Here is a 46,304-nt window from a genome sequence, read left to right on the forward strand (position 1 = left end):
GGGCCTCGCCGAGGCGCTCCCCCAGGGGTCCCTCACCCACGTGCCCGGCGATCACCGCGGCGCGCTCGACAGCCTCGAGTTCCGCGCGGCCGCGATCCAGTTCCTGGGGTAACCGCTCGCCAGGACAAACGCGGAGTCCCAGATGGCTGCTTCGCCACAGCGGAAGCAGCCATCTGGGACTCCGCGTTCTCGGAGCGAAAGGTCGCCATCACCTCGCGGGGCTCCATCCGCGAGCGCGCAGCGCTCGCCTCGCGGCCCGCAGCTGATCGCCCACCCCGTCATGGCGGGTGAGGAGCACCAGCAGCCATCCCTCGGCCGTGAGCGCGTTCAGGCGGCGCGCGTCGATGCCGCGCTGACCGTCCGCTCCGTGGTGCTCGCCATCGTACTCGAATACGATCTTGTACTCGTACAGCACCAGATCCCCGTAGAACACCTCGCCACCGGCGAGGTCAATACGGCCGTTCGGCACCCCCGTGGGGATACCGTACTTCTCGAGATTGAGGCGCAACCTCGTCTCCCGAGGCGAGTGAGTCCCGGGGCGCATCCGAGCACGCGCACGCCGCAGCCGCGCAATGCCCTTCCAGCGGCTCAGCCCGGCGAGCATCGCGTCCACCTGCTCCACGGACACCAACGGCTCGAACCGATCCCACAACCGCTCACCCGCCACGATCAGCGCGAGATCGGTCCGCATCAGCGGCGCGAGCGAGGCCCAGGCGTACTCCGGCGCAAGCACACGCACACCCCGCACCTCGCACGTCGGCAGCGCGAGCCTCGTCCGCGTCCCGATCACCCCACCGGTTCGCGGCACATTCGCCCCCGCGCGGGCGATCACGTGCAGCCGCTGCTCGCACTCGAGCGCGCGGGGCAGCGGCAGCCCGTGGAGCAGAGCGGCCGTCGGGCCGCATATGGCCCAGTTCTGCGGTTTGCCGGTGAGCAGCAGCCGGCACCGATCCACGAGCTCGACGCTCTCACCACGAGGAGCGCGCACTCCGTAGAACTCCCGGCTGAGGTCACCGGCCCTGAGTCGATGCCGTTGCACTCCTGAGGCCATGGCCTCAGCAACTGTGAAGGGGCTGCCGGAGAAAGCCCTCGGAAGCGGAGCAGGTGGTTGCGGCATACCCACCATGTGAGCCGATCGCGCGCACCCGAGCCGCGTTGTCCACAACACGACTGCACAATCTCGGCTTCTGGAGGCATCTCGGCCGACTGTGAGCGAAGCTCGGCTGCGCAGCCGCTTCACCTTCACTCCGACTCTTCGCATCTCTGCGACTGCGGCGAGTGCAGCAGGTGCAGCACGCACAGCAGGTCATCACCCCGCCACTCGTGTCTCGGACATCTCCATGGCCGCACCCTCCGACTCGCCATCCCCCCACGAAAAACACGGAGTCCCAGATGGCGGCTTCCCCGCGCACGAAGCAGCCATCTGGGACTCCGCATTTCGGATAGCGGGCGGCGCCCGCCGGGCTCAGGGCGCGGATGGCGCCCAGACCCCGTCGGCGCGCACCTCGCGGTCCAGCCAGAGCCCGGCCGTGGCCTCGCGGATCCGCTCCGCTCCCTCGCGCTCGAGCAGCGAGATCGCACCCAGATTGTCGTTCAGCTGCGACACGCTCGAGGCACCGAAGAGCACGTTCGCGGTGGCGGGGTTCGCGAGGCAGAACGCGATACCGAGCTGCGCGGGGGTCGCGCCGAGGGACACCGCGATCCGTTCGACCTCGGGGTACGCCTCGACGATCCGCTCGCGGATGCCGCCGACGTCCGCACCGATCTTGCGCCCGGGGGTGAGCTTGCCGACGAGGATCCCGCCCTCGAAGGCGTCCGAGGCCTGCAGCGCGAGCGTGCCGTCGGCGAACCACCGCCCGTAGAACTCCCCCTCCGCCATGCTGCGACGCACCAGGCCGTACTTGAGCTGCGCGAAGCTCGGGGCCGTCAGCTCCTCTGCGGCCGCCGTGTCGAGGGCCAGCTGCAGCGCCTCGGCGGGCCAGTTGTTGACGCCCCAGCTCGCGAAGCTGCCGCGATCGATCTCCGCCTGCACGTCGCGCACCACCTGCGCGATGTCGATGTCGCCCATGAAGTCGCCCACGACCACCGTCTCGAACGATCCGGGATCGGCGCCGGCTGCACCGATCCTCCCCAGCGACACGTCCATCTGCTCGGCGAAGCCGGTCTGCGGGTACTCCCACAGCCAGAGCTTGCCGCAGAGCCGGTACTCGGACCGGTCGAGCCCGAGATCCCGGATCGCCTCGCCGAAGAGCAGGTCGGTGCGGGAGGCCTCGGCGTGCGGCCCCATGTTGTAGTAGGCCACATCGAAGAACGCCGAGCCCGCCTCGACCGCGCGCTCGATCAGCGCGCGGCGATCCGCCGCCTCCATGCGGTCCCAGATGTTCCAGGATCCGAGCGCGAACACCGGCACCTCGGGCCCTCCGGGTCCGAGCTTCCGAACGGGAACCTTGCCGCTGAACTCCACAACCGCCTCCTTGCAGGCCTGAGATTCGGGATCGGGATCCGCTGCGCGAACCCGTTGCCCTTTATTTTCTACAATCGTATAATATAAATCGCAATCGATCCAGGCCGGTCCGCTGCGGACCGGCGCGACCCACGACGAAGGAGTCACCGTGACCTCATCCCGCACCGTCCTCATCACCGGCGGCGCCGGCGGCATCGGCCAGGGCATCGCCCGCGCATTCATCGAGGCCGGAGACCGCGTGATCCTCGCGGATCGCGACGCCGCGGCGGTGAGTGCGGCAGCCGAAGCGCTCGGCGCGAACGCGAGCGGACTCGCGCTCGACATCACCGACGCCGCAGCGGTGACGGCCGCGTTCGCGCAGCCGACGCGGGAGGGAGGCGCGGGCGGCGTCGACGTGCTCGTGAACAACGCGGGCATCCTCTCGGTGCACGGGGCCGTCACCGAGCTCGATCCCGAGGCCTACCGGTCGATCCTCGAGGTCAATGTGATCGGCACCTTCACCATGATCCGGGCCTTCGCCCAGCACCGCATCGCCGCGGGAGGCGGGGGCGCGATCGTCAACATCTCCTCGATCGGCGGGCGCCAGCCGACCCCCGGCATGGGCGCCTACGAGTCGAGCAAGGCCGCGGTCGACTCCGTGACGCGCTGGGCCGCGATCGAGCTGGCGGCGCACGGGATCCGCGTCAACGCGGTGGCTCCGGGTCCGGTGCTCACCCCCATGCTCGAGATGGGCATGCCCGAGGGATCGCCGGCGCGCGAGGCGTGGTCGAGCCGCATCCCGCTCGGAGACCTCGCCAGGGTCGGCGACATCGCCCCGGCGGTGGTCTTCCTCGCGGGCGGGGGCGCGGCGCACATCACGGGTGTGAGCCTCGCGGTCGACGGCGGGCAGCTGCTCACCTGAGCCGCGGGCGGAGCGGCGCCCTCAGGGTCGCGGCAACCGGCCGCCGCTCCCGCTGGTTGAGCGAGGAGCGCAGCGACGAGTCGAAACCGAGGGGCCTTGGTTTCGACTCGCTTCGCTCGCTCAACCAGCAGACTCGCTCGCTCAACCAGCAGACTCGCTCGCTCAACCAGCGGACTCGCTCGCTCAACCAGCGAGGTGGAACGGGCCCTACCCCTCGAACACGACGCGCCCGTCGAGCACGGTCAACTCGATCGGCACCTGGGGCAGCCCGGCCGCACCCACCTCGAAGGGATCCCGCCCCAGCACCACGAGGTCGGCGACCCCGCCCACCGAAACGGTGCCCTTCCACGACCCCGCGCCGTCCTGCTCAGCGGGAACGGCCGTGTAGGCACGCAGCAACCGGTGCAGCCGCTCGCGCGCCGCCTCGGGCGACGCCGCTCCGCCCATCTCGACGATGCGCGCATCGGCGTCGGCGATCCCGCGCCGCCAGTCGAAACCGAGCACGGGGGCGTCCGAGGAGAGCACGAGCACTCCCGCGTCGAGCGCCGGGCCGTACACCCAGGCCTCGGCGGCCGCCTCGGCCCCCATCATGCCGGCCAGCCAGTCGCCCGTGGTGGCGGCGATGCCCGCCTGCGCGTTGAGCCACACGCCGAGCTCCGCCATGCGCCGCACCTGCGCCTCGGTCGCAAGGTCGCCGTGGATGATCACGTGCCCCAGCTGCCGGGACGAGGGTGCGCCCGGCACCGCGGCAGCCTCGGCGATGGCGTCGAGCGCGAGCTGGATGGTGCGGTCGCCGGTGGCGTGAAGGCCGATCTGCAGCCCGGCGAGGTGGGCGGCGCGGATCATCTCTGCGAGGCGCTCGGCCTTCTGCTCGATCGAGTCGCCGCGCACCAGCAGGTCGCCGTGGGTGCCGTCGTCGTAGGCGCGGTCCGTCCACGCCTGGCGCGACAGCGGGATCAGGTCGCCGAAGAGCTTGACACCCGGCACGTTGAACCAGGCGGGGTCGGCTTCGGCGCCCGCCGCGGCGCGATCCGCGATCCCCCGCAGCACAGTCTCGACGTCGCTCGGCCCGTCGAGCACCCCGTACAGCGCGAGCAGCGTGACGCGCTGCAGCAGCGCCCCCTCGGCCGCGAGTTCCCGATAGATGTCGATGATCTCGCTGTGGAAGCAGCCGGTCTCGCCGTCATCCTCGCCCGGGCCGATGCCCGGCTCGGTGTAGCTCGTGATGCCGTACTCGGCGAGGAGCCGGCCGGTGCGCAGGATCGCGTCCCTGCGCTGGGCGCGGGTGCCGGCGAGCACCCCGCTCACCCCGGCGGCGGCCTCCGGATCCGGGGCGTTGAAGAAGGTGTGCGGCCAGCGCGCGCCGAGCCAGGCGCCGTGCAGATGGGAGTCGTTGATGCCGGGCAGCACCGCGCACCCACCGAGCTCGACGACCCTCGTTCCGTCGCCGACCCACGAGGCGATCTCCGCGTCGGAACCCACCGCGGCGATGCGCCCGCACTGCACCGCGACGGCCTCGGCTCGGCTGCCGACCCGATCCATCACCAGCACCGCACCGCCGCGCAGCACCAGATCGGCGACCCGGTTCGGCGCGGCCGGGTGGACTCCGTCCTGCACCGGGGCCTCGCTCCGCATCGTCGCTTCGCTCGAGCTCATCACATTCCTCCAGGGATCGGGACCCCGCCCGCTCCCCTCGTTCGGGGACATCGGATGCCCGGGCTTCCCGTTTAGGTCAACGTATGTAGAATAAAACCACATCGTCGGCATCCCGGCAACGACGCCATGCCGAAACCCACGGAATGGAGCACTCGATGACGATCCCCACATCCACCCTCGCGGCCGTGCTGACCGAGCACGGCGCGGCGCTCGAGCTGCAGGAGCTGCCCCTCCCCGAGCGCGTCGAGCCCGGGGCCGCGCTGGTGCGCATCACCTGCACCACGCTCTGCGGCACCGACATCGAGATCTGGGCGGGCAAGATGAGCTTCCCGGGGATGCTGCCCATGGTGCTCGGCCACGAGATGGTCGGCGAGATCGTCGCCGTGGGCGAGGGCACCGTCGACGCGCTCGGAGAGCCCCTCGCGGTCGGCGACCGCATCGGCTGGTCGGAGTCCGTCTGCGGCGAGTGCTTCGGCTGCACCGTACTGCGCCAGCCGGTCGCTTGCTCGAAGCGCGGCTACGGCTTCCTGCAGCGCTCCGACGTGCCGCCCTACGCCACCGCGGGCCTCTCGGAGTACGCGTATGCGACCCCGGGCGCGCAGAAGCTGCGACTGCCCGCCGAGGTCAAGGACACCTGGGCGTCGGCGGCCGGCTGCGCCGCGAAGACCGTGCTGCGCGCCTTCGAACGGGCGGGCGTCGTACGCCCCGGATCCCGCGTCGTGGTGCAGGGTTCCGGGGCCCTCGGCCTCTTCGCCACCGCGGTCGCGAGCATCTCGGGAGCGGGCACCGTCATCACCGTCGGCGCGCCCGCCGCGCGCCTCGAGCTGGCCCGGCGCTTCGGAGCCGATCACACCGTCGACATCGGCGCCCCCGACGACGCACGAAGCGGTTCGGAGGCGACCGTGGCGCGCGTGCTGGAACTGACCGGCGGCCAGGGCGCCGACCTGGTGCTCGACTTCGCCGGCGCGCCGAGCATCGGCCCGGAGGCGATCGGCATGGCCGCCCAGCGCGGCACCTTCGTCGTCGTGGGGTCCACGGGCCCGACCGGAGAGCCCGTCCCGCTGTCGGCGATCATGGGCAAGGAGCTCACGGTCGTGGGGTCGCTCAACGGCGACGTCTCCGACTACTACCGCTCGATCGAGTTCTTCCGCACCTTCGCCGACCGCTTCCCGTGGGACGAGCTGTTCTCCGCTCCCTGCGGCCTGGAGGAGGCCTCGGATCGCATCGCCGATATGCACCGGCTCGGCGAGGTCAAGGCCGTCATCGACCCGCGGATCACGAACCGCTGACCCCGGCGCCGGGTTTCGACACGTCGACTCGTCGCTTCGCCCGCTCAACCAGCGAGCCACCGCCGGTTGAGCGACCGACGCAGGCGGGAGTCGAAACCCGGTGAACTCGGTTTCGACTCCTCGCACGCTCGTCGCTCAACCAGCGTTTCCCATCCAACCAGCGCTCCCCCGAAAGGACACCATGACCACCCCGATCCCCCGCCGCCGCATCGGCCGCAGCGAGCTCGAGACCTCGGTCTTCGCCCTCGGCTCCTGGCACATCTACGACCGCATGCACTTCGAGGACGCCGTCGATCTCGTGCGCACCGCGCTCGACCGCGGTGTCACCCTGTTCGACGTGGGCGTCTACGGCTTCCCCGGCATGCCTCCGGCCTTCACCGACGTGCTGTTCTCCGCGATCATCCGCGCCGTCGGCGTGCGCCGCGAGGACTACCTCCTCTCCGAGAAGCTCTGGGTCGAGGGCTGGGACGACGAGGCGGGCTTCCGCCCCCAGCTGGAACGCGCGCTGTTCCGCGTGGGCGCCGCGCACGCGGACCTCGTGATCCTCGGCGACCTGCGCCGCGACGACCTCGAGCTGCGCGACATCGTGCTGAGCCTCGCCGAACTGCAGAAGGCCGGTCTCATCCGCGCCTGGGGCGTGAACAACTGGTCGGCGTCGAACATCCAATCCCTCATCGACATCGCGGCGGCCGAGGGCGCCCCCGCCCCGGAGATCGCGCAGCTGAAGTACAGCGTCTCGCGGCGCTCGATCCCTGACGGGGAGCCCTTCGGCAAGCTGTGGGAGCAGGGACTCTCGATGCAGGCCTCCGATGTGATGGAGGGCGGGTTCCTCGCGGGCAAGGTAGCGACCGACCGCGAGGTGGGGCGGGATCCCGGCGGGATCCGCCAGCGCATCATCGACGACGTGCCGGGCTTCGTGCAGCTCGCCGAGGAGCTGCGCTGCACCCCGGCGCAGCTCGCCATCGCGTTCACGCTCACCCACCCGGCCACCGCCACGACGCTCTTCGGCGCGTCGAGCGTCGCGCAGCTGGAGGCCAACCTCGGCAGCCTCGAAGTACTGGATCGCGTGGGCGCCGACGAGATCCGCGCCCGCGTCGAGCCGTTCTGGGCCGATCGCGGCCTCGTCGACCCGGAAGGACCGTGACCATGGCAACGCCGGCACAGCCCGCGACCGCCGCCCGCGACGCAGCGGCGGTTCCCGCCACGGCCCCGATCGCACACGGCCTCCCGAGCGTCGCCCCGGTGCCCTTCGACCCCGAGATCGCGCCGATCCTCGAGGCGATGGCCGCGACCCCGCAGCCGCCCCTCACCGAGGAGACCCTGCCGCTCATGCGCGGCGGAGGGCCCGCGTTCCCCAGCGGGGCCGAGGTGGTCGCGTCGCTGCCGGTGACCGCCGAAGAGCGCCTGATCCCCGGACCCGAGGGCGCGCCCGGCATCGAGATCACGGTGTTCCGCCCCGAGGAGCCGGGGCCCGACCCGCTCCCGATCCTCGTCAACTTCCACGGCGGCGGCATGATCGTCGGCCACCGCGCCTGGGAGCACGGACGGGTGGCCGATCTGGTCGCCCGGCACGGCGTGATCGGTGTCAACGTCGAGTACCGCCTCGCTCCCGAGAATCCCTTTCCCGCGGGCGTCGAGGACAACTACGCGGCGACCCGATGGGTCTCCGAGCACGCCGCCGAGCTGGGCGGCGACGCCTCGCGCATCGTGGTGATGGGCGGCAGCGCGGGCGGCGCGTTCGCGGCGGCGGTCGCCCTCATGGCGCGGGATCGCGGCGGCCCTGCGCTCGCCGGACAGCTGCTGCTGTGCCCCATGCTCGACAACACCAACTCGTCGGTCTCGAGTCTGCAGTACGACGGGATCGGCACCTGGCCGCGCGAGGCCAACCTGCTGGCGTGGCGCTGCGTGCTCGGCGAGGATCTCGCCTACTCTCTCGACGCCCCGGCCTACGCGGCGCCGAGCCGCGCCGACGACCTCACCGGCCTGCCGCCGGCCTTCATCGAGGTGGGGGCCGCCGAGATGTTCCGCGACGAGGACATCGACTACGCCCGGCGCATCTGGGCGATCGGAGGCGAGGCCGAGCTGCACGTCTGGTCGGGCGGCTTCCACGGCTTCGACATGTACGCGCCCGAGTCCGAGATCACCCGCGCCGCACTCGCCTCGCGCGACTCCTGGCTGCGCCGCACTCTGAACGGAGACGACCATGACTGATCGATCACTCGCACCGTACCGGGCCGCGGAACCCGATCCGCGGCCCGCCCCGGTGCCCTACGATCCGCAGCTCGAGGCGGGCCTCGCCTTCTTCCTCGACCTGGTCGAGCGCATCCCGCTGCGCGCGCACACGATCCTCGACAACCGTGCGCACTTCGCGACGGTGATCCCTCCCATGGAGACGCAGGCCGAGGGCCGCGCCGTGCAGTGGGAGAACCGGGTGGTCCCCGGACCCGCCGGCGCACCCGATATCGAGGTGACGATCGTGCGGCCCGCTGAGGACGGCTCCGGATCGGCAACGGACGGACCCGGATCCCCCGTCGCCCGCCCGGCGGTGCTCGGCATCCACGGCGGCGGCTACGTGCTCGGCACCCGCTTCTTCGGCACCGGCGAGCTGATCGACCTGGCCGAGCGCTACGGCACCGTGGGCGTGGCGGTGGAGTACCGGCTCGCCCCCGAACACCCCGCCCCGGCCGCAGCCGAGGACTGCTACGCCGCGCTCGTCTGGATGGCCGGGCACGCGGCGGAACTGGGCATCGACCCGTCGCGCATCGTCGTCTCCGGCGCCTCGGCCGGCGGGGGTCTCTCCGCCGCGGTGGCGCTCATCGCGCGGGATCGCGGCGGCCCCGGGCTCGCGGGCCAGCTGCTGGGCTGCCCCATGATCGACGACCGCAACAACAGCGTCTCGAGTTGGCAGTACGACGGCATCGGCGCGTGGGATCGCAACAACAACGACACCGGCTGGGACGCCGCGCTCGGCGCGGATCGCGGCACGGATCGTGTGCACCCCCACCAGGCGCCCGCGCGGGCCTCCGATCTGTCGGGGCTGCCGCCGGCGTTCCTCGAGGTGGGGTCGGCCGAGATCTTCCGCGACGAGACCATCGATTACGCGAGCCGCATCTGGGCGGCGGGCGGTGAGGCCGAGCTGCACGTCTGGGCGGGCGCCTACCACGGCTTCAGCGGGTTCTCGCCCGACGCCGTCGTGTCTCGGGCGGCGGTCGACGCGCGCGACAGCTGGTGGCGCCGGGTCCTGTCCCGATGAGCGCCCGCGCTCGCGCAAGAGGCCCCCGAACGCGCGCGCCGCGCGGAGCCCGGGCTCCGATGGGCCTGCTGCGCATCACCCTCGTGCTGGGCGCCCTGGAGGCCTTCGGTCCGCTCTCGATGGACCTCTACCTGCCGCAGCTGCCGCAGCTCGCGCACACCCTCGGCACCTCCGACGCACTCGCTCAGGCGACGATGTCGGTGTGCATGATCGGGCTCGGGATCGGGCAGCTCATCGCGGGTCCGCTCTCGGACCGCTTCGGCCGCAAGCGCCCGCTCGTGACCGGGGTGGTGCTGTTCGCGGTGCTCTCCGCGGTCTGCGCCGTCGCCCCGACGATCGAGGTGCTGCTCGCGGCCCGCTTCCTGCAGGGGCTCGCCGGCGCGGCCGGTGTGGTGATCAGCATGGCGGTGGCGCGGGATCTCTTCCACGGCGTCGAGCTCTCGCGCATGCTGTCGCTGCTCGCCCTCGTGTCATCGCTGACGCCCATCATCGCTCCGGTGATCGGGGGCCAGCTGGCCAGGTTCATGGACTGGCGCGGCATCTTCTTCGTGCTCGCCGGCGTGGGCGTCGCACTGGTGCTCGTCGCCCAGTTCGGCCTGCGGGAGACGCTGCACGAGGGCAGGCACACCGGCAGCGCGCTGGGCACAACGGCGTCGCACATCGGTACGGTGATGCGGGATCCGCTGTTCGTGGCGATCATGATCGCCGGTTGTCTCGGCGGCACCGCCTTCTTCGCCTACCTGTCGATGTCGAGCTTCGTGCTGCAGGGCGAGTTCGGGCTCACGCCCCAGATCTTCAGCCTCGTGTTCGCGATGAACGCGCTGGCCCACCTCGGCGGCGCGCAGCTGAGCCGTGTGCTCGTGCGGCGCGCCGGCACGATCCGCATGTACCTCACCGGGCAGATCGCCGGCGCCATCGCCGCGGTGGTGCTGCTGGCGGCCACCCTCCTCGGGGCGCCCGCGATCGTCTTCATCGTGCTGCTGGCAGTGTATCTCGGCGCATCCGGGCTCGGCGGCCCGAACGGCACCACGATCGCACTCGGCGGGCACGGCTCGCGGGCCGGCACCGCGTCGGCGCTGCTGGGCATGGCGATGTTCACCGCGGGGGCGGTGATCGCTCCGATCGTCTCCGCCCTGGCGGGCACCTCGACGCTGACGCTGGCCGCGACCGTCACCGCCGGAGCCGTTCTGGCCGCGCTGATCGGGCTGCTCGCGGTGCGCCGGTTCGCACCCGCCGCCGCGCCTGTGCCCGCAAAGACAACGGGGATACCGCGCGAGTCAAGCGCGTCGAAGATCGACGGATTACCCTGAAGACAAGCAACCGGACTCAAGGTGGAGGTTCACCCCATGAAAACGTACGCAGAGCTGCTCGAGGCGATCACGGCGACCAGCGGCGAGGCCCGCGATGCCGTGGATCCCGCGACCGGTGAGGTCATCGGGAAGTCCCCGACGCAGACCATCGCCGATCTCGAGGCCGCGATCGACACGGCCGAGGCCGCACAGCCCGCGTGGGCCGCGCTCAGCGACGACGAGCGCAAGGCCTACCTGCACCGGGCCGCGGACGCCATCAAGGACTCCGCCGAAGCCCTCGCCGAACTCCTCTCCCGCGAGCAGGGCAAACCCCTCAACGGCCCCAACGCCCGCTTCGAGGTCGGCGGCTGCGAGGTCTGGACCCGCACCGCAGCCGACACCCCGCTCCCCGTCGAGGTGCTCATCGACGACGAGTCGGGCTACGCCGAGATGCACTACCGCCCCATCGGCGTGGTCGGTGCGATCTCACCCTGGAACTGGCCGATGATGATCTCGATCTGGCAGATCGCACCCTCGCTGCGCATGGGCAACACGGTCGTCATCAAACCCGCCGACACCACCGCCCTGTCGGTGCGCGCCCTGGTCGCCGTCATGAACCAGGTCCTCCCCGAGGGTGTCCTCAACATCGTCACCGGCCCCGGCCGCACCGTGGGCGACGCCCTCACCAAGAGCCCCAAGGTCGGCAAGATCATGTTCACCGGCTCCACCCCGGTCGGCAAGCAGATCATCGAGGCCTCGGCTGACAATGTGACGCGTCTCACGCTCGAGCTCGGCGGCAACGACGCCGGCATCGTGCTGCCCGATGTGGACCCCGCGGCCATCGCCGAGGGCCTGTTCTGGGGGGCGTTCATCAACACCGGGCAGACCTGCGCCGCCCTCAAGCGCCTCTACGTGCACGACTCGATCTACGACCAGGTCGTCGAGGAACTCGCGAAGTTCGCCCAGAACGTGCCCATGGGCGTGGGTCTCGACGAGAACAACGTGCTCGGACCCCTGCAGAACCGCAACCAGTTCGACACCGTCGACCGCCTCGTCAAGGCCGCGAAAGACTCCGGCGCCCGCGTCGTGCTCGGCGGCGACCCCGACTACGACGCGGCCGGCAACTTCTACCCCACCACCATCATCGCCGACATCGACCCCCACAACGACCTCGTCGTCGAGGAGCAGTTCGGCCCCGCCCTCCCCGTCATCCGCTACACCGACCTCGACGACGTCGTCGGCCTCGCCAACGAACTCGAGTTCGGACTCGGCTCCTCGGTCTGGAGCGCCGACCGCGCGAACGCCCTCGCCGTCGCCGCCCGCCTCAAGGCCGGCACCACCTGGATCAACTCCCATGGCGGCCTCCACCCCATGGTCCCCTTCGGAGGCGCCAAGCACTCCGGCTACGGCCGCGAATTCGGCGTCGAAGGCCTCAAGGCCGTCTCCGAACCCCACGTCATCAGCGGCTAGTTCGCGCCCCCGCGCCTCGTGAGAGCTGAGACGCGATACCTCGTAGGCGGAGGGTCACCCGATCGGGTGCCCCTCCGTTTTCGTTTGTGTATCGCGGCCTTCTCCGTGCCCGCGTGCAGCGGCATCGGACGCGCCTGTCCCCTGGGGTTCAGGCAGCGAGCTTGAAGCGTGGTGGCAGCGGGTCGATGCCCGCCCAGGCGTAGCGGAGTTCGATGCGGGGCCGCATCGGGATGCGTCGGCCACGGGGGTCGTGAAGCGTGAAGTCATCGACGTCGACACTCGCGTCATCGTCGGCACTGGGGTCGGCGCGGACGATGCCGCCGGTACTCGCGCCATCGTCCGCGCCAGAGCCGTCGCCGAAGCCGACACCAGTGCCGTCGCGGGCGCTCGTGCCATCGCCGGTGCGGGTGATGCGCCAGCTGTTCGCGTGGAGTTGCATGTGGTGGAAGCGGCACAGCAGCACACCCCGGTCGAGATCGGTGCAGCCCTGATCCTTCTGCCACTCGTCGATGTGATGCGCCTCGCAATACGCAGGTGGCCGATCGCAGCCGGGCCACCGGCAGCCCCCGTCCCGGATCGCGAGCGCGATGCGCTGCCGAGCCGTGTAGAGCCGCTGCTCCCGCCCCACGTCCAACGGACGCCCCGCACGATCGATCGTCACCGGCACGATCCCGCTCGCACAGGCCTGCTGCGCGACCACCCCGGCCGGCACGACTGCGGGGTCGTCCTCGAAACGTCCGGCGTTCCGAGCGCCGGCGCGCTGAGCGCTAGCGCCCCGAGAGCCCGCAGCCTGGGCATCTACACTCCGAGTATCCACACCCCGAGTATCTACACCCCGAATGCTGTCACAATCAACGACCTGCACTAGACGCACACCCGCCTGCCTGGTTCCGCAGACCGCCCCGGCATCGGCGAGAGCGCCCGCCCGCACGAGATCCATGAACAGATCGAACTCGAGCTGTTCGTTCGACCGCGGGTCCGCTGCCAACTCTTCTGCGCGGATCCGCTCCGCGGGATCCACGAACCGCGGCCCGCCGCGCCGTGGTCGCAACGCCGCATCACGCACCGAGCGCAGCCACGCGGCCGACACGTCGTCGCACACCAGCGACACCCGATGCAGACCTTCGCGATCCGTCCACATTCGGAACGATCGCGCCTCGTACCGCGCCAGATACCGAGCCTCAGCCCCCTCAGGGTCGAGGCGATCCCGCACCGCACGCGCCGCTCTCGCGAGATCCTCCACCGTGCGCCAGGCCGCCTCGGCGACCAGCCGCTCCGCTGCCACCGCCCACGCGGCAGCGTTCTCCAGGTTCGCCCGAACGCAATCATGCCCCGTGTCCGTAGCGGGCTGCCCGCCGCGCAGGTCTGGCAGTTGCGCGCAATCGTGCTCGGGCGGCTGTCCGAGCCCCCGGAAGATCGCGTCGTGCTGCGCGGCCGTGAGGGCTCCATTCATCAGGGCAGCGCCCAACGGCGCGTGCCACGGCCCCGCCGATTCCACCTCATCCGTGGTCTCGGTTTCGCCCTTGTGCACGCCGACATCGGCGGCGGGCGCACTCATGCCGGCGGTGTCGTAGAGGGATTCCCCGACTCGCACCTGTTTTACCGCCTCGCCGCGGCTCACACCCGTGACCTGCTGCACCAACGAGACGGCGTTCCGATGCCCCAGTGACTGCGCCAACCCGGCGTGCCCCGCCGTACGCGACGACCGTTGCGCCACCACCCCAGCCGCGGCCACCCGCACCCGCTCGACCATCTGCCCCACGGAAGCAGCCAGCTCCAGCAGTTCCACCGCACCCGCATCGTCCAGACGATCTACCGCGGCCGGCAGCAGCACCGCATCCGGCACCTCACCCGCCAGGGCACGGATCACCGCGACCCGGTCCGTGAGGCTGGAGAAGAATGACATACTCCATTTTCCCATCTGACCAGGACAAACACCTAGGGATAACTCGACTGATCTCAGCGAGTTTCACGCCCCTGTGAGCGAAGCACTCCCGCCGACCCGGCGACCGGAGTCGATGACAGAGGCCAGAGGACCGAGTACAATTCGCGGTTCGGCGCGAAGGCGACGGTTCTGTCGCTGGGACACACCGCACTCGAACTATCCGCGCGGGTGCCGCTCGACGTGGGCGAGGAACCGCTCGGCCCAGCGCTCGAGCCGACGGCGCAGGGCGGGGTCGGTCGCTGCCCCGGTGACCGGATCGAGCTCCGCCGCGTCGAAGGTGAGATACATCTCGGGCTGACCGAGGGTGGGCATGTCGAGGTAGGCGAGCACCTCGCGCAGCTGGTGCTGGGCGAGCGCCGTGCCGAGGCGTCCGCCCGACGCGCCGAGCACCCCGGCGGGGATCCCGGGAAAGGCGTTCTCGCCACCGGGGCGCGATCCCCACTCGAGCGCGTTCTTGAGCGCCGCCGGCATGGAACGGTTGTACTCCGGCGTCACGAACATGATCCCGTCGACCTCGCCGAGCTGCTCCTTGAAGCGCTTCGCCGCCTCGGGGAAGCGATCATCGAGGTCGCGGTTGTAGAGCGGGAGGTCGTCGATCCGCAGCTCGACGAGTTCTGCCCGGTCCCCGATGATCTCGGCGAGGGCCGCCAGGATCCTCCGGTTGATCGAGACCTCCGAGAGGCTTCCGACGATGGTGCCGACGCGCATGGTGCTCTCCGTTTCCCGGCCCCGACCGCGGCCGTGTCTCCAGCCTGGCGCTCGGAACCGGACCTGTCCAGCCCTTGCGGGGAACAGTAGGCTTGCGGCATGGCGACGATTCCGGACGACATCCGCGCGTACCACGAGGGCCTCGACGACGAGGCGCGCCCCATCTGCGACAGGCTGCTCGAGATCATCTCCGAGGAACTGCCGGACGCCGAGTGCAAGGTCTGGCACCGCCACCCGGTATGGTTCTTCGACGGCAACCCGGTGGCCGGATACGACCGGCTGAAGGCGTCGGTGCGGCTGCTGTTCTGGAGCGGCCGGGCGTTCGACGAGCCCGGACTGGCGAACGAGGGCAGCTTCCAGGCCGCCGAGGCGCGCTACACGGCACCCGAGCAGATCGACGCGGAGGCGCTGCGGCGCTGGCTCGGGAAGGCGCGGGAGATCCAGTGGAACTACCGCGACATCCGCCGCAACCGAGGGGGCCTGGTCCCGCTACGAGGGCTGCCGGAGGTGCCGGACACCGATCCCGCGTAGAGAACGGGCGAGTCCTCGCCGCTGTCCCGGCCCCCGGAGTGAGCAGAAGCGGCTCGCATCTCGAGTTCTCGCGTCGGTTTGCGCCCGCGCCCGCGCCCGCTCGCCCGCGGGCCGGCTGGGAAACGAGAACGGCCCCGGGAATCCCGGGGCCGTTCCGCCACTGCTGCTACCAGCGGGGCTTGCGCTTGCTGTCCGAACGATCCGGTCCGGAATCGCGCTTGCGGTCATCACGCGATCCGCGATCCTGCCAGCCTCCGCGGTCGCCCCGGTCACCGCGATCGTTGCGATCACTGCGACGGTCGTCCCGGTTGTTGTCGTAGCGCGGCTTGCGGGCGTCTCGGTCGTACCCGCCGCGGTCTCCACGGGAATCGCGGTCGTACCCGCCGCGGGTGTCCCGACCGCCGCGGTCGTACCCGCCCCGGTCGCCGCGGTCACCGCGGGTGTCGCGGCCACCGCGATCGTAGCCGCCCCGGTCACCGCGATCGCTCCGGCCGCCCCGGTCGTAGCCGCCGCGATCTCCCCGGTTGCCGCGGTCTCCCCGGTCGCCGCGATCGTAGCCGCCGCGCTTCCCGTCGCGCGCCGGGCCGCTGTCGGGCCGCAGCTCGATGAGCTTGCCGCTGATGCGGGTCTGCGCGAGCGCGTCGAGGGTCTCCCGCGAGAGGTTCGACGGCAGCTCCACCAGCGAGAAGTCGTCGCGCATCTGGATGCGGCCGAAGTCGTCGCGGCCGAGGCCGCCCTCGTTGGCGATGGCGCCCACGATCTGGCCGGGCTTCACGCGCTGACGGTGCCCCACCTCGATGCGGTACATGCGCAGGTCGTCCCGCTTCGGGCCGCGCTCGCCCCGGTCGTCGCGGCGGTCGCGGTCCGGGCGGTCGGAGCGCGAGCGATCCCGCGTCCCGTCCTCGAGGAACTTCGCGGCCTGCTTGCGGTCGCGCTCGAACTTGCGGTCGTCATCCTCGGTGAGCAGCAGCGGGGTGTCGCCCTGCGCCACCACTGCGAGCGCGGCGGCGACGTCGCCCTCGGGGACGTCGTGGTGCCGCACGTAGTGATCGATGATGTCGCGGAAGGCCTCGATGCGCTTGGTCTCGTCGAGCGCCGCGGTGATGGCGTCGTCGAAGCGGCTCAGGCGGGTCGCGTTGACCTCCTCGACCCGCGGCAGCGGCATCTGCGTGAGCGGCTGCTTCGTGGCTTTCTCGATGGCCTTGAGCAGCCGCTGCTCGCGCGGGGTGACGAAGCTGATCGCGTCGCCCGTGCGGCCGGCGCGACCCGTGCGGCCGATGCGGTGCACGTACGACTCGGTGTCGATCGGCAGGTCGTAGTTGATGACGTGGCTGATGCGCTCGACGTCGAGGCCGCGCGCGGCGACGTCGGTGGCGACGAGGATGTCGAGCTTGCCGTCCTTCAGGGCCTGCACGGTGCGCTCGCGCTGCGCCTGCTGGATGTCGCCGTTGATAGCGGCAGCCGAGTACCCGCGCGCGCGCAGCTTCTCGGCGACCTGCTCGGAGTCGCCGCGCGTGCGGGTGAAGACGATCATGCCGTCGAACTCCTCCACCTCGAGGATGCGCGTGAGCGCGTCGAGCTTCTGCGTGTAGGAGACCACGTTGTAGCGCTGGGTGATGCTCGCGCTGGTCTGCGTCTTGCCCGCGATCTTGATCTCGCGCGGATCGTTGAGGTGCTGCTGCGAGATGCGGCGGATCTGCGCCGGCATGGTCGCCGAGAACAGCGCGACCTGCTTGGTCGCCGGGGTGTCGGCGAGGATCGTCTCGACGTCCTCCGCGAAGCCCATCTTCAGCATCTCGTCGGCCTCGTCGAGCACGAGGTACTTGATCTGGCTCAGGTCGAGGGATCCCCGGTTCAGGTGGTCCATGATGCGGCCCGGGGTGCCCACGACGATATCGACGCCGCGGCGCAGCGCCGATAGCTGCTGGCCGTAGGCCTGCCCGCCGTAGACCGGCAGCAGGTGCACCTCGGGCAGGTGCGAGGCATAGCTCTCGAAGGCCTCGCAGACCTGCAGCGCGAGCTCGCGCGTGGGGGCGAGCACGAGTGCCTGGGGCACACCCTGCCCGGGCTCGATGCGGCTGAGGATCGGCAGCGCGAAGGCCGCGGTCTTGCCCGTACCCGTCTGGGCGAGGCCGACGACGTCGCGGCCGCTGAGCAGCACCGGGATCGTGGCCTCCTGAATGGCGGAGGGGGTCTCGTAGCCGACGGCCGTGACCGCCCGCAGCACCTCGGGCGCGAGGCCGAGGTCGGCGAAGGTGACGCGCTCGGGCGCGGCGGGTTCGGATGCAGGAGCGGCGGCGGGCTCGGGCTCCGCGGCGGGGGCCTCCGCCTCCGTCGCGGGAGCGGGCTCGGCGACCGGCTCGGGATCCGCGGCCGGCTCGGTCTCAGCAGCGGATGCTGCGGGCGCGTCTTCCTGCGCGGCGGCTTCGGGATCCGCCTGCTCGGCTGCAGGATCGGCGTCGGTCTCGGGGTCGGATGCGGGGGCTGCCGGGGTCTCGGCGTCCGCGGGGGTCTCGGGCTGGTTCTCAGCCGGTACAGCGGCCTCCGTGGAGGCTTCGTCGGTCGCGGCCGTCTCGTGGGGCTCTGCGGCGTCGACGTTTTCGGAATTGCTCATCATACTATCCTACCCCGGATCCCGTGCCGCCACGCCGCCGTGAGCCGCCGCCACGCATCGCCGAGGACGACGCGGAGTCGCAGATGGCTGCTTCCCCCCTGCCGGAAGCAGCCATCTGCGACTCCGCGGTTACTCGCGCAGCGCGAGCCAGTCCGCACGGCGCTGCGCCTGCAGCGCCGGGTCGGCGACCGGCGAGGCCGCGAGCAGGCGCCGGCTGTACGGGTGCTGCGGATCCCGCGTCACCTGCTCGCCGTCGCCCACCTCCACCAGGTTGCCCCGGTACATCACCGCGACGCGGTGGCAGATGCGCCGCACCACACCCAGGTCGTGCGACACGAAGAGGTACGAGACGCCGGTGTCGCGCTGCAGCTCGATGAGCAGCTCGAGCACGGTCGCCTGCGTGGTGAGGTCGAGCGCGCTCACCGGCTCGTCGCAGATGATGAGGCGCGGCCGGCGCACCAGGGCGCGGGCGATGGCGATGCGCTGGCGCTGGCCGCCCGAGAACTCGCTCGGGAAGCGGTCGATGACGCTCGCCGGCAGGTTGACCCGCTCGAGCATCTCGCCCACGACCCTGCGGGCCTCGGCCCGGCCGGTGCCCGCGGTCGAGAGCGGCTCCGCGAGGATCTCGCCGACGGTCATCCGCGGGTTGAGGGAGCCGTAGGGATCCTGGAACACCACCTGGATGTCCGAGGCGAGCTCGCGGCGCTCGCGCTTCGCGAGGTGGGTGATGTCCCGGCCGTCGAAGGAGATGGTGCCGCTCGCGACGGGCACGAGGCCGAGGATCGCCTTGCCGAGGGTCGACTTGCCGGATCCCGACTCTCCCACCAGGCCGACGCACTCGCCGGATCCGACCTCGAGCGAGACCTCGTGCAGCACGCGGTTGGGCCTGCGCCGCGAGCCGTACTCGACCACCACGTTCTCTGCCCGCAGCAGCGGTGCCGACGCGCTCATACGGGCTCCTTCCGATCGAGCTCGACGCGGCTCTCGGCGCCGTCGAGCGAGGCTGCGATGAGCTCGCGGGTGTAGTCGCTCTCCGGCTGCGAGAAGATCGGGCCGACATCGTCGATCTCGACGATGGATCCGGATCGCATCACGACGACGCGGTCGCAGATGTCGGCCACCACGCCGAAGTTGTGGGTGACGATGACGAGCGCCATCCGTTCCTCCTGCTGCAGCTCGCGCAGTAGCTCGAGCACCTCGGCCTGCACCGTGACGTCGAGCGCGGTCGTCGGCTCGTCGGCCACGAGCACCGACGGCCTGCCGGCGATCGCTCCCGCGATGAGCACGCGCTGCGCCATGCCGCCCGAGAGCTCGTGCGGGTACGACTTCATGACTCGCTGAGGGTCGACGATGCCGACGCGGTCGAGCATCGCGAGCGCGCGCTCCCGTGCTTCGGCCTTGCTCATCCCGTGCACGGTGCGCAGCGGCTCGGTGAGCTGGTAGCCGATCGTGTACGAGGGATCGAGGTTCGTCATCGGCTCCTGCGGGATGTACCCGATCTCGTGTCCGAGCAGCCGCGCGCGATCGCGCTTCGAGAGCGTGGTCACGTCCTCGCCGCCGATCCAGATCGCATCGGCCGTGTAGTAGCCCGACTTGGGCAGCAGGTCGAGCATCGAGAACACCGTCTGCGACTTGCCCGATCCCGACTCTCCCACGATGCCGAGCACCTCGCCCGGCGAGACGTCGAGGGTGATGCCGTGCACCACCTCGACCTCGCCGTCGGCGGTCTCGTACTTGACGCGCAGGTTCTCGAGCCGCACGGCGGAGTCGACGGCGGCGACGGAGATCGATCCCGTGGTCGACGTGGTGGCCGCCGCGGAGCCGCGCGCCGCGTTCTCGGCCTCGATGGCCTTGCGCTGACGGCGGGACAGCACGGGGATCTTCGCGTTGATGACGTCGCCGAGGGTCGAGCCGAGCACCGCGAAGGCCGCGATCGAGACGCCGAGCGCGATGGACGGCCAGAGCAGCAGCAGCGGATCGGTGCGCATGACCTGGAAGCCCTCGTTCATGGCCGCACCCCAGCCGGGGGTGGTGCCCCCGCCGATGCCGAGGAACTGCAGACCGGCCTGCATGCCCATCGCGATGCCGGCCGTGAGCGCGGACTGGATGACGAGCGGCGCGACGACCTGGCGGATGACGTGGCGCGACATGATGCGCAGGTCGGTGAGCCCCGAGACGCGGGCCGCGTCGACGTACATCTCCCCGCGCACCGCGAGCACTGTGGACCGCGTGAGGCGGAAGTAGCCGGGCGCCATGAAGATGCCGATGGTGATCATGAGCAGCGTCAGGTCGTTGCCGGTGTTGGCGCCCACGATGAGCAGGATCACCATGCCGGGAACCGACTGCAGGCCGTCGCTGATCCAGGTGCCGATGCGGTCGGTCGCGCCTCCGTAGTAGCCCGCGGCGAGGCCTGACGGCACGCCCAGTGCGAGCGCGGTGAGGATGGCCACGAACGTGCCCCAGAGCGTGATCTGCGCGCCCCAGATGAGGCGGCTCAGCACGTCGCGTCCGGTCGTGTCGCCGCCGAGCGGGTGCTCCCAGCTCGGCAGGGCGCGCGCCTGCGAGAGGATCACCTCGTTGGGGTCGTGCGGCGCGAGCCAGGGGGCGAAGATCGCGACGAGCACGATGAGGGCGAGCACGGTCAGAGAGACGGCGCCGGCGGGTCGCCGGATCAGCCGGCGGAGGATGGAGCCGCGCTCCCCCGCCCGGGTGTCCGGGCGCTCGGTGAGCGGCGCGGTGGTGGTGGTCATTTCACTCGAACCTTCGGGTTGATCCAGCCGAGCACGATGTCGAGCAGGAGATTGACGACGATGACGAAGACGACGGTGACGACCGTGATCCCGAGCAGCATCGGGATGTCTCCGTTCTGCGAGGAGCTCTGGGTGAGTTCGCCGATGCCCTTGATGCCGAAGATCTGCTCGACGATGATCGCACCCGAGAGCAGTCCGACGAACATGAGGGCCAGGATCGTCAGCGAGGCGGGGGCCGAGTTGCGCAGCAGATGCAGCGCGATGCGCCAGAACGGGATCCCCCGGCTGCGCAGCGTACGCGTGTAGTCCTGCGCGTCGGCCTGGATGATGCCGTTGCGCAGCTGCTCGGCGATCATGACGATCGCACCGAGCGCGAGGGAGATCGCGGGCAGTGTGATGGATCGCAGCCAGCCCGGCAGCGACTCGCCCGGCTGCACATAGCCGATCGCCGGGAACCACTTGAGCTGCACGGCGAAGCTCATCACGAGGACGACGGCGACCCAGAAGCCGGGCAGCGCGAAGAGGACGACGGCGCCCGCTTTGACGGTCTTGTCGATCCAGCTGTGGGGACGCAGACCGGCGAGCGTGCCGAGCACGGCGCCGAGCAGCGCGGAGAGCGCGACGGACGCGGTCACGAGCGACAGGGTGACCGGGAGACGGATCGCGAGGATCTTGTCGATCGGCTGGTCGTTCTTCCACGAGGTGCCGAAGTCGCCCCCGAGCAGCTGCAGCAGCCACTCCTGGTACTGCACGAGCACCGGGCGGTCGGCGCCGATCTTGACGGTGAGCGCGGCCACCGCCTCGGGGGTGGCGCCGCTGCCGAGCAGGCCGAGCGCCGGATTCGGGATCGCGGCGTGGGCGAGGAAGAAGGTGCCGCTCGCGACGACGAAGAGCAGCACGATGCCTGAGAGCAGCCGCTTGAGTACGAAGGTGATCATCGAGTTTCCCGGGTCGAACGGTAGTGGGATGGAACCGCCGGGGCGGGGCCGCGATGCTCCGCGGCCCCACCCCGGGAAGGTCAGCCTACGAGAGGGAGATCTGGCGCAGGGTCGGGAACATGAGGCCGATGACCGGCTTCACGTCGAACTCGGAGGTGCTCACGAACACGTTCTCGTTCTGCGCGAAGACCGCGTTGTAGCCCTGGGCGGTGACGAGCTCGTTGAGCTTCTCGATCTCGGCGAGCTGGGCGTCGCCGGGATCGGCGCCGAACACCGCGTCGACCTGCTCCTCCACGCCGTCGAGTGCGGCGAGGCCCGGGTTCGGGTTGTACCACTGCGGCTTCGAGATCTGGCGCTCGACCGTCGCCACCGGGTTCGCGTCCATGGCGATGACCGCGACGTACATGGGGTACGTGGGCGCCTTGCCCATGTAGCTCATGAAGTCGGTCTCCTCCCACGTGACGGTGATGCCGAGCTCGGCGAAGGTCTGCTCGACGATCGCCTGGTAGGGCTGGAAGGGACCGGCCATCGGCATGGTGACGTCGAAGCCATCGGCGTAGCCCGCCTCGGCCAGCAGCGACTTGGCCTTCTCGACGTCGAGCGCGTACTCCGCGTCGAGCGCCTCCACGTTGCCCGGCGTGCCGGTCGGGAACAGCTGGGTGGAGACGAAGCCCTCGCCCTGCGCGATCGACTGCTGGATGCCCTCGCGGTCGAAGGCGTAGTTGAGCGCCTGGCGCACCTTCACGTCGCCGAGGGGCGAGCCCATGTCGCCCGAGCGATCGGCGAAGTACAGACCGGCCCAGGTGGCGAGGCCCCTGGCGACCTTCCAGTCGTTCTGCTCGGCCAGGTCCGCACCGGTCTTATCGGTGTAGATGAGATTGAGCTGCTCGGCCTCCATGGCGTTGAGCATGGCGGTGGGGTCGCTGAGCGGAGTGATCTTCAGCGGGTCGAAGGGGAAGGCGTCGGCGTCCCAGTGATCCTCGACCTTGTCGAAGGCGTACTCGCTGCCGGGAACACTCGAGTCGCTGAGCGTGTATGGGCCGGAGCCGACCGGGGTCTCGGAGAGCGTGCCCGCGTCGATGGCGCTCGGGGCTGCGAGGTAGCTGCGGCCGAGGCCGAGGAAATAGAGCATCGTGTCGTCGCGCTTCGACAGCTCGAACTCGATCGTGTCGTCGTCGACCTTCGCGATCTCCGCGACATTGAGGTAGGCCTCGCTGGCCGTAGTGCCGTCCTTGAGATGCTGCAGGCCGGCGACGACCGCGTCGGCGTCGACCGCGGTGCCGTCGGAGAATGCCGCGTCGGTGCGGATGTCGAAGGTGACGGTCTTGAAGTCGTCGGACACCTCCCACGCTGTGGCGATGCCAGGCTGCGGCTCGCCGTTCTCGTCGGTGGTCACGAGCGCGTCGTACACCGCCGACAGGTACGGGCCGTCGAATCCGAGATCGGCGCTGGCCGGATCCCAGTTGGTGACGTCCAGGAAGTTGCCGATGCTCAGCGGTGCGACGCCGGCGGGGGCTTCTGCGCCTCCGCCGCCGTCTCCGCCGCCTGCCGAGCAGGAGGTGAGCGCGAGCGCTGCGGCGGCGACGACCGCGATGCCCGTGAGGGTTTTCTTCATCATGTCTACTTCTCTCGGTAGTTCGGACATGTCATGGGGGGGGGTGAGGCGCCGTTGCAGATCCACCGTTGCAGCCCGGGGATCGAGCGTTCTCCCAGTTGCGATGGACGTCACTTCAGCGTGCCGTCGGATTTCATTCTACGTACGTTGACAAAAAACGCAAGTCCCCGCGATCCGCGCAAACATCACGAAATCGACACGATGCGAAGCTGTTACGAAGCCTGGCGCGGAACCCCCTGGATCGTATACGATCTGACCAGAACCCCAGGAAACGGAGGACTCGTGCTCGAGCAGACGCAGATTGAATCCATCGCCGATGAGTTGGTGCAGGCCGATCGGGATCGCACGATCCTGCCCAAGCTCACCTCGCGCTATCCGGGGATGGTGATCGAGGACTCCTACGCCATCCAGAAGGTGTGGTCGGATCGCCGCATCGAGGCCGGCGCACGGCTCGTGGGCCACAAGATCGGGCTCACCTCGAAGGTGATGCAGGTCGCCACCGGCATCACGGAGCCCGACTACGGCGTGATCCACGACGATATGGTCTACGAATCGGGATCGGTGCTCGAGTTCGATCGCTTCTCCAACGTGCGCATCGAGGTCGAGCTCGCCTTCGTGCTGTCGAAGCCGCTCGCGGGCCCCGACGTCACCCTCTTCGACGTGCTCGACGCCACCGCCTACGTCGTGCCCGCGCTCGAGGTGCTCAACTCGCACCTCGAGCTCGAGGGCCGCACGATCGTCGACACGATCAGCGACAACGCCGCGATGGGCGCCATGGTGATCGGCGGCCGCCCCGTGAAGATCGACGAGGTCGACCTCACCTGGGCGAAGGCGCTGCTCTACCGCAATGAGACCATCGAGGACTCCGGCGTGGCCGGCGCCGTGCTGGGACACCCGGCGCTCGGCGTGGCCTGGCTCGCGAACAAGCTCGCGCAGCACGGCCAGTCGCTCGAGGCCGGCGAGATCATCCTCGCGGGCTCGTTCACCAAGCCGATGTGGGTGGAGCGCGGCGACACCGTGCACGCCGACTACCACGAGCTGGGATCGGTGACATGCCGATTCGTCTGAGCCTCCCCGCCACGCTGCGCGAACGTCTCGCCGAGGCCGATCGCCCGCTCATCGGCCTCTGGGCCTGCGCGGGCAGCCCCGTCACCGCCGAGATCGTGGCCGGCAGCGGCTGCGACTGGGTGCTGCTCGACGCCGAGCACTCCCCCAACGGCCTGGAGTCGGTGCTGGCCCAGCTCTACGCGATGTCGGCCTACCCGGTCGCGCCGCTCGTGCGGCCGCCCTTCGGCGATACCGTCACGATCAAGCAGTTCCTCGACCTCGGCGCGCAGAACCTGCTGATCCCGATGGTCGACTCCGCCGAGCAGGCCGAGCAGATCGTGCGCGCCGTGCGCTATCCCGACGGCACGGCCGGCGGCGGCGTGCGGGGCGTGGGATCGGCCCTCGCGCGCTCGGCCCGCTGGAACCGCGTCGAGGGTTACCTCGGCCGCGCGGCCGAGACCATCAGCCTCACGGTGCAGATCGAGTCGGCCGCCGCGGTGGCGGATGTGGAGCGCATCGTCGCGGTCGACGGCGTCGACGCGATCTTCGTGGGCCCGTCGGACCTGGCCGCCTCGATGGGGCTGCTCGGCCAGCAGAACCACCCCGAGGTGGTCGAGTCGGTGCTGCGCGCGATCGCGGCGGCGAAGGACGCGGGCAAGCCCGTCGGCGTGAACGCCTTCGTCGCGGCCGACGCCGAGCGCTACATCGAGGCCGGCGCCGCCTTCGTGGCCGTCGGAGCCGATGTGGCGATCCTCGCCCGCCAGACCGAGGCGCTCGTGGATCGCTTCACCGGCGCATCGAGCGGCGAGCGCGCGAGCTACTGATGCCGGAGCCGGCTCCGTCGTCCCGCGCGAGCGGAGCGCAGCGGAGTCGAGGCGTGAACCGGCACCACCGCCGGTTGAGCGCAGCGCAGTCGAGGAGCGAACCCGTACCACCGCCGGTTGAGCGGAGNGCAGCGGAGTCGAAACCCGGATCCCCTCGAGAGAGATCCGAGCCGGGATTTCGACGGCACTCGTTCCTCGCTCCGCTCGATCGGCGCGTCTCGCCCGCTGAGCGAAACACCACTTCACAAACCCATCCAGATCGTATACGATAAGAAATACAACGAGGCCGGGATCGCTGGATCCCGCGCACGAGATTGATGAGCGAGGTCGCCATGACATACGGAATCGAGCAGCTGGGCATCGAGACGCCCGGCAAGATCATTGCCGTCCACCTCAACTACCCCTCGCGGATCGCCCAGCGCGGCCGCACCCCCGAGTTCCCCTCCTACTTCTTCAAGCCGTCTTCTTCGCTCGCCCCCACCGGCGGCACGATCGAGCGCCCCGCCGGCACCGAGCTGCTCGCGTTCGAGGGCGAGATCGCCCTCGTGATCGGCGAGCCCGCCCGCTGGGTCTCCCCCGCGGACGGCTGGAAGCACGTGGCCCAGGTCACCGCGGCTAACGACTTCGGCCTCTACGATCTGCGCGCTGCCGACAAGGGCTCGAACGTGCGCAACAAGGGCGGCGACGGGTTCACCCCGGTCGGCCCGACCGCGATCCCCACGGCGGGCATCGGCCAGGACGCCTGGCGCGTGCGCACCTGGGTCAACGGCGAGCTGGTGCAGGACGACACGAGCGACACCCTCAAGTTCACCTTCGGGCAGCTCGTCGCGGACCTCTCGCAGCACATGACGCTCGAGACCGGCGACGTGATCCTCACCGGCACTCCCGCCGGATCGTCGGTCGTCGTGCCGGGCGACGTGGTCGAGGTCGAGGTCGACGCGCCGAGCGCGTCGGGCGCCCCCACCACGGGCCGCCTCTCGACCACCGTCACCCAGGGAACCACGGCCTTCGGCGACTTCGGCAACACGCCGGCCATCGATGACAAGCAGCGCGTCGAGGCCTGGGGCGACGAGGCCGCGCACGCCGCCGCGGTCGCAGCCGGCAAGGCCTCCCCGCTCGAGGGCGAGAGCCTGGTCTCGACAAGCTCAACCGACGGCTCTCCCCTCACCGACGAGATCCGCGCGCTGCTCGACGGCGTGGCGGTCGCCACGGTCTCGGCCGCCCTGCGCAAGCGCGGCTACGTCGACATCTTCATCGACGGCGTGCACCCCAACCACGAGGGCGACACGATCCTCGGCACCGCCAAGACCCTGCGCTTCATCCCCTTCCGCCCCGACCTGTTCAAGGCGCACGGCGGCGGCTTCAACGCCCAGAAGCGCGCCTTCGACACCGTCGAGGCCGGTGAGGTGCTCGTGGTCGAGGCCCGCGGCATCCCGTCGACCGGCACCGTCGGCGACGTGCTCGCGCTGCGCGCCCAGTACCGCGGCGCAGCCGGCATCGTCACCGACGGCGGCGTGCGCGACTTCGCGGCCGTACAGGAGTTCGACATCCCCGTCTTCTCGCAGGGAGCCCATCCCAGCGTGCTCGGCCGCCGCCACGTGCCCTGGGAGACCGACGTGACCATCGCCTGCGGCGGAGCCGCCGTGCAGCCGGGCGACATCATCATGGGCGACCGCGACGGCGTCATCGTGATCCCGCCGTTCCTGCTTGCGGAGGTGGCCCGCGAGGCCGCCGCGCAGGAGCACGCCGACGCCTGGGTCGCCGAGCAGGTCAAGAAGGGCGCGCCGGTCGACGGCCTGTTCCCCATGAACGCCGAGTGGCGCGCACGCTACGAGGCCGAGAAGGAAGCGCAGGCCTGAGCATGACCGCCGAGTCGAAGTCCGAGCGCGCGTACCGCCTGATCCGGGATCGGATCGACAGCGGGCAGTACGTGCCGGGATACCGTCTGGTGCTCGCGCCGATCGCGAACGAACTCGGTATGTCGGTCGTGCCCGTGCGCGAGGCCATCCGACGCCTGGAGGCCGAGCAGCTCGTCACCTTCGAGCGCAACGTCGGCGCACAGGTCTCGCTGATCAAGGAGACCGAGTACCTGCACACCATGCAGACGCTCGCCCTCGTCGAGGGCGCGGCGACGGGGCTCGCCGCGCCGCACATCACCGACGACCAGATCCGCCGCGCACGGCTCATCAATCAGACGATGCGCGAATCGCTCAGCTCGTTCGACCCGCAGGCCTTCACCGAGCTCAACCTCGAGTTCCACAGCGTGCTCTTCGAGACCTGTCCCAACCCCCACATCCTCGATCTCGTGCACCGGGGCTGGAACCGCATGAAGGTGCTGCGCAACTCGTCGTTCAGCTTCGTACCCGGCCGGGCACAGGAATCGGTCGACGAGCACGAGCGTCTCCTGCAGCTCATCGCGGACCGCGTCCCGCCCCTCGAGATCGAGATGACCGCACGAGCGCACCGCACGGCGACGCTCGATGCCGTGCTCGCCTACTCGGACGAGCACCGGCACGCGGGCGACCAGCGGGCCGCACCGGCCGCCTGATCCCGCGCATCCGACCCCACACCGATTCACCACCCAACACCACCTGGAGAGAGATATGACTCAGGAGAAGCCCGCCGGGCTGCCGGACAAGATCCGCCACTTCATCGACGGAAAGCACGTCGACTCGGTCGGCGGCGAAGAGTTCGAGGTGCTCGACCCCGTATCAAACGAGACCTACATCATGGCCGCCTCCGGCCAGCAGGCCGACATCGACCTCGCCGTGGCGGCCGCGAAGCGCGCCTTCGAGGAGGGCCCCTGGCCGAAGCTCCTCCCCCGCGAGCGCGCGCGCATCATGCACAAGATCGCCGACATCGTCGAGTCTCGCGACGAGCAGCTCGCGCTGTTCGAGAGCTTCGACTCGGGCCTGCCCATCACCCAGGCCAAGGGCCAGGCTCGCCGCGCCGCCGAGAACTTCCGCTTCTTCGGCGACCTCATCGTCGCGCAGCACGACGACACCTTCAAGGTGCCGGGCCGCCAGGTCAACTACGTGAACCGCAAGCCGATCGGCGTCGCGGGCCTCATCACCCCCTGGAACACCCCGTTCATGCTCGAGTCGTGGAAGCTCGCCCCGGCGCTCTCCACCGGCAACACCGTCGTGCTGAAGCCCGCGGAGTTCACCCCGCTCTCGGCTTCGCTGTGGGGCGAGATCTTCCGCGAGGCCGGTGTTCCCGACGGAGTCTTCAACCTCGTCGGCGGTTTCGGCGAGTCGGCCGGCGACGCGCTCGTGAAGCACCCCGACGTGCCGCTGATCTCGTTCACCGGCGAGAGCCGCACCGGCCAGATCATCTTCGGCAACGCCGCGCCCTTCCTCAAGGGCCTCTCGATGGAGCTCGGCGGCAAGAGCCCGGCCGTGGTCTTCGCCGACGCGGATCTCGAGGCCGCGCTCGACGCCACCGTGTTCGGCGTGTTCAGCCTGAACGGCGAGCGCTGCACCGCGGGCAGCCGCATCCTCGTGCAGCGCGACATCTACGACGAGTTCGTGGAGCGCTACGCGGAGCGGGCGAAGAACATCGTGGTGGGCCTGCCGAGCGACCCCGCCACCGAGGTGGGCGCGCTCGTGCACCCCGAGCACTACGACAAGGTGATGAGCTACGTCGAGATCGGCAAGAGCGAGGGACGCCTGGTCGCCGGCGGCGGCCGCCCCGAGGGCTTCCCCACCGGCAACTACGTCGCACCGACGGTGTTCGCCGACGTCTCGCCCGACGCCCGCATCTTCCAGGAGGAGATCTTCGGCCCGGTCGTCGCGATCACCCCGTTCGACACCGACGAAGAGGCGCTCGAGCTCGCCAACAACACGAAGTACGGCCTCGCCGCCTACATCTGGACCTCGAACCTCAAGCGCGCGCACAACTTCGCCCAGTCGGTCGAGGCCGGCATGGTGTGGCTCAACTCGAACAACGTGCGCGACCTGCGCACCCCGTTCGGCGGCGTGAAGGCCTCGGGTCTCGGCCACGAGGGCGGCTACCGCTCGATCGATTTCTACACCGATCAGCAGGCCGTGCACATCACCCTCAACGAGGCGCACTCGCCGCGCTTCGGCGCCGGCAAGTAAGGCTCCGGGATTCGGATTCCCGTCGCGACATCGCGTCATCGCGGTGTGCAGGATCGCACACCGCTCCTCCGCGAAAGCGACAGGAATCCGAATCCCTCCGCTCCGCCGCCGACCCCGCACAGCAGGCTCGGCGGTCTGCACGACACCTGACAACTGCAAGGAAGCAACATCATGGCAAAACTCAACGAAGAAGATAAGCAGTCCGCGGGCTTCTGGGTCACGAAGGAGGCCCCGATCCAGTCGGACAACCCGATCCCCACCGCGACCTCCCCCGCGCCCGATATCCTGCGCTGCGCCTACATGGAGCTCATCGTGACCGACCTCGCGGCGTCCCGCGAGTTCTACGTCGACGTGCTCGGCCTGTACGTGACTACCGAGGACGACGAGGCGATCTACCTCCGCTCCACCGAGGAGTTCATCCACCACAACCTCGTGCTGCGCAAGGGCCCGATCGCCGCGGTCGCCGCGTTCTCGTACCGCGTGCGCACCCCCGAGGATCTCGACAAGGCGGTCGCCTTCTACGAGGAGCTCGGCTGCGAGGTGCGCCGCAACCCCGACGGCTTCGTGAAGGGCATCGGCGACTCGGTGCGCGTGGTCGATCCGCTCGGCTTCCCCTACGAGTTCTTCTACCAGACCGAGCACACGGAGCGCATGTCGTGGCGCTACGACCTGCACATCCCGGGTGAGCTCGTGCGCCTCGACCACTTCAACCAGGTCACACCCGACGTGCCGCGCGCCGTGGGCTTCATGCAGAACCTCGGCTTCCGCGTCACCGAGGACATCCAGGACAACGAGGGCACCGTCTACGCCGCGTGGATGCGCCGCAAGCCGACCGTGCACGACACCGCGATGACGGGTGGTGACGGCCCGCGCATGCACCACGTGTGCTTCGCGACGCACGAGAAGCACAACATCCTCGCGATCTGCGACAAGCTCGGCTCGCTGCGCAAGTCCGACAGCATCGAGCGCGGGCCCGGCCGCCACGGCGTCTCCAACGCGTTCTACCTGTACCTGCGCGATCCCGACGGCCACCGCGTCGAGGTCTACACCCAGGATTACTACACGGGCGATCCCGACAACCCGGTCGTCACCTGGGACGTGCACGACAACCAGCGTCGCGACTGGTGGGGCAACCCGGTCGTGCCCTCGTGGTACACCGACGCCTCGCTGGTGCTGGACCTCGACGGCAACCCGCAGCCGGTCATCGCCCGCACCGACGAGAGCGAGATGGCTGTGACGATCGGCGCCGACGGCTTCTCGTACACCCGCGAGGGCGACGACGTGAAGGGCTTCAAGCTCGGCGAGACGCTGTAAGACGTTTCTCGGGCCCGCTCATCGGGTTCGGGATCGGGGCCGGGGCGCAGAGCGCCTCGGCCCCTCCGTCGTCCCGGCGGGGTCACACCAGCATGACGAGCAGCATCGCCGCCATCCCGCCGGTCTCTGCCGCGAGCAGTCGGCGGCGGGATCGCAGCGCCGCGGCGCACAGCGCCACGAGGGCTGCGGCGAGCGCCACGGTGAGCAGCAGGGGTGCCACGAGCATCGTGTCCGCTCCGTGGCCGGCGTGACTGCTCCCGCTCACCCCTCCGGTCTCCCCCGCGCCCGCCCCTGCGCCCCAGCCCGCGCCCACGCCCGCGCCGGAGTGCCCGAGCGCCAACCAGGCTGCCGCCGGATAGGCGAGCGCCGAGAGGATCATCGCGGCCCGCGGTACCCCCGGACCGGACCGGACGGCGGCCGAGCCACCGCCGAGATCAGCACCAGCGCGCCGGCTCTCGACGCGCATGCCGAGGCCGAGGAGCAGCGCAGCGATGAGGAGCGCGGCCGCCCAGACGGGCGCCGGCAGCAGCCCGAGGAACGCCAGATCGGCCATCGCCGCCAGCATCACGGCGGACGCGGCGATCCCGAACCGCCGTCGCGAAGCGACCGCGCCGCCCAGGCACAGCGCGCCGGCCCCGACCATCACGAGGTCGGCGACGAGGGTCATTCCGCGGCGCTCCCGCTCGCCTCAGCGCGGGGCGGGATCCCGAGCGCCAGCTCGGCGTAGCTGCGCACCGCGGCGCGGCACTCCTCGCGGGGCGTCTGATCGCCGACCAGCGGGTACAGGTCGTAGGCGTCCTCGAGCGCCACCAGGTTGCGGGCGATCATGCCGGGCGGCGAGCCGAGCACGAACTCCCCCGTTCCCGCGCCGATCTCGATGAGCGTGCGGTAGAGCATGACCTGGCGCTCGGTGAGCGCGCGGTGGGCCGGCAGGTATTCCGGATGATCGGCGAGGATCCCGACGCTCTCGTAGACGTGGCGCAGTTCGTCGCTGATCGTGTCGGGCACGCCGGCCTCGATCATGGCGTAGATGCGGGCGGTCGCGTTCTCGCGCCGGTCGAGGATCGCCTGGCGCCGCTCGATGAACTGCTCGAGCGCACCCGAGATCGCCGTCATCTGCAGCTCGCCCAGGCTGGTGAAGTAGTGCAGCACGTTGGCCGGGCTCATCTCGGCCTCCGCGGCGACCGAGCGCACGTTCACCTTGCGCGGATTCGACCTGGCCACCCGCCAGAATGCGCGGACGATGTCCTCCCGGCGTTCCAGACGGCGGCGTGCGGTCGCGTTCATACGGCCCAGCCTATTCTTTTCTCGCACGCCTCGAGCCTCCGGCGGTGCCGGCCGGTCGCCGGAGGCACGGGCGGCGGGCCGGCGGATCCGCGGGCCCGCAGATCAGTGAACCGTCTCAGGCGCCGGCTCCGGTTCCTCCTGCGCCACCACCCGCACCGACTCGGTGAGCCCGGCGTAGTACTGGGGCTTTCGAGCCCTGAGCACGAGCCCCGTGATGATGCCGCCGATGAACAGGATCGGCGTCGGCAGCAGCAGGAGCTGGTTGATCGGGCCCTCGAGCCCGGTCACCACCTCGAAGTTGGTGACGATGAGGATGAAGCCGATCACGAGCCCCAGCGCCCCGAGCACCGGCGCGACGAGCACGCGCCAGACGCTGTGCCCGCGGCGGTCCTTCGCGAAGTACCAGACGACCGCGATCGCGGTGAACGCCTGCGCGAAGACGAGGCCCTGCACGCCGGTCGCGTAGGTCCACAGCGCCAGGCCGAGGAACGGGTCGGCGTTCACGAGGATCGCGATGAGCACGCCGGCGGCGCAGAGGGCGCTGAGGGTGAGACTCGCGACGGCCGGCGACTGGCTGCGCGCGCTGGTGCGGCCGAGCACGCGCGGCAGCAGCCCCTCGCGGCCGAGCGCGAACAGGTAGCGGGTGCAGGCGTTGTGGAAGGCGAGCACGCAGGCGAAGAAGCTCGTGACGATGAGCACCTTCATGGCGAAGGCGGCCCAGCCGCCAGCGAGGTCCTCGGTTCCGGTGATGACCATCGTCTCGAAGGCGTCGCTGCGCGCCATCTCGAGCACGCCCTCCACGCCGAAGGCCACGGTGAGCACCCAGAAGGTGAAGGCGTAGAAAACGCCCAGGAACGCGATCGCGATGATCGTGGCGCGCGGAATCGTGCGCTCGGGCCGCTTCGCCTCCTCGGCGTAGATGGCGGTGCTCTCGAAGCCGAGGTAGGCACCGAAGCCGACAATGAAGAGGGTGCCGGCGGCCGGGGCGAGGAACACGTTCTGCGGGTCGAAGGAGGCGAGGCTCCAGGACTCGGGCCCGCCGTTGACGAGCGCGGCGATCGCGAAGACGAGCAGGATCGCGACCTCGAGGGTCAGCAGCACGCCGAGCACCTTCGCGCCGACGTCGACCTTGCGGTAGCCGAGGAAGGCGACGAGTCCGACGGCGATGAGCGACCAGACGCCCCACGGCAGGTCGAGGCCGAAGAGCTCGGCGAAGGTGAACTGGGCGAAGAACCCGATGAAGCCGTAGAAGGAGATCACGAGCGAGATGTAAGCGAACACGGTGACCGAGGAGACCCCGAGGCCGAACGGCTTACCGAGGCCGCGGGACACGTAGGCGTAGAAGGCCCCGGCGTTGCGCACGCTCTTCGACATCGCGGTGAAGCCGAGCGCGAAGAAGATCAGCACGACCGCGCAGAAGAGGATGGCTCCGGGGGCGCCGATCCCACCCAGCCGGAAGGTCGTGACCGCGCCGCTCAGGATCACCGTGAGCGGCGCTGCGGCCGAGACCACGAAGAATACGATGTCCCAGGTGCCGAGACGACCGGAGGCGAGGGCGCTCTCCCGAGGGGGCGAGGGCTGGGCGGATGAGGTGGGCATACGGACTCCCTTGTCTCGTTCAGCAGGCGAGCTGTTTACTGAACAGCGATCAGAATTTTCCAACTTTGCGTTGCAGAATGTAATGTAATCACAGACGAGAGGTTTAAACAATGTTCAATGATGAAGTCGGATCCGAAGCTCCCTCCGCGGCGCGGCCGCCCGCCGGGTCGGTGCGGGCCCGCGACCTCGGCGTCCCCTTCGACGGCGAGCCCGGCCCCTGGAACGCCATCACCGATGTGCCCGGCCTCGAGGTGGGCCAGGTCACGATCCTCGACGACGAACCGGTGACCGCGCGCACCGGCGTCACCGCGATCCTGCCCCGAGGTCACGCCGGGGCGGGCACGCCCTGCGCCGCCGGAGTCGCGGTGCTCAACGGCAACGGAGAGCTCACGGGCCGCAGCTGGATCGAGGAGTCGGGCCAGCTGCAGGCACCCATCGCCATCACCAACTCCCATGCCGTCGGCGCCGTGCACCGCGGCATCGACCGCTGGATGGCGGAGCACCACCCGGCGACGGCGGCCGCCTGGATGCTGCCCGTGGTGGGCGAGACCTGGGACGGCTACCTCAACTCCATCAACGCCGACGCCGTGCGCCCCGAACACGCCGCAGCGGCCCTCGACGCGGCCGCGACCGGCCCGGTCGCCGAGGGCAGCACGGGCGGCGGCACCGGCATGAACTGCTACGGCTTCAAGGGCGGCACCGGCACGGCGTCGCGTGTGGTCCGCTCGGGCGAGCAGCACTGGACCGTCGGCGTACTGCTGCAGGCCAACTTCGGCTCCCGCAAAGAGCTCCGGATCGCGGGGCGCCCGCTCGGCCCCGCATCGCAGGCCCCGAACCCCATGGAGACCAGCGGCTGGTTCGAGCGGGAGGCGGGCAGCGGCGCGGTGGCGAGCCCCGGAGCGGGCAGCGTGATCGTCGTCGTCGTCACCGATGCGCCGCTGCTGCCGGATCAGTGCCGGGCGCTCGCGCGCCGCGTGCCGCTCGGCCTCGCCCGCACGGGCACCACCGGCAGCCACTTCTCCGGCGACATCTTCCTCGCGCTCTCGACCGCGAACGAGGGATCGCTCCGGTCGCGCATGGCCGGGGACGGCATCGCAGTCGAGCAGCTCTCCCACGTCGCGTGGGGCGGCATCGATCCCTTCATCGAGGCCGTAGTGCAGGCCACCGAGGAGGCGGTCTGCAACGCGCTCGTGGCCGCGCGCGACATGACGGGCCGGGACGGCCACGAGAGCTTCGCGCTCCCCCACGAGGAGGTGCGCGCCGCGTTCGGCACCGCCTAGCAAACTGTCCAATTGGATAGTCTTGCGCCGATCCTCATGCCCCGTGCGCTCTGTGCACAGCCGCGCCCTTCGTCCGCTCCGCGCGCGTCCATAGACTCGGAAACGTAGAGCCTTCAGCGCCGAAGACAGGTGCGCAGCGCAGCCACGAGAGGAATCACAGCATGAGTGCTCAAACGACGCCGGAAACGGCGCAACACGATCCGGGGCTCAGCCGCCGGACGCTCGGAGTCCCCGCGATCACCTTCATGATCATCGCGGCGTCGGCGCCCCTCACCGTCGTCGCCGGCGGCGTCACGACGTCGTTCGCGGTCACCGAGTCGCTCGGGGTTCCGCTCGGCTTCCTGCTCATCGCCGTGATCCTCACGGTCTTCGCCGTGGGCTACACCGCGATGAGCCGGTACATCACCAACGCGGGCGCCTTCTACGCCTACATCGCCCAGGGCATCGGCCGCCCGCTCGGCGTCGGCGCCTCGCTCGTCGCCCTCGTCGCCTACAACGCGATGCAGGTCGGCATCTACGGCCTGTTCGGCTTCCAGCTGTCGATCTTCCTCGAGACCAAGTTCGGCTTCTCCTCGCCCTGGTGGCTCTGGATCCTGCTCTGCATCGTCGTCGTCGGCGTGCTGGGCGTGAACCGCGTCGACCTCTCGGCGAAGGTGCTCGGCGTGCTCGTGGCACTCGAGTTCCTCGTGGTCATCGTCTTCGACATCATCGCGCTCGGCCATGCTCCGGAGGGCGTGACCACCGCCGCCCTCAATCCTGCCGCTCTCTTCGGCCCCGCGCTCGGCATCATCCTGGTCTTCGGCGTGGCCGCGTTCATGGGCTTCGAGGGCGCCGCCATCTACGGCGAGGAGGCGAAGGATCCGAAGCGCACGGTGCCCCGGGCCACCTACGCCGCGGTCGCCATCATCGGCGTCTTCTACGCGTTCAGCGCGTGGGCGTTCTCGGTCGGCATCGGCCCCTCGCAGATCGTCGAGCAGTCGCAGGCCTTCGGCCCCGACCTCATGTTCGTCTTCATGACCGACCAGGTGGGCGTCATCTTCGCCGACATCATGACCCTGCTGTTCCTCACGAGCCTCTTCGCAGCCCTGCAGGCCTTCCACAACGCGGTCGCGCGCTACTTCTTCTCGCTCGGCCGCGAAGGCGTGCTGCCGACCTGGTTCAGCCACACGGCCAAGTCGGGCGCCCCCTGGGCCGGCTCGGTGGCCCAGACGGTGATCGCCGTGGTCGTGGTCGCCGGTTTCGCGCTGGCGGGCGATGCCTTCGGCGCGGCGGAGACCATGTTCGGCGAGATGGCGTTCCTCTACCCCGTGCTGACCATGTTCACCTGGCTCACGAACACCGGCGCAGCCGGACTCGTGCTGCTCATGGCGATCATCGCGGTCGCGGTCATCTGCTTCTTCCGCCGCGATAATCGCGGGCTCAGCATCTGGACCACGGTGATCGCCCCCGCGGCCTCCGGCCTGGCGCTGCTGTGGGTGTTCGTCATGATCCTCGCGAACTTCCAGCTGATGCTCGACCAGGAGCAGCCCGACGCGACCACGTTCATCCTGCCCGGCATGATCCTCGTAGCCGGCGTCGTCGGAGTCATCTGGGCCCTCGTGCTGCGATCCTCGAAGCCGGAGATCTACCGCCAGATCGGCCACGGCACCGAACCCGGCGCCTACGGCACCGAGGTCGTGGACGTGGTGGAGCAGTAGGCGCACCGGAACCCCCCTTCCGCCCGCGGATACCGGGGGAGAGTTTCGGCGGCAGGTCTCGAAGATCGGCACCGAAACTCTCCCCTCGGTATCCACGCATCGGGTGACGCCGAGGCTATGCTGAGCACATGAGCACTCCGGTGGCGCCGGGCGGCATCCAGGCCGTCGGGGTCTCGCGAGCCTTCGGCGACAAGCACGCGGTGCGCGACGCCTCGCTGAGCGTCGCGCCGGGCGGCATCACCGCGCTCGTCGGCCCGAACGGCAGCGGTAAGACGACGCTCATGCTGATGCTCGCCACCCTGCTGCGCCCCGACGGCGGAACCATCTCGATCGGCGGCCACGACGTGCTCGCCGAGACCCGTGAGGCGCGCGCCTCCCTCGGCTGGATGCCCGACATCCTCGGTGCCTGGAACACCCTGACGGTGCGGGAGACGCTCACAGCCGTGTGCGCGATGTACGGGATCGCGGGGCGGCGCGCCGATCAGCGCGTCGATTCCCTGCTCGACGGCACCGGGTTGAGACCCCTCGCGGGCCAGCGCAGCCACACCCTCTCCCGCGGCCAGAAGCAGCGCCTCAGTCTCGCCCGCGCCCTCGTGCACGAGCCGCGCGTGCTGCTGCTCGACGAACCGGCCTCGGGGCTGGATCCCGAAGCGCGCCTCTCCCAGCGCGAGGCACTCAGGCGCCTCGCCGACGAGGGGACGGCGATCCTCGTCACCAGTCACGTGCTCGACGAGCTGGAGCAGCTCGCGCGCGACGTCGTGTTCCTGCGCGACGGGCGCACCGAGGACGGCGCCCCGCCGATCGAACAGCAGCTCGTGCCCTGGCGGGTGCGCGCCTTCGACATCATCGCGCTCGAGCGGGCGCTCGCGTGGAACGGCCTGCCGTGGACCCGCCAGACCTCGCTCGCAGGAGTGCACTGCGTCGTCGAGCTCCAGGGCGAGGCCGCGGCCGTGTGGCTGCTCCGCACGCTCGTCGCGGCCGGCGTCGAGGTGGTCGAGTTCGCACCGGCCACCGGGTCGCTCGAGCGCGCGTTCGTGAGCCGGATCCGGGAGACGGGCCAGCCGTCCGCGGCGCCCGGCGGTGCGGATCCCGCCGCACCGCTTCCGCCCGCGGCGCCCGGTCCGGCCGGCGGCGCCGAGACGGGGTGGCAGGCATGAGCGAGACGACGACCGCACCGGCGGTGCGCGCCCCCGGGTTCTGGCGAGCGGTCTGGATCATCGCCGCGCTCGAGCTGCGGCAGCGGCGGCGCTCGAAGACGCTCTGGATCCTCGGAGTCGTGTGGTTCGTGCTGATCGGCGTCGTCACGGGCGTCACCTGGTACATCCTCGCGGCGAGCTTCGGCGCCTACGACGAGGATTTCGACGCGTACCCGCTGTTCTCCCTCATCGTCTACTTCGTGCTGCTCTTCGGCACGCTCGTGGCCCCCGCCATCTCGGCGGGCTCGATCGGCTCGGAGCGCTCCGGAGGGACACTCGCCACCACGCAGGTCACCCTGGTGAGCACCTGGTCGATCCTGGTCGGCAAGGCGCTCGCGGCGTGGATCACAGGCATCGCCTTCCTCGTGGTCGCGCTTCCGTTCGTCGTGCTGAGCCTCACGGTGGCGCGCTTCGATCCGCTGCAGCTGCTGATCGCCGTGCTCGCCCTGGCACTGCAGATCGGCCTCTTCACGGCCATCGGCGTCGGCCTCTCGGCATTCATCTCCTCCCAGCTGTTCTCGATCGTCACCGCCTACCTCATCGTGGCGCTGCTCTCGGTCGGCACGCTGATCGCGTTCGGACTCGCCATCGGCTCGACCACGAAGTACGTCGAGGTGGAGTACCGCACCTACTCGCAGGAGTACTGGGAGCAGCTCGACCGGTGCTATCAGGGGCCCGATGACGAGGCGGCGATCGCCGAGTGCGAACGAGAGATCCCGGTCACCTGCACCACCGAACGCACCACCACCTCCGTCGTGCACACCGATCGCCTCTGGTGGATCCTCGCCATGAACCCGTACGTCATCGTCGGCGACATGGTGTCGGTGCGACCCGACGACCAGGCTCCCAGCGACCTGTTCAGCCTGATCTCCTACGGCGTGCGGTCGATGCAGAAGCCGCAGGACAGCACCTTCAGCGGCTGGGACGACTGCCGTCCGGGCGCACAGGACGAGATCTCCGACGACGGTACGCTCTCCGACGATCTGGAGGGCACCGTGCCGGTGTGGTGGATCGGACTCGCGCTGCAGGTGGGACTCGCCGCGGCGTCGCTCGGCGCCGGTTACGTGCGTCTGCGCACACCGGCGCGACGGCTGCCGAAGGGATCGCGCATCGCCTGAGGCCCGCCGGCTGAGCGAGCGGACTCCCCCGCCGATTGAGCGAGCGGAGCGAGTCGAAATCGAGGCCCCGCGGTTTCGACTCGCTCCGCTCGCTCAACCGGCGGTCACCTCTACCCCGATCCGATCAACCAGCGGCTTCCTCGACCCCGATCCGCTCGGCCGGCGACCCCGTCGTCCGGGATTCCGGACAGACGGGTCGGGATCGTCGTTGCCGCGGGCCGCGCAACGCGATGAGATGGATCCATCGCGGCATCGCAGCCGCTCTCGATCGAAAGGACCTCACCATGACGCTTCCCGGCGCCCGCCCCGTCCGCGCTCCCCGCGGCACCGAGATCTCCGCGAAGAGCTGGCAGACCGAGGCTCCGCTGCGCATGCTCATGAACAACCTCGACCCCGAGGTCGCCGAGCGCCCCGAGGACCTCGTCGTCTACGGCGGCACCGGGCGCGCCGCCCGCAGCTGGGGAGCCTTCGACGCGATCGTCGACACCCTGCGCGACCTCGAGGAGGACGAGACCCTGCTCGTGCAGTCGGGCAAGCCCGTCGGAGTCTTCCGCACGAACGTGTGGGCGCCCCGCGTGCTCATCGCCAACTCGAACCTCGTGGGTGACTGGGCGAACTGGCCCGAGTTCCGCAAGCTCGAGGCCGAGGGGCTGCTCATGTACGGTCAGATGACGGCCGGATCGTGGATCTACATCGGCACGCAGGGCATCCTGCAGGGCACCTATGAGACCTTCGCCGCGGCCGGCCGCAAGATCGCCGCCCAGAAGGGCGGGAGCAGCGAGCACGGGGCTGATGGGCACAGCGGCGGCTCGCTCGCCGGCACCATCACCCTGACCGGCGGCTGCGGCGGCATGGGCGGCGCGCAGCCCCTCGCGGTCACCCTCAACGACGGCGCCTGCCTCATCGTCGACGTCGACAAGACGCGCCTGGACCGCCGCGCCGGCAAGCGCTACCTCGACGAGGTCGTCACCGATCTCGACGAGGCGCTCGCGAAGGTGCAGCAGGCGAAAGACGAGAAGCGCGGCTGGTCGGTCGGCCTCGTGGGCAACGCCGCCGAGGTGTTCCCCGAGATCCTCCGCCGGCACCTGGCCGGCGAGGTCACCATCGACGTGGTCACCGACCAGACCAGCGCGCACGACCCGCTCTCCTACCTGCCCATCGGCTACACCGTCGAGGAATGGCAGGATCGCGCGGCGGCCGACCCCGAGGGCTTCACGAAGGACGCGCAGGCGGCGATGGCCGCGCACGTCAAGGCCATGGTCGAGTTCCAGGACGCGGGCGCCGAGGTGTTCGACTACGGCAACTCGATCCGCGACGAGGCCCGCACGGGAGGCTACGACCGCGCCTTCGAGTTCCCCGGCTTCGTCCCCGCCTACATCCGCCCGCTCTTCTGCGAGGGGCTCGGCCCGTTCCGCTGGGCCGCGCTCTCCGGCGATCCCGAGGACATCCGCGTCACCGACGAGGCGATCCTCGAGCTCTTCCCCGAGAACGAGCACCTGCACCGCTGGATCCGCGCCGCCCAGGAGCGCGTGGAGTACGAGGGCCTCCCCGCCCGCATCTGCTGGCTCGGCTACGGCGAACGCGCCCGCGCCGCCGTGCGCTTCAACGAGCTCGTCGCGGAGGGCAAACTCAAGGCCCCGATCGTGATCGGCCGCGACCACCTCGACTCGGGCTCCGTGGCGTCGCCCTACCGCGAGACCGAGGCCATGGCCGACGGCTCCGACGCGATCGCCGACTGGCCGCTGCTCAACGCGCTCACCGCGACCTCGTCGGGCGCCACCTGGGTGTCGCTGCACCACGGCGGCGGCGTCGGCATCGGCCGCTCCATCCACTCCGGCCAGGTGTCCGTGGCCGACGGCACCCCGCTCGCGGCCGAGAAGCTGCAGCGCCTGCTGACCAACGATCCGGGCATGGGCGTGATCCGCCACGTGGACGCCGGCTACCAGCGCGCGGCCGATGTCGCCGCCGAGCGCGGCGTCCGCGTGCCGATGGAGCCGACCATCCGCAACACCGACACGGCCTGGTGAGGACGGGGCGCGGGTACGGGTTCCCGATTCCAGCGCGACATTGCGTCTTCGGTTTCGACTCGGCTGCGCCTCGCTCAACCGGCGGGCTCTGCCCCGTCACCCTGCGTCTCGCTCAACCGGCGGGCCCTGCGCCTCGCTCAACCGGAGGGCCCTGCCCCCCGTCATCCTGCGCGCAATGAGCGCAGCGAGTGGAGTCGCAGGATCCACCGGTGACTACGCTCGAGATAGATCCTGCGACTCCGGCGGCAAGCCGCCTCCTCGCAGGATGACGGACCTGTCCCGCATCTGACGACGAGGAAGAGATCATGTCATCACTGCTCATCACCGACATCGGCGAGCTCACCACCAACGACGAGTCGCTCGGCGACGGCCTGGGCGGACGCCTGCACGACGCCGCCGTAGTGATCGATGACGGTCGGATCGCCTGGGTGGGGGCCGCCTCGGAGGCTCCCGCGGCCGATGAGCGCTGCGATGCCGCCGGCCGGGCGCTGCTACCCGGCTGGGTCGACTCGCACACGCACATGGTGTTCGCGGGCGATCGCACCGCCGAGTTCGAGGCGCGCATGGCCGGCGAGGCGTATGCCGCAGGCGGTATCAACGTGACGGTCGAGGCGACCCGGGCTGCCTCCGACGCAGCCCTCACGGCGAACCTCGCGCGGCTCGTCGCCGAGGCGCGACAGGGCGGCACCACCACCATCGAGACGAAGACCGGGTACGGACTCACAGTGCCGGACGAGGTGCGCGCCGCCCGCATCGCCGGCGAACACGCCGACGCGGTCACATTCCTGGGGGCGCATGTGGTTCCCTCCGGCGAGGACCCCGATGCCTACCTCGACCTCGTGACCGGGGAGATGCTCGACGCCGTCGCCCCTCACGTCAGCGCCGTCGACGTCTTCTGCGAGACCGGCGCGTTCGACGAGGCCGCCTCGCGGCGCGTGCTCGACGCGGCCCGCGGAGCCGGGCTCGCCACACGCGTGCACGGCAACCAGCTCGGCCACGGCCCCGGTGCGCGACTGGCCGTGGACCACGGCTCGCTGAGCGTCGACCACCTCGGCTTCCTCACCGACGACGACGTCGAGGCGCTCGCGGGCTCGTGGTCGGAGTGGAACGCGGGGTCGGGGCCGCGCGGCACCGTCGCCACGGTGCTGCCCGCCTGCGACCTCTCGACGCGCATGCCGCTCGCTCCCGCGCGCAGGCTCGTCGACGCCGGTGCCGTGCTCGCGATCGCGTCGAACTGCAACCCCGGCACCTCGTACACCAGCTCGATGGGCTTCTGCGTAGCCACCGCCGTGCTGCAGATGGGGCTCACCATCCAGGAGGCCGTGCGCGCGGCGACCCTCGGCGGCGCGATCGCGCTCGGCATGCACGCAGACGGGTGGCGGGATCCCCGCGGCGAAGCGCAGCCCGCCGTCGGTGCGATCCGCCCGGGCGCCCGGGCCGACCTGCAGCTGCTCGAGGCCCCCTCCGTGACGCACCTCGCGTACCGGCCGGGCATGCCCCTCACCGCCGCCGTCTGGCGCGCGGGCGAGCGCGTGCTCTGAGAGCGGGTCGCTCCGCCGGTCGAGCGGAGCGCGCAGGGCGGAGTCGAAACCCTCGATGCCGTGATTTCAGCCCACTGGTTGAGCGAGGCGCAGCCGAGTCGAAACCCTCGGTGCCGCGGTTTCAGCCCGCTGGTTGAGCGAGGCGCAGCCGAGTCGAAACCCTCGGTGCAAGGGTTTCGACTCGCTCCGCTCGCTCAACCGGCGGGACGAACCGCTCGGCTCGCTCGACCGGAAGAGGGTCGCGCTACGCCGCGCCCTCGAACATCGAGGTGACCGATCCGTCCTCGAAGACCTCGTGGATCGCCTTCGCGAGCAGCGGAGCGATCGGCAGCACCGTGAGCTTGTCGAACTGCTTCTCGGGCCCCACCGGCAGCGTGTCGGTGACGACGACCTGATCGATGAAGTCCTGCGACAGGTGCTCGATGGCTTTGCCGGAGAAGATCGCGTGCGTGCAGGCGATCGTGACCCCGCGAGCACCGTTGGCCTTGAGCGCCTCGGCGGCCTTCGCGATCGTGCCACCGGTGTCGATCATGTCGTCGACCACGACGCACCAGCGATCCTTCACCTCACCCACGATCTCGTGCACCGACACCTGGTTCGGCACGAGCGGATCGCGGCGCTTGTGGATGATGGCGAGCGGGGCGTCGAGCTTGTCGCTCCACACGTCGGCGACGCGCACCCGGCCCATATCGGGCGAGACGACCGTCAGATCATCGCGGGCGATGGTCTTGCGGAAGTGCTCGAGCAGCACCGGCATCGCGAAGAGGTGATCGACCGGGCCGTCGAAGAACCCCTGGATCTGCGGCGCGTGCAGGTCGACCGACATGATGCGGTCTGCGCCCGCCGCTTTGAACAGGTCGGCGACGAGGCGGGCGGAGATGGGCTCGCGACCGCGACCCTTCTTGTCCTGGCGGGAGTACGGGTAGAAGGGGGCGACCACGGTGATGCGCTTGGCGGAGGCGCGCTTCAGCGCATCGACCATGATGAGCTGCTCCATGAGCCACTCGTTGATCGGGTTGGTGTGCGACTGGATCACGAACGCGTCCGAGCCGCGCACGCTCTCGTCGAAGCGGGCGTACAGCTCGCCGTTGGCGAACGTGCGCGCGTCGGTCGGAACGAGCTCGGCGCCGAGCTCGGCGGCCACCTGCTCGGCGAGCTCGGGGTAGGCCCGGCCCGTGATAAGGACGAGCTTCTTCTGCCCCGCCATCTCGATCTTGCTCATCTACTACTTCCCGCCGTCCTTCGCAGTGTTCGATCGTTCCGCCGCTTCCGCGGTGCTGGTGCCGGGCCGGTGCTCGGCGACCCACCCCTCGATGTTGCGCTGCGGCGCCACATTGAGCGCCAGCGACCCCGAGGGGACGTTCTTCCGCACGACCGTGCCGGCCGCCGTGTATGTACCGTCTTCAATGGTAACCGGCGCGATGAGCACGTTCTTCGATCCGATGCGAACGGCGTCGCCGACCTGCGTCTGATACTTGCGCACCCCGTCGTAGTTCGCGAAGATCGTGCCCGCTCCGATGTTGCTGCCGGTGCCGATGGTCGCGTCGCCGACGTAGCTGAGGTGAGGCACCTTGCTGCCGGCGCCGATCTTGGCGTTCTTGGTCTCCACGAAGGCGCCGATCTTGCCGCCCTCGCCCAGTTCGGTGCCCGGCCGGATGAAGGCGAACGGCCCCACTTCGACGGCGGGCGAGAAGACGGCGAGCGTGGCCTCGCTGCGGCGGATCCTCGCGTCCTCCCCCACCTCGCAGTCGACGAGGGTCGTGTCGGGTCCGATCACCGCGCCGCTCGCGATCGAGGTGGCACCGTGCAGGAAGGTGCCCGGCAGGATCTCGGCGTCGGCCTCGATCGAGACGTCGGCGTCGATCCAAGTGGTCGCGGGATCCTGGATCGACACCCCGGCGCGCTGATGCGCGCGCACGATCCGTGCGTTCATCTCGCGGCCGGCCTCGGCCAGCTGAGCACGATCATTGACCCCGGCGATGAGCCAGGGATCGTCGGTGGCGACGGCCTCGACCGCACCGCCGCTCGCGAGGATGCGGGCTGCGGCGTCGGTGAGATACTTCTCGCCCTGCGCGTTGTTCGTGTCGATCTCGGCGAGCGCCGCCTCGATCGCGCGACGCGCGAAGACGTAGACGCCGCCGTTGATCTCGGTGATGCGGCGCTGGGCCTCATCCGCATCCTTCTCCTCCACGATGCCCGTCACCGCGCCGCTCCCGTCCCGCAGGATACGACCGAGGCCCGTGGGGTTCTCGAAGATGGCCGAGAGCATCGTCATCGCACGCCCGCCCTCGAGATGCCCGCGCACGAGACGGTCGAGCGTCGTCGAGTCGATGAGCGGCACATCGCCCGAGAGCACCACGACGGAGCCGTCGAACCCGCTGGGCAGCGCCGCGAGCGCCTGCTCGACCGCGCGGCCCGTACCTGGCACCGCGTCCTGATCCACGATCACCGTGTCGGGGGCGTGATCGACGATCGCCTCGGCCACCCGATCCCGATCGTGACGCACCACCGCGAGCACCTGCTCGGGCGAGAGACCGGCAGCAGTGTCGAGCACGTGCGCGATGAGCGAACGACCGCCGATGCGGTGCAGTACCTTCGGCAATGAGGACTTCATGCGGGTACCCTGGCCCGCCGCGAGGATGACGACTGCGATGTGACGGTCTGACATGTGATGATTTCCTTACCCGGTATTGGAACTGTTCCCGGATCAGCGCCTTTCGGAGCCGTTCTCCTAAATGGGCTCGCTCCCCACACACGGAGAAGCTTCGCTTCACTCATCTCTGCCTGCGCTTGTGAGCGCGCGAGGCGGTAGCCTCGCCACCGAAAATCAGAAAACGCTGGCGCGTCTTCTCTTGAGATTATCGGTGCAGAGCGGGCTTTCGATGCTCCGCATCGAAAGTTCCGCTCCGCCCCCAGGACTCGAACCTGGACCTCACAGCTCCAAAGGCTGTCGTGCTGCCATTACACCAAGGCGGATCATGCCGTTCGGCACCGTACAAGTCTGCCAGATCGACGGCACTCCCGCGTGCGCTGGAGGGCGCAGTCGCGCCGGCACGGCCCGAGGCTCGATAATGGAGGGATGAAGCACGAGGACGAGGTCGACCGCATCATCGCCGACTGGGGGCGCGCTCGCCCGGATCTCGATCTGGCTCCGCTCACGATCTTCTCGCGGTTGTGGCGCATCACGAAGCACCTCGATCGCGCGCGGGCGCACGCTTTCGAGCGCTCGGGGCTCACCTCGTGGGAGTTCGACGTGCTCGCCGTGCTGCGGCGCGGAGGCGAGCCGTTCAAGCAGAGTCCCAAGGTGCTCGTGCAGCAGACCATGGTGTCGAGCGGCACGATGACCAACCGCATCGACCGCATGGTCGAGCGCGGCCTCGTGCGCCGCCTGACCGACCCCAACGACGGCCGCGGCGTGCTCGTCGAGATGACCCCGCTCGGGCTCACGCTCGTCGATGCGGCGATGACCCGCCTGAGCGACGCCGAGGAGCGCCTGCTCGGCGGCCTGCCCCGCTCGGAGCGGGACCGCCTCGCGGTGCTGCTGCGGCGCCTCGCCATCAGCGTGGACCGGTTCGAGCCGATCACCGAGCCGATCGATCTGCCTCACACCGAGTAGCCGGGGTCTCCGGCCGGTACCGGAGACGCCGAACGCAGGCGACCGTCATCACTCACGGATGACGGTCGCCTGCGTCGTTTCGGGCAGGGTCTTTCAGAACCGGGTCCTTCGGGTCGGGCCCTCGGGACCGGATCCTCCGATCGGGCCGGCCCGCTCGGATCCGCAGGAGGGGCGACCGAGCCGCCCCTCCCCGATCTCAGTTGCCGATCCGGTTGTCGTAGCGGTGCAGGAACGC

General features: G+C 70.2%; 37 protein-coding genes and 1 tRNA gene (1 of these 38 only partly in view). 22 read left to right on the top strand and 16 right to left on the bottom strand.

The window, feature by feature from the left end:
* A protein-coding gene (locus AMS65_RS00685) for an alpha/beta fold hydrolase (RefSeq protein ID WP_053382262.1) crosses the window boundary here: on the top strand, window positions 1-112 show its end. Its footprint begins 620 nt before the window's first position; the window shows 112 of its 732 coding nt (coding positions 621-732); its start codon lies off the left edge, out of view; its stop codon occupies window positions 110-112.
* Window positions 113-208: 96 nt separating this feature from the next.
* Here AMS65_RS00685 and AMS65_RS00690 read toward each other — a convergent pair whose 3' ends face one another.
* Together AMS65_RS00690 and AMS65_RS00695 are read right to left on the bottom strand one after the other, a co-directional pair.
* Complete coding sequence (locus tag AMS65_RS00690; protein ID WP_157501997.1) at window positions 209-1,051, bottom strand: hypothetical protein; 843 nt, start codon at window positions 1,049-1,051, stop codon at window positions 209-211.
* Between the two features lie 414 nt (window positions 1,052-1,465).
* Window positions 1,466-2,464, bottom strand: coding sequence for an aldo/keto reductase (locus AMS65_RS00695; RefSeq protein WP_053382264.1), 999 nt, complete (start codon window positions 2,462-2,464; stop codon window positions 1,466-1,468).
* A 148-nt stretch (window positions 2,465-2,612) separates the two neighbouring features.
* On the opposite strand from AMS65_RS00695, the gene AMS65_RS00700 reads away from it, so the two are divergent.
* Window positions 2,613-3,365, top strand: a complete 753-nt coding sequence (locus AMS65_RS00700; RefSeq protein ID WP_053382265.1) for an SDR family NAD(P)-dependent oxidoreductase — start codon at window positions 2,613-2,615, stop codon at window positions 3,363-3,365.
* A 207-nt stretch (window positions 3,366-3,572) separates the two neighbouring features.
* Here AMS65_RS00700 and AMS65_RS00705 read toward each other — a convergent pair whose 3' ends face one another.
* Window positions 3,573-5,021 carry an amidohydrolase gene (locus tag AMS65_RS00705; protein ID WP_241489288.1) on the bottom strand — a complete coding sequence of 483 codons (1,449 nt, stop codon included), beginning with the start codon at window positions 5,019-5,021 and terminating at the stop codon, window positions 3,573-3,575.
* Window positions 5,022-5,176: 155 nt separating this feature from the next.
* Here AMS65_RS00705 and AMS65_RS00710 point away from each other — a divergent pair, with 155 nt between their 5' ends.
* The 6 genes from AMS65_RS00710 to AMS65_RS00735 all read left to right on the top strand — a co-directional run bounded on the left by AMS65_RS00710 (window position 5,177) and on the right by AMS65_RS00735 (window position 12,322).
* Window positions 5,177-6,310: a zinc-binding dehydrogenase gene (locus AMS65_RS00710; RefSeq protein WP_053382298.1), complete on the top strand. Its 1,134-nt coding sequence runs from the start codon at window positions 5,177-5,179 to the stop codon at window positions 6,308-6,310.
* 181 nt (window positions 6,311-6,491) lie between these two features.
* Window positions 6,492-7,454: an aldo/keto reductase gene (locus AMS65_RS00715; RefSeq protein WP_053382266.1), complete on the top strand. Its 963-nt coding sequence runs from the start codon at window positions 6,492-6,494 to the stop codon at window positions 7,452-7,454.
* A gap of 2 nt (window positions 7,455-7,456) precedes the next feature.
* Window positions 7,457-8,521: an alpha/beta hydrolase gene (locus AMS65_RS00720; protein ID WP_083451387.1), complete on the top strand. Its 1,065-nt coding sequence runs from the start codon at window positions 7,457-7,459 to the stop codon at window positions 8,519-8,521.
* Window positions 8,514-9,563, top strand: a complete 1,050-nt coding sequence (locus tag AMS65_RS00725) for an alpha/beta hydrolase (protein WP_053382267.1) — start codon at window positions 8,514-8,516, stop codon at window positions 9,561-9,563. The genes AMS65_RS00720 and AMS65_RS00725 overlap by 8 nt, the downstream gene beginning before the upstream one ends.
* A 59-nt stretch (window positions 9,564-9,622) precedes the next feature.
* A complete protein-coding gene (locus tag AMS65_RS00730) occupies window positions 9,623-10,873 on the top strand; it encodes a multidrug effflux MFS transporter (protein ID WP_053382268.1) in 1,251 nt (416 codons plus the stop codon).
* A gap of 36 nt (window positions 10,874-10,909) precedes the next feature.
* Complete coding sequence (locus AMS65_RS00735) at window positions 10,910-12,322, top strand: aldehyde dehydrogenase family protein (RefSeq protein WP_053382269.1); 1,413 nt, start codon at window positions 10,910-10,912, stop codon at window positions 12,320-12,322.
* A 148-nt stretch (window positions 12,323-12,470) separates the two neighbouring features.
* Here the strand turns inward: AMS65_RS00735 and AMS65_RS00740 are convergent, their stop codons facing one another.
* Both AMS65_RS00740 and AMS65_RS00745 read right to left on the bottom strand, forming a co-directional pair.
* Window positions 12,471-14,228: an HNH endonuclease signature motif containing protein gene (locus tag AMS65_RS00740; RefSeq protein WP_053382270.1), complete on the bottom strand. Its 1,758-nt coding sequence runs from the start codon at window positions 14,226-14,228 to the stop codon at window positions 12,471-12,473.
* 195 nt (window positions 14,229-14,423) lie between these two features.
* Window positions 14,424-14,975, bottom strand: a complete 552-nt coding sequence (locus tag AMS65_RS00745; RefSeq protein ID WP_053382271.1) for an NADPH-dependent FMN reductase — start codon at window positions 14,973-14,975, stop codon at window positions 14,424-14,426.
* A gap of 99 nt (window positions 14,976-15,074) precedes the next feature.
* Here AMS65_RS00745 and AMS65_RS00750 point away from each other — a divergent pair, with 99 nt between their 5' ends.
* The gene (locus AMS65_RS00750; RefSeq protein ID WP_053382272.1) at window positions 15,075-15,506 is read left to right on the top strand and encodes a DUF1801 domain-containing protein; all 432 of its coding nucleotides are present in this window, start codon (window positions 15,075-15,077) and stop codon (window positions 15,504-15,506) included.
* A gap of 166 nt (window positions 15,507-15,672) precedes the next feature.
* Here the strand turns inward: AMS65_RS00750 and AMS65_RS00755 are convergent, their stop codons facing one another.
* From AMS65_RS00755 to AMS65_RS00775, 5 genes are all read right to left on the bottom strand, one after another.
* Entirely contained in the window at window positions 15,673-18,120 is a 2,448-nt protein-coding gene (locus AMS65_RS00755; protein ID WP_053382273.1) for a DEAD/DEAH box helicase, read from the bottom strand.
* A gap of 129 nt (window positions 18,121-18,249) precedes the next feature.
* Window positions 18,250-19,071, bottom strand: a complete 822-nt coding sequence (locus AMS65_RS00760; protein ID WP_053382274.1) for an ABC transporter ATP-binding protein — start codon at window positions 19,069-19,071, stop codon at window positions 18,250-18,252.
* A complete protein-coding gene (locus tag AMS65_RS00765; protein ID WP_053382275.1) occupies window positions 19,068-20,870 on the bottom strand; it encodes a dipeptide/oligopeptide/nickel ABC transporter permease/ATP-binding protein in 1,803 nt (600 codons plus the stop codon). Before AMS65_RS00765 ends, AMS65_RS00760 begins: the two co-directional genes overlap by 4 nt.
* Entirely contained in the window at window positions 20,867-21,808 is a 942-nt protein-coding gene (locus tag AMS65_RS00770) for an ABC transporter permease (RefSeq protein WP_053382276.1), read from the bottom strand. Before AMS65_RS00770 ends, AMS65_RS00765 begins: the two co-directional genes overlap by 4 nt.
* Before the next feature lie 85 nt (window positions 21,809-21,893).
* The gene (locus AMS65_RS00775; protein WP_053382277.1) at window positions 21,894-23,426 is read right to left on the bottom strand and encodes an ABC transporter substrate-binding protein; all 1,533 of its coding nucleotides are present in this window, start codon (window positions 23,424-23,426) and stop codon (window positions 21,894-21,896) included.
* Between the two features lie 279 nt (window positions 23,427-23,705).
* Here AMS65_RS00775 and AMS65_RS00780 point away from each other — a divergent pair, with 279 nt between their 5' ends.
* From AMS65_RS00780 to hpaD, 6 genes are all read left to right on the top strand, one after another.
* Window positions 23,706-24,491 carry a fumarylacetoacetate hydrolase family protein gene (locus AMS65_RS00780; protein ID WP_053382278.1) on the top strand — a complete coding sequence of 262 codons (786 nt, stop codon included), beginning with the start codon at window positions 23,706-23,708 and terminating at the stop codon, window positions 24,489-24,491.
* Entirely contained in the window at window positions 24,476-25,294 is an 819-nt protein-coding gene (locus AMS65_RS00785; protein WP_053382279.1) for an HpcH/HpaI aldolase family protein, read from the top strand. The genes AMS65_RS00780 and AMS65_RS00785 overlap by 16 nt, the downstream gene beginning before the upstream one ends.
* Window positions 25,295-25,626: 332 nt before the next feature.
* Entirely contained in the window at window positions 25,627-27,153 is a 1,527-nt protein-coding gene (locus AMS65_RS00790) for a fumarylacetoacetate hydrolase family protein (RefSeq protein WP_053382300.1), read from the top strand.
* A 2-nt stretch (window positions 27,154-27,155) separates the two neighbouring features.
* On the top strand, window positions 27,156-27,842 hold the full coding sequence (locus AMS65_RS00795) for a GntR family transcriptional regulator (RefSeq protein ID WP_053382280.1): 687 nt from the start codon (window positions 27,156-27,158) through the stop codon (window positions 27,840-27,842).
* A 55-nt stretch (window positions 27,843-27,897) separates the two neighbouring features.
* A complete protein-coding gene (gene hpaE, locus AMS65_RS00800) occupies window positions 27,898-29,394 on the top strand; it encodes a 5-carboxymethyl-2-hydroxymuconate semialdehyde dehydrogenase (protein ID WP_053382281.1) in 1,497 nt (498 codons plus the stop codon).
* 171 nt (window positions 29,395-29,565) lie between these two features.
* The gene (hpaD, locus tag AMS65_RS00805) at window positions 29,566-30,708 is read left to right on the top strand and encodes a 3,4-dihydroxyphenylacetate 2,3-dioxygenase (protein WP_053382282.1); all 1,143 of its coding nucleotides are present in this window, start codon (window positions 29,566-29,568) and stop codon (window positions 30,706-30,708) included.
* Between the two features lie 82 nt (window positions 30,709-30,790).
* Here hpaD and AMS65_RS00810 read toward each other — a convergent pair whose 3' ends face one another.
* The 3 genes from AMS65_RS00810 to AMS65_RS00820 form a co-directional block, all read right to left on the bottom strand.
* Window positions 30,791-31,375: a hypothetical protein gene (locus AMS65_RS00810; RefSeq protein ID WP_053382283.1), complete on the bottom strand. Its 585-nt coding sequence runs from the start codon at window positions 31,373-31,375 to the stop codon at window positions 30,791-30,793.
* Window positions 31,372-31,995, bottom strand: a complete 624-nt coding sequence (locus tag AMS65_RS00815; RefSeq protein WP_053382284.1) for a hypothetical protein — start codon at window positions 31,993-31,995, stop codon at window positions 31,372-31,374. Before AMS65_RS00815 ends, AMS65_RS00810 begins: the two co-directional genes overlap by 4 nt.
* 102 nt (window positions 31,996-32,097) lie before the next feature.
* The gene (locus tag AMS65_RS00820) at window positions 32,098-33,594 is read right to left on the bottom strand and encodes an APC family permease (protein WP_053382285.1); all 1,497 of its coding nucleotides are present in this window, start codon (window positions 33,592-33,594) and stop codon (window positions 32,098-32,100) included.
* 110 nt (window positions 33,595-33,704) lie between these two features.
* Here AMS65_RS00820 and AMS65_RS00825 point away from each other — a divergent pair, with 110 nt between their 5' ends.
* From AMS65_RS00825 to hutI, 6 genes are all read left to right on the top strand, one after another.
* The gene (locus tag AMS65_RS00825) at window positions 33,705-34,874 is read left to right on the top strand and encodes a DmpA family aminopeptidase (RefSeq protein ID WP_083451388.1); all 1,170 of its coding nucleotides are present in this window, start codon (window positions 33,705-33,707) and stop codon (window positions 34,872-34,874) included.
* A gap of 161 nt (window positions 34,875-35,035) precedes the next feature.
* Entirely contained in the window at window positions 35,036-36,571 is a 1,536-nt protein-coding gene (locus tag AMS65_RS00830) for an APC family permease (protein ID WP_053382286.1), read from the top strand.
* 128 nt (window positions 36,572-36,699) lie between these two features.
* A complete protein-coding gene (locus AMS65_RS00835) occupies window positions 36,700-37,728 on the top strand; it encodes an ABC transporter ATP-binding protein (RefSeq protein WP_053382287.1) in 1,029 nt (342 codons plus the stop codon).
* Window positions 37,725-38,885: an ABC transporter permease gene (locus AMS65_RS00840; RefSeq protein ID WP_157502000.1), complete on the top strand. Its 1,161-nt coding sequence runs from the start codon at window positions 37,725-37,727 to the stop codon at window positions 38,883-38,885. The genes AMS65_RS00835 and AMS65_RS00840 overlap by 4 nt, the downstream gene beginning before the upstream one ends.
* A gap of 284 nt (window positions 38,886-39,169) precedes the next feature.
* The gene (gene hutU, locus AMS65_RS00845; protein WP_053382302.1) at window positions 39,170-40,912 is read left to right on the top strand and encodes a urocanate hydratase; all 1,743 of its coding nucleotides are present in this window, start codon (window positions 39,170-39,172) and stop codon (window positions 40,910-40,912) included.
* Between the two features lie 305 nt (window positions 40,913-41,217).
* Window positions 41,218-42,453, top strand: coding sequence for an imidazolonepropionase (gene hutI, locus AMS65_RS00850; RefSeq protein WP_053382289.1), 1,236 nt, complete (start codon window positions 41,218-41,220; stop codon window positions 42,451-42,453).
* A 244-nt stretch (window positions 42,454-42,697) separates the two neighbouring features.
* On the opposite strand, the gene AMS65_RS00855 is transcribed toward hutI, so the two are convergent.
* The 3 genes from AMS65_RS00855 to AMS65_RS00865 form a co-directional block, all read right to left on the bottom strand.
* A complete protein-coding gene (locus AMS65_RS00855; protein WP_053382290.1) occupies window positions 42,698-43,675 on the bottom strand; it encodes a ribose-phosphate diphosphokinase in 978 nt (325 codons plus the stop codon).
* Between the two features lie 3 nt (window positions 43,676-43,678).
* Window positions 43,679-45,121, bottom strand: a complete 1,443-nt coding sequence (gene glmU / locus AMS65_RS00860) for a bifunctional UDP-N-acetylglucosamine diphosphorylase/glucosamine-1-phosphate N-acetyltransferase GlmU (RefSeq protein ID WP_053382291.1) — start codon at window positions 45,119-45,121, stop codon at window positions 43,679-43,681.
* A 236-nt stretch (window positions 45,122-45,357) separates the two neighbouring features.
* Window positions 45,358-45,429 (bottom strand) — tRNA-Gln (locus AMS65_RS00865).
* A gap of 103 nt (window positions 45,430-45,532) precedes the next feature.
* Between AMS65_RS00865 and AMS65_RS00870 the strand changes: the two genes are divergently transcribed.
* Window positions 45,533-46,069, top strand: coding sequence for a MarR family winged helix-turn-helix transcriptional regulator (locus AMS65_RS00870; protein WP_053382292.1), 537 nt, complete (start codon window positions 45,533-45,535; stop codon window positions 46,067-46,069).
* Window positions 46,070-46,304 lie beyond the last annotated feature (235 nt).

Source organism: Leucobacter celer subsp. astrifaciens (assembly GCF_001273835.1).
GTDB lineage: Bacteria > Actinomycetota > Actinomycetes > Actinomycetales > Microbacteriaceae > Leucobacter > Leucobacter celer.

Coding starts and splice junctions, on each gene's coding strand:
- AMS65_RS00690 (WP_157501997.1), bottom strand. CDS start 1,051: ATGGCCTCAGGAGTGCAACGGCATCGACTCAGGGCCGGTGACCTCAGC.
- AMS65_RS00705 (WP_241489288.1), bottom strand. CDS start 5,021: ATGAGCTCGAGCGAAGCGACGATGCGGAGCGAGGCCCCGGTGCAGGAC.
- AMS65_RS00710 (WP_053382298.1), top strand. CDS start 5,177: ATGACGATCCCCACATCCACCCTCGCGGCCGTGCTGACCGAGCACGGC.
- AMS65_RS00715 (WP_053382266.1), top strand. CDS start 6,492: ATGACCACCCCGATCCCCCGCCGCCGCATCGGCCGCAGCGAGCTCGAG.
- AMS65_RS00720 (WP_083451387.1), top strand. CDS start 7,457: ATGGCAACGCCGGCACAGCCCGCGACCGCCGCCCGCGACGCAGCGGCG.
- AMS65_RS00725 (WP_053382267.1), top strand. CDS start 8,514: ATGACTGATCGATCACTCGCACCGTACCGGGCCGCGGAACCCGATCCG.
- AMS65_RS00730 (WP_053382268.1), top strand. CDS start 9,623: ATGGGCCTGCTGCGCATCACCCTCGTGCTGGGCGCCCTGGAGGCCTTC.
- AMS65_RS00735 (WP_053382269.1), top strand. CDS start 10,910: ATGAAAACGTACGCAGAGCTGCTCGAGGCGATCACGGCGACCAGCGGC.
- AMS65_RS00740 (WP_053382270.1), bottom strand. CDS start 14,228: ATGTCATTCTTCTCCAGCCTCACGGACCGGGTCGCGGTGATCCGTGCC.
- AMS65_RS00745 (WP_053382271.1), bottom strand. CDS start 14,975: ATGCGCGTCGGCACCATCGTCGGAAGCCTCTCGGAGGTCTCGATCAAC.
- AMS65_RS00750 (WP_053382272.1), top strand. CDS start 15,075: ATGGCGACGATTCCGGACGACATCCGCGCGTACCACGAGGGCCTCGAC.
- AMS65_RS00755 (WP_053382273.1), bottom strand. CDS start 18,120: ATGAGCAATTCCGAAAACGTCGACGCCGCAGAGCCCCACGAGACGGCC.
- AMS65_RS00760 (WP_053382274.1), bottom strand. CDS start 19,071: ATGAGCGCGTCGGCACCGCTGCTGCGGGCAGAGAACGTGGTGGTCGAG.
- AMS65_RS00765 (WP_053382275.1), bottom strand. CDS start 20,870: ATGACCACCACCACCGCGCCGCTCACCGAGCGCCCGGACACCCGGGCG.
- AMS65_RS00770 (WP_053382276.1), bottom strand. CDS start 21,808: ATGATCACCTTCGTACTCAAGCGGCTGCTCTCAGGCATCGTGCTGCTC.
- AMS65_RS00775 (WP_053382277.1), bottom strand. CDS start 23,426: ATGATGAAGAAAACCCTCACGGGCATCGCGGTCGTCGCCGCCGCAGCG.
- AMS65_RS00785 (WP_053382279.1), top strand. CDS start 24,476: ATGCCGATTCGTCTGAGCCTCCCCGCCACGCTGCGCGAACGTCTCGCC.
- AMS65_RS00790 (WP_053382300.1), top strand. CDS start 25,627: ATGACATACGGAATCGAGCAGCTGGGCATCGAGACGCCCGGCAAGATC.
- AMS65_RS00795 (WP_053382280.1), top strand. CDS start 27,156: ATGACCGCCGAGTCGAAGTCCGAGCGCGCGTACCGCCTGATCCGGGAT.
- hpaE (WP_053382281.1), top strand. CDS start 27,898: ATGACTCAGGAGAAGCCCGCCGGGCTGCCGGACAAGATCCGCCACTTC.
- hpaD (WP_053382282.1), top strand. CDS start 29,566: ATGGCAAAACTCAACGAAGAAGATAAGCAGTCCGCGGGCTTCTGGGTC.
- AMS65_RS00810 (WP_053382283.1), bottom strand. CDS start 31,375: ATGACCCTCGTCGCCGACCTCGTGATGGTCGGGGCCGGCGCGCTGTGC.
- AMS65_RS00815 (WP_053382284.1), bottom strand. CDS start 31,995: ATGAACGCGACCGCACGCCGCCGTCTGGAACGCCGGGAGGACATCGTC.
- AMS65_RS00820 (WP_053382285.1), bottom strand. CDS start 33,594: ATGCCCACCTCATCCGCCCAGCCCTCGCCCCCTCGGGAGAGCGCCCTC.
- AMS65_RS00825 (WP_083451388.1), top strand. CDS start 33,705: ATGTTCAATGATGAAGTCGGATCCGAAGCTCCCTCCGCGGCGCGGCCG.
- AMS65_RS00830 (WP_053382286.1), top strand. CDS start 35,036: ATGAGTGCTCAAACGACGCCGGAAACGGCGCAACACGATCCGGGGCTC.
- AMS65_RS00835 (WP_053382287.1), top strand. CDS start 36,700: ATGAGCACTCCGGTGGCGCCGGGCGGCATCCAGGCCGTCGGGGTCTCG.
- AMS65_RS00840 (WP_157502000.1), top strand. CDS start 37,725: ATGAGCGAGACGACGACCGCACCGGCGGTGCGCGCCCCCGGGTTCTGG.
- hutU (WP_053382302.1), top strand. CDS start 39,170: ATGACGCTTCCCGGCGCCCGCCCCGTCCGCGCTCCCCGCGGCACCGAG.
- hutI (WP_053382289.1), top strand. CDS start 41,218: ATGTCATCACTGCTCATCACCGACATCGGCGAGCTCACCACCAACGAC.
- AMS65_RS00855 (WP_053382290.1), bottom strand. CDS start 43,675: ATGAGCAAGATCGAGATGGCGGGGCAGAAGAAGCTCGTCCTTATCACG.
- glmU (WP_053382291.1), bottom strand. CDS start 45,121: ATGTCAGACCGTCACATCGCAGTCGTCATCCTCGCGGCGGGCCAGGGT.
- AMS65_RS00870 (WP_053382292.1), top strand. CDS start 45,533: ATGAAGCACGAGGACGAGGTCGACCGCATCATCGCCGACTGGGGGCGC.